This window comes from Nocardia macrotermitis (assembly GCF_009604405.1).
Taxonomy (GTDB): Bacteria; Actinomycetota; Actinomycetes; order Mycobacteriales; family Mycobacteriaceae; genus Nocardia; species Nocardia macrotermitis.
In genome coordinates, this window is the sequence record NZ_WEGK01000015.1 from 1 (window position 1) to 57671 (window position 57671).

At 66.8% G+C, this 57671-nt stretch carries 53 protein-coding genes (1 of these 53 running past the window's edge); 23 read left to right on the plus strand and 30 right to left on the minus strand.

Translation table 11 applies throughout. The features are described 5' to 3' along the window. Positions 1 to 510 precede the first annotated feature (510 nt). Genes NRB20_RS28765 through NRB20_RS28775 form a run of 3 tightly spaced genes read right to left on the minus strand, consistent with a single transcriptional unit; the run spans position 511 to position 1836 of the window. Positions 511 to 957 (minus strand): PNPOx family protein, encoded by a 447-nt coding sequence (locus tag NRB20_RS28765; RefSeq protein ID WP_153414561.1) that lies wholly within the window; start codon positions 955 to 957, stop codon positions 511 to 513. A gap of 16 nt (positions 958 to 973) precedes the next feature. Further along, on the minus strand, positions 974 to 1420 hold the full coding sequence (locus NRB20_RS28770) for a cupin domain-containing protein (RefSeq protein ID WP_153414562.1): 447 nt from the start codon (positions 1418 to 1420) through the stop codon (positions 974 to 976). Continuing rightward, entirely contained in the window at positions 1417 to 1836 is a 420-nt protein-coding gene (locus NRB20_RS28775) for a nuclear transport factor 2 family protein (RefSeq protein ID WP_194290042.1), read from the minus strand. The genes NRB20_RS28770 and NRB20_RS28775 overlap by 4 nt, the downstream gene beginning before the upstream one ends. Positions 1837 to 1937: 101 nt before the next feature. Between NRB20_RS28775 and NRB20_RS28780 the strand changes: the two genes are divergently transcribed. After that, positions 1938 to 2558: a TetR/AcrR family transcriptional regulator gene (locus NRB20_RS28780; RefSeq protein ID WP_153414564.1), complete on the plus strand. Its 621-nt coding sequence runs from the start codon at positions 1938 to 1940 to the stop codon at positions 2556 to 2558. 202 nt (positions 2559 to 2760) lie between these two features. Here the strand turns inward: NRB20_RS28780 and NRB20_RS28785 are convergent, their stop codons facing one another. The 3 genes from NRB20_RS28785 to NRB20_RS28795 all read right to left on the minus strand — a co-directional run bounded on the left by NRB20_RS28785 (position 2761) and on the right by NRB20_RS28795 (position 5513). Beyond that, a complete protein-coding gene (locus NRB20_RS28785) occupies positions 2761 to 3615 on the minus strand; it encodes an aldo/keto reductase (protein WP_153414565.1) in 855 nt (284 codons plus the stop codon). Between the two features lie 85 nt (positions 3616 to 3700). Next, positions 3701 to 4030, minus strand: a complete 330-nt coding sequence (locus NRB20_RS28790; protein WP_319945521.1) for a carboxymuconolactone decarboxylase family protein — start codon at positions 4028 to 4030, stop codon at positions 3701 to 3703. A gap of 79 nt (positions 4031 to 4109) precedes the next feature. Beyond that, positions 4110 to 5513 carry an MFS transporter gene (locus tag NRB20_RS28795; RefSeq protein WP_153414566.1) on the minus strand — a complete coding sequence of 468 codons (1404 nt, stop codon included), beginning with the start codon at positions 5511 to 5513 and terminating at the stop codon, positions 4110 to 4112. 101 nt (positions 5514 to 5614) lie between these two features. On the opposite strand from NRB20_RS28795, the gene NRB20_RS28800 reads away from it, so the two are divergent. From NRB20_RS28800 to NRB20_RS28810, 3 genes are all read left to right on the plus strand, one after another. Beyond that, complete coding sequence (locus tag NRB20_RS28800; protein ID WP_319945522.1) at positions 5615 to 6514, plus strand: helix-turn-helix transcriptional regulator; 900 nt, start codon at positions 5615 to 5617, stop codon at positions 6512 to 6514. Further along, positions 6505 to 6918, plus strand: a complete 414-nt coding sequence (locus NRB20_RS28805) for a (R)-mandelonitrile lyase (RefSeq protein WP_319945523.1) — start codon at positions 6505 to 6507, stop codon at positions 6916 to 6918. The genes NRB20_RS28800 and NRB20_RS28805 overlap by 10 nt, the downstream gene beginning before the upstream one ends. Positions 6919 to 7110: 192 nt before the next feature. Further along, entirely contained in the window at positions 7111 to 7662 is a 552-nt protein-coding gene (locus tag NRB20_RS28810) for a hypothetical protein (protein ID WP_153414567.1), read from the plus strand. 87 nt (positions 7663 to 7749) lie between these two features. Here NRB20_RS28810 and NRB20_RS28815 read toward each other — a convergent pair whose 3' ends face one another. Continuing rightward, positions 7750 to 8289: a TetR/AcrR family transcriptional regulator gene (locus NRB20_RS28815; RefSeq protein ID WP_153414568.1), complete on the minus strand. Its 540-nt coding sequence runs from the start codon at positions 8287 to 8289 to the stop codon at positions 7750 to 7752. A 150-nt stretch (positions 8290 to 8439) separates the two neighbouring features. On the opposite strand from NRB20_RS28815, the gene NRB20_RS28820 reads away from it, so the two are divergent. Beyond that, positions 8440 to 9369: an esterase/lipase family protein gene (locus NRB20_RS28820; RefSeq protein ID WP_319945524.1), complete on the plus strand. Its 930-nt coding sequence runs from the start codon at positions 8440 to 8442 to the stop codon at positions 9367 to 9369. 275 nt (positions 9370 to 9644) lie between these two features. On the opposite strand, the gene NRB20_RS28825 is transcribed toward NRB20_RS28820, so the two are convergent. Then, positions 9645 to 10415 carry an AraC family transcriptional regulator gene (locus NRB20_RS28825; RefSeq protein WP_153414569.1) on the minus strand — a complete coding sequence of 257 codons (771 nt, stop codon included), beginning with the start codon at positions 10413 to 10415 and terminating at the stop codon, positions 9645 to 9647. Positions 10416 to 10522: 107 nt separating this feature from the next. Between NRB20_RS28825 and NRB20_RS28830 the strand changes: the two genes are divergently transcribed. After that, positions 10523 to 11449, plus strand: coding sequence for an NADP-dependent oxidoreductase (locus NRB20_RS28830; protein ID WP_153414570.1), 927 nt, complete (start codon positions 10523 to 10525; stop codon positions 11447 to 11449). Positions 11450 to 11631: 182 nt separating this feature from the next. Here the strand turns inward: NRB20_RS28830 and NRB20_RS28835 are convergent, their stop codons facing one another. The 6 genes from NRB20_RS28835 to NRB20_RS28860 form a co-directional block, all read right to left on the minus strand. Continuing rightward, positions 11632 to 12315, minus strand: a complete 684-nt coding sequence (locus NRB20_RS28835; RefSeq protein ID WP_153414571.1) for a histidine phosphatase family protein — start codon at positions 12313 to 12315, stop codon at positions 11632 to 11634. Positions 12316 to 12371: 56 nt separating this feature from the next. Next, positions 12372 to 13400, minus strand: coding sequence for a hypothetical protein (locus tag NRB20_RS28840; protein WP_153414572.1), 1029 nt, complete (start codon positions 13398 to 13400; stop codon positions 12372 to 12374). A gap of 310 nt (positions 13401 to 13710) precedes the next feature. Further along, on the minus strand, positions 13711 to 14694 hold the full coding sequence (locus NRB20_RS28845) for a nucleoside hydrolase (RefSeq protein ID WP_153414573.1): 984 nt from the start codon (positions 14692 to 14694) through the stop codon (positions 13711 to 13713). Further along, positions 14687 to 16297 (minus strand): hypothetical protein, encoded by a 1611-nt coding sequence (locus NRB20_RS28850; RefSeq protein ID WP_153414574.1) that lies wholly within the window; start codon positions 16295 to 16297, stop codon positions 14687 to 14689. Before NRB20_RS28850 ends, NRB20_RS28845 begins: the two co-directional genes overlap by 8 nt. Before the next feature lie 242 nt (positions 16298 to 16539). Next, positions 16540 to 19350, minus strand: a complete 2811-nt coding sequence (locus NRB20_RS28855; RefSeq protein WP_153414575.1) for an ATP-binding protein — start codon at positions 19348 to 19350, stop codon at positions 16540 to 16542. Then, positions 19344 to 21152 (minus strand): hypothetical protein, encoded by a 1809-nt coding sequence (locus NRB20_RS28860; RefSeq protein WP_153414576.1) that lies wholly within the window; start codon positions 21150 to 21152, stop codon positions 19344 to 19346. The genes NRB20_RS28855 and NRB20_RS28860 overlap by 7 nt, the downstream gene beginning before the upstream one ends. A 412-nt stretch (positions 21153 to 21564) precedes the next feature. Between NRB20_RS28860 and NRB20_RS28865 the strand changes: the two genes are divergently transcribed. From NRB20_RS28865 to NRB20_RS28875, 3 genes are all read left to right on the plus strand, one after another. Next, entirely contained in the window at positions 21565 to 22023 is a 459-nt protein-coding gene (locus tag NRB20_RS28865; protein WP_319945562.1) for a cytochrome P450, read from the plus strand. Between the two features lie 209 nt (positions 22024 to 22232). Further along, entirely contained in the window at positions 22233 to 23624 is a 1392-nt protein-coding gene (locus NRB20_RS28870) for a DoxX family protein (protein ID WP_227833986.1), read from the plus strand. 109 nt (positions 23625 to 23733) lie between these two features. Continuing rightward, entirely contained in the window at positions 23734 to 24402 is a 669-nt protein-coding gene (locus tag NRB20_RS28875; RefSeq protein ID WP_153414578.1) for a DUF899 domain-containing protein, read from the plus strand. Between the two features lie 33 nt (positions 24403 to 24435). On the opposite strand, the gene pgm is transcribed toward NRB20_RS28875, so the two are convergent. Together pgm and NRB20_RS28885 are read right to left on the minus strand one after the other, a co-directional pair. Continuing rightward, complete coding sequence (pgm, locus tag NRB20_RS28880) at positions 24436 to 26076, minus strand: phosphoglucomutase (alpha-D-glucose-1,6-bisphosphate-dependent) (protein ID WP_153414579.1); 1641 nt, start codon at positions 26074 to 26076, stop codon at positions 24436 to 24438. 187 nt (positions 26077 to 26263) lie between these two features. Continuing rightward, the gene (locus NRB20_RS28885) at positions 26264 to 26668 is read right to left on the minus strand and encodes a DUF190 domain-containing protein (RefSeq protein WP_227833975.1); all 405 of its coding nucleotides are present in this window, start codon (positions 26666 to 26668) and stop codon (positions 26264 to 26266) included. 724 nt (positions 26669 to 27392) lie between these two features. Between NRB20_RS28885 and NRB20_RS28890 the strand changes: the two genes are divergently transcribed. Beyond that, positions 27393 to 28619, plus strand: a complete 1227-nt coding sequence (locus tag NRB20_RS28890) for a cytochrome P450 (protein WP_153414580.1) — start codon at positions 27393 to 27395, stop codon at positions 28617 to 28619. A 266-nt stretch (positions 28620 to 28885) separates the two neighbouring features. On the opposite strand, the gene NRB20_RS28895 is transcribed toward NRB20_RS28890, so the two are convergent. Continuing rightward, positions 28886 to 30400 carry an MFS transporter gene (locus NRB20_RS28895; protein ID WP_153414581.1) on the minus strand — a complete coding sequence of 505 codons (1515 nt, stop codon included), beginning with the start codon at positions 30398 to 30400 and terminating at the stop codon, positions 28886 to 28888. A gap of 117 nt (positions 30401 to 30517) precedes the next feature. Between NRB20_RS28895 and NRB20_RS28900 the strand changes: the two genes are divergently transcribed. Continuing rightward, on the plus strand, positions 30518 to 31195 hold the full coding sequence (locus NRB20_RS28900) for a TetR/AcrR family transcriptional regulator (protein ID WP_319945525.1): 678 nt from the start codon (positions 30518 to 30520) through the stop codon (positions 31193 to 31195). 80 nt (positions 31196 to 31275) lie between these two features. After that, positions 31276 to 32574 carry a D-arabinono-1,4-lactone oxidase gene (locus tag NRB20_RS28905; protein WP_153414582.1) on the plus strand — a complete coding sequence of 433 codons (1299 nt, stop codon included), beginning with the start codon at positions 31276 to 31278 and terminating at the stop codon, positions 32572 to 32574. Here NRB20_RS28905 and NRB20_RS28910 read toward each other — a convergent pair. The 5 genes from NRB20_RS28910 to NRB20_RS28930 form a co-directional block, all read right to left on the minus strand. Further along, a complete protein-coding gene (locus NRB20_RS28910) occupies positions 32571 to 33131 on the minus strand; it encodes an alkaline shock response membrane anchor protein AmaP (RefSeq protein ID WP_153414583.1) in 561 nt (186 codons plus the stop codon). The two genes, NRB20_RS28905 and NRB20_RS28910, sit on opposite strands and share 4 nt — an antisense overlap. A gap of 271 nt (positions 33132 to 33402) precedes the next feature. Further along, entirely contained in the window at positions 33403 to 33993 is a 591-nt protein-coding gene (locus NRB20_RS28915) for a DUF6286 domain-containing protein (RefSeq protein ID WP_153414584.1), read from the minus strand. Then, the gene (locus tag NRB20_RS28920; RefSeq protein ID WP_153414585.1) at positions 33990 to 34328 is read right to left on the minus strand and encodes an Asp23/Gls24 family envelope stress response protein; all 339 of its coding nucleotides are present in this window, start codon (positions 34326 to 34328) and stop codon (positions 33990 to 33992) included. Before NRB20_RS28920 ends, NRB20_RS28915 begins: the two co-directional genes overlap by 4 nt. Before the next feature lie 130 nt (positions 34329 to 34458). Continuing rightward, a complete protein-coding gene (gene glpK / locus NRB20_RS28925) occupies positions 34459 to 35976 on the minus strand; it encodes a glycerol kinase GlpK (RefSeq protein WP_153414586.1) in 1518 nt (505 codons plus the stop codon). 55 nt (positions 35977 to 36031) lie between these two features. Next, complete coding sequence (locus NRB20_RS28930; RefSeq protein ID WP_153414587.1) at positions 36032 to 36871, minus strand: IclR family transcriptional regulator; 840 nt, start codon at positions 36869 to 36871, stop codon at positions 36032 to 36034. A gap of 257 nt (positions 36872 to 37128) precedes the next feature. Here NRB20_RS28930 and NRB20_RS28935 point away from each other — a divergent pair, with 257 nt between their 5' ends. The 3 genes from NRB20_RS28935 to NRB20_RS28945 all read left to right on the plus strand — a co-directional run bounded on the left by NRB20_RS28935 (position 37129) and on the right by NRB20_RS28945 (position 41375). Next, the gene (locus NRB20_RS28935; protein WP_319945526.1) at positions 37129 to 37941 is read left to right on the plus strand and encodes an MIP/aquaporin family protein; all 813 of its coding nucleotides are present in this window, start codon (positions 37129 to 37131) and stop codon (positions 37939 to 37941) included. A 98-nt stretch (positions 37942 to 38039) separates the two neighbouring features. Further along, the gene (gene glpK, locus NRB20_RS28940; RefSeq protein WP_153414589.1) at positions 38040 to 39560 is read left to right on the plus strand and encodes a glycerol kinase GlpK; all 1521 of its coding nucleotides are present in this window, start codon (positions 38040 to 38042) and stop codon (positions 39558 to 39560) included. Positions 39561 to 39626: 66 nt separating this feature from the next. Then, positions 39627 to 41375 carry a glycerol-3-phosphate dehydrogenase/oxidase gene (locus tag NRB20_RS28945; protein WP_319945527.1) on the plus strand — a complete coding sequence of 583 codons (1749 nt, stop codon included), beginning with the start codon at positions 39627 to 39629 and terminating at the stop codon, positions 41373 to 41375. A 150-nt stretch (positions 41376 to 41525) separates the two neighbouring features. On the opposite strand, the gene NRB20_RS28950 is transcribed toward NRB20_RS28945, so the two are convergent. Next, positions 41526 to 42359: an MmyB family transcriptional regulator gene (locus NRB20_RS28950; protein ID WP_153414590.1), complete on the minus strand. Its 834-nt coding sequence runs from the start codon at positions 42357 to 42359 to the stop codon at positions 41526 to 41528. Positions 42360 to 42451: 92 nt separating this feature from the next. Between NRB20_RS28950 and NRB20_RS28955 the strand changes: the two genes are divergently transcribed. Continuing rightward, complete coding sequence (locus NRB20_RS28955; RefSeq protein ID WP_153414591.1) at positions 42452 to 42988, plus strand: YceI family protein; 537 nt, start codon at positions 42452 to 42454, stop codon at positions 42986 to 42988. A gap of 350 nt (positions 42989 to 43338) precedes the next feature. Here the strand turns inward: NRB20_RS28955 and NRB20_RS28960 are convergent, their stop codons facing one another. Further along, the gene (locus NRB20_RS28960; RefSeq protein WP_153414592.1) at positions 43339 to 44199 is read right to left on the minus strand and encodes a helix-turn-helix transcriptional regulator; all 861 of its coding nucleotides are present in this window, start codon (positions 44197 to 44199) and stop codon (positions 43339 to 43341) included. Positions 44200 to 44257: 58 nt separating this feature from the next. Here NRB20_RS28960 and NRB20_RS28965 point away from each other — a divergent pair, with 58 nt between their 5' ends. The 4 genes from NRB20_RS28965 to NRB20_RS28980 all read left to right on the plus strand — a co-directional run bounded on the left by NRB20_RS28965 (position 44258) and on the right by NRB20_RS28980 (position 48497). Beyond that, positions 44258 to 45934, plus strand: a complete 1677-nt coding sequence (locus NRB20_RS28965) for an AMP-binding protein (RefSeq protein WP_406603888.1) — start codon at positions 44258 to 44260, stop codon at positions 45932 to 45934. Continuing rightward, positions 45931 to 47652: an AMP-binding protein gene (locus NRB20_RS28970; protein WP_319945528.1), complete on the plus strand. Its 1722-nt coding sequence runs from the start codon at positions 45931 to 45933 to the stop codon at positions 47650 to 47652. The genes NRB20_RS28965 and NRB20_RS28970 overlap by 4 nt, the downstream gene beginning before the upstream one ends. Positions 47653 to 47842: 190 nt before the next feature. Beyond that, complete coding sequence (locus NRB20_RS28975; protein ID WP_153414593.1) at positions 47843 to 48052, plus strand: hypothetical protein; 210 nt, start codon at positions 47843 to 47845, stop codon at positions 48050 to 48052. A 64-nt stretch (positions 48053 to 48116) separates the two neighbouring features. Then, positions 48117 to 48497 carry a VOC family protein gene (locus NRB20_RS28980; protein ID WP_153414594.1) on the plus strand — a complete coding sequence of 127 codons (381 nt, stop codon included), beginning with the start codon at positions 48117 to 48119 and terminating at the stop codon, positions 48495 to 48497. Here the strand turns inward: NRB20_RS28980 and NRB20_RS28985 are convergent. Beyond that, the gene (locus tag NRB20_RS28985; RefSeq protein WP_319945529.1) at positions 48479 to 49228 is read right to left on the minus strand and encodes a helix-turn-helix domain-containing protein; all 750 of its coding nucleotides are present in this window, start codon (positions 49226 to 49228) and stop codon (positions 48479 to 48481) included. The genes NRB20_RS28980 and NRB20_RS28985 overlap by 19 nt on opposite strands. A gap of 142 nt (positions 49229 to 49370) precedes the next feature. Between NRB20_RS28985 and mscL the strand changes: the two genes are divergently transcribed. After that, complete coding sequence (gene mscL / locus NRB20_RS28990; RefSeq protein WP_153414595.1) at positions 49371 to 49841, plus strand: large conductance mechanosensitive channel protein MscL; 471 nt, start codon at positions 49371 to 49373, stop codon at positions 49839 to 49841. A 235-nt stretch (positions 49842 to 50076) separates the two neighbouring features. Here mscL and NRB20_RS28995 read toward each other — a convergent pair whose 3' ends face one another. The 4 genes from NRB20_RS28995 to NRB20_RS29010 form a co-directional block, all read right to left on the minus strand. Then, the gene (locus tag NRB20_RS28995; protein ID WP_319945530.1) at positions 50077 to 50808 is read right to left on the minus strand and encodes a PP2C family protein-serine/threonine phosphatase; all 732 of its coding nucleotides are present in this window, start codon (positions 50806 to 50808) and stop codon (positions 50077 to 50079) included. Positions 50809 to 50938: 130 nt separating this feature from the next. After that, the gene (locus tag NRB20_RS29000; protein ID WP_153414596.1) at positions 50939 to 51715 is read right to left on the minus strand and encodes an ABC transporter permease; all 777 of its coding nucleotides are present in this window, start codon (positions 51713 to 51715) and stop codon (positions 50939 to 50941) included. Next, positions 51715 to 52371 (minus strand): ABC transporter ATP-binding protein, encoded by a 657-nt coding sequence (locus NRB20_RS29005; RefSeq protein ID WP_319945531.1) that lies wholly within the window; start codon positions 52369 to 52371, stop codon positions 51715 to 51717. Before NRB20_RS29005 ends, NRB20_RS29000 begins: the two co-directional genes overlap by 1 nt. A 147-nt stretch (positions 52372 to 52518) precedes the next feature. Further along, on the minus strand, positions 52519 to 53781 hold the full coding sequence (locus NRB20_RS29010; RefSeq protein WP_153414597.1) for a hypothetical protein: 1263 nt from the start codon (positions 53779 to 53781) through the stop codon (positions 52519 to 52521). Between the two features lie 290 nt (positions 53782 to 54071). Between NRB20_RS29010 and NRB20_RS29015 the strand changes: the two genes are divergently transcribed. Then, positions 54072 to 55370, plus strand: coding sequence for a cytochrome P450 family protein (locus NRB20_RS29015; protein ID WP_153414598.1), 1299 nt, complete (start codon positions 54072 to 54074; stop codon positions 55368 to 55370). A 186-nt stretch (positions 55371 to 55556) separates the two neighbouring features. After that, positions 55557 to 56318, plus strand: coding sequence for a 3-hydroxyacyl-CoA dehydrogenase (locus NRB20_RS29020; protein WP_153414599.1), 762 nt, complete (start codon positions 55557 to 55559; stop codon positions 56316 to 56318). A 113-nt stretch (positions 56319 to 56431) separates the two neighbouring features. Here NRB20_RS29020 and aspA read toward each other — a convergent pair whose 3' ends face one another. After that, on the minus strand, positions 56432 to 57671 hold the 3' portion of the coding sequence (gene aspA, locus NRB20_RS29025) for an aspartate ammonia-lyase (protein ID WP_153414600.1). Its footprint extends 176 nt past the window's final position; 1240 of the gene's 1416 nt are visible here — the last part of the coding sequence; the start codon falls outside the window, past its right edge — the gene reads right to left on this strand; the stop codon is at positions 56432 to 56434.

Here is a 57671-nt window from a genome sequence, read left to right on the forward strand (position 1 = left end):
GCCCGTGGAGCCCGGCGGCCAACCCGCCGACCGGGCCACCCAAGATTGCCCGAAAGCCGCTGATCAGCGGCAAACAACCAATCCGAACCCGATCACGCCGGGCCGCAGGCCCGGCGCAAGATCCAGGTTAGGCCCACTCATTACGAAGCCGCAGGCCAGTAGCCTGCGGCTTCGCTGTTGTGTGGCATTGCGCGCCCCCCTTTGGCGTCCCAAGGTACTGACGGGACGGCCATGGCGGCGCCGGACAATCTGCGCCACCGGTCGAGTCTGCCGGGGCCGATTCTCCGCCGAAATGAGTTGCGGAATGGATGGGTGGTTCAGGGTGCCAAATGCCCTTGGCGCCACCATCTTTGGGCGAGCCAGCTGCTGACTCCTGCGATGCGGGTGCCGTCGTCGACGCCCGCTCATGCCGATCATGTTCCGCCAACCGTCGCGGAACATGCTCTCAGACGGGTGTCATCGGCGCGCTCGAAATGGCATGGTCGCCTTGCCTCGAGGACATCTTGCCGGTCACTTCGACACGATCCGAAACATCGCAATACGGTCTGCGGCGGCTGCCACAGCCTCCGCGTCGGCCCGCTCTGTCAGCCCACTTCTGACGAATAGAGCGGCCACCCGCTTCGGGCTGTTCAGCACATGGTCATGCAGCAGCGGGCGACGTTCCTGCACCGACAGTTCGACCAAGCGAACCGTCGAAGACCGTCGACCTCGGCTCAGAGTCGCCGTTTCCGCACTACGGACATTTGCCACCCACCCGGCCCTCGGATAAACCTGGATGAGGTAGCGCTGTCCAGCAATCGGCACGACATTGACCGGAGCCGTACGCTCGAGTCCGCTCCTGCGACCGGGCACAGTCAGCAGGTGCATCGGCCCGAATGCGATCCCGATTCTCTGCAAACCGACAATGATCTTGTTGAACTGCTTGACCTTGCGTTCGAGTCCAGCTGTATCAGACATTCCGGCCCGTCCTCGATCATTCCGCAGCGGTCGGCGTGACGCAGTTCGGAGCCGGCGTATTGACCGATGTCGGCACGCCTACCGGCTGGACGTAGAGCACGTCCATCACCACCGGCTCTGATCCTTCGTTGCGTCCGTCGTGCACGTTGCCGACTCCTGGCGGCTCCGAGCTGACGTCGCCGGCCCGGTGGATTCCGTCGAGCACACAGTTCGGTCCGTAGTGACTCAAAGTTCCGCTGACCACGGCGACATAGGCCGCCCCGTCTTGATAGTGCCACCCTGTCGATCCGCCAGGGGCGAGTGTGAACTGCATCAGAACGTGATCGACGCCGTCGATGTCGGCCGTCCAGAGCAGCCTCGCGGACACCCCGCTGGCGGGTGTCGCGGCTGCGGTCGCAGCACAGCCGACGACTGTCAGGCTGATGGCAGCGGCCGTGACGGCCACGCGCACTGACTGTTTCACTGTTGCGCTCCCTCGAGAACGTCGTCGAGAACCTTGGGGTTGGCGTAATCACGAAACAGAACGATGTGGCCATCCCGGATCCGGAGGATCTGGATGGACGTCGTCTCGAACGCCCGGCCCGTCGTAGTCACGGTCGCCTTTCCCCTCATCTCGACGATCACCACTTCCGGGTCTCGAGTCTGGTAGATCTCGGCCACTTCGTAGGAGTCCAGCCGGATCGGCGACGCCGTGATACGCCTCGCGTACTCGCGGATCGCTTCCCGGCCGACCAGGCGCATGGGCGAATCCGAAGGCCCGGCGAACGGCGCTTCGATCACCGCGTCGGGGGCGTACAAGTCGGCCAGGCCGTCGGCGTCACCGCCCAGGGTCAGTTGGCGGCGGCGGGTCAAAACATCGGAGATGGAGGCAGGAGGCATATCGGTGATCCCTTTCGCTGCGACAAGGTTCGTTGAACAAGCGTTCACTGAACGACGGTACAACGAACTGGATATCCGGTCAATATGCGTACGATGGGCCGATGACGACTCCCCGGACCGGTTCGCGGGCCGAGCAGGCCCGCCGCAGCGAAGCGCGCATCCTCGACGCCGCCGCCCGGGCATTTTTCGCCGACGGTTATGAACGGACCACAATCCGCGGGATCGCCTCGGCCGCCGGGGTCGAATCCGGTCTGGTCATGCACTATTTCGGCTCCAAGCAGGAGCTGTTCCGGCGAGTACTCGAGGCCGCGCCGACCCCCGAGATCGCCGCGGAACCGGGGCAGGCCGCCGAGCAGATCCTCGCCAACCTCGCCGATCGGCTGACCGACGAGCCGGTGGAGTCCCTGAGCATGTTCCGGTCCATGCTGACCAACCCCGAAGCCGCCGACGCCGTCAGCGCGGCCATGGCCCGCTACCGAACGCAGATCGCCGACGCGATCCCCGCCGAGGACGCCGATCTGCGGTCCGCCCTGATCAGCGCCGTGATTCTCGGTGTCATGGTGTCCCGGCACCTGTCCAAATCGGACGATCTCGCCGACGCCGAACCTGAACACATCATCCGGCTGCTGCGCCCGTGCATGGTGTCGCTGACAGCCGACCACGATGACCCGGCGCCGCGAACAGCTGCCAGCGAGTGTCGCACTCACCCGCCGGAGCACTGACCGAAGCAGGGTGCAGGCCGTGCACACGGTTCCAGCGCAGCACGTCGGCGCGGGCGTCGACCGCTTGGCAGGCAACGGGTACAGGGCTCCCGGGGACGGTGTCGAGGTCGCTGGGGATCTCGGGCGTCGGAACGCTGGCGGCCGGAGTCACACCGTTGTTCGCACAGTCCCCGCAGCTCCGCTGTGTTGCCAACGGTGGCGGTCACTCGCCGCTGTAAACCGGAAACACGCTGTGCTCCCCGTAATCCCGGGCGCGCAGGTTGCGCAAGACGTTCATATCGTCCTCGGTGATCTCGAAGTCGACCTGGGCATTGCTGCGCATGTGTTCGGGGGTGGCGGTTTTGGGGAGCGATACGGTGCCCAGCTGCAACGTGTAACGGATGCAGAGTTGTGGGACGGTTACCTGGTATCGGGCGGCCATTGATCGGATGTCGGGGTTGTCGAGGATCTGGCCGTGGGCGATGGGGGAATACGCTTCCACGAGGATGTTTCGGTCCTCGCAGTAGGTGATGAGGTCGGTGGGGGTGTTGCCTGCGTGGACGAGGAGTTGGTTCACGTGGGGGGTGATGGTGCAGGTCGAGAGGATGTTGTCGAGGTCGGGTTGTTCGAAGTTGGAGACGCCGATCGAGCGGAGTTTGCCTGCCTGGTAGGCGTTTTCGAGGGCGCGCCAGGCTTCGCGGTTGCCCTCGGCGTAGTCGCCGCCCCGGAAGTCGGCCCAGGGTTGCGGGCTGTGGATCAGCATCAGGTCGATGTGGTCCAGGCCCAGTGTTGCCAAGGAGGCCTCGATCGCGGCGACGGCTCGGTCGTAGTCCTTGATCTCGGCCGCGAGTTTGGTGGATACGAAGAGTTCGTCGCGGGCGATATCGGTGCCGCGGACTCCTTCGCCGACGCCTCGCTCGTTGCCGTAGGCCTGCGCGGTGTCGATGTTGCGGTAGCCGAGGGCGACGGCCGCGCGCACGGCGTCGGCGGCCTTGTCGTCGTCGATGAACCAGGTGCCCAGGCCCAGTTTCGGGATGCGCACGTCGTTGGACAGCGTGTATGTCTCGTGCAGGATCATGACTTCGTACTCCTTGGTTCTCAGGTGATACTCACGGGTGGCGGCGGCGTTCACCGATCGCTGCCGGGATGGCGCGGCGAGGTCCTCAGTCGCCGAAGACCTGTTCGGCGACGGTCATCGCGCTCATGCCGTTGGGCCAGCCGGTGTAGAAGGCGAGATGGGTGATCGCCTCTTTCAGTTCGGTCTCGGTGACGCCGTTGCGGCGGGCGAAGTCGAGGTGGAAGGTGAGTTGATCGGTTTTGCCCATCGCGGTGAGCGCGGCGACGGTGATCAGGCTGCGGTCCCGCTTGGACAGGTCCTCGCGTTCCCACACCTCGTCGAACAGGACCTTGTCGGTGTAGTGGACCAGGCCGGGCGCGAAGTCGCCGAACGCGCGCTGCCCGCCGGTCCAACCGGTGCTCTGTTCCTCGGTCACGATTGCTTCCTCTCGTCGTCGGATATTGATCCGATGTCACCTCGGTGGGCGAGATCGGTTGGCGTACATATATTTTCGGTCATCGGGTCGCCTTGGTAGCGGGCAGGAACAGCGCCAGCACCGCGGTGGCGGCGAGCACGACGGCGGCGATGAGCAGGCTGGTGCGCACGCCCGCGGCGAAGGTGTCGGGGTGGGTGAGCAGCCCGCCGAACACGGCCACCGCGAGCGCGCCGCCGAGCTGGCGGCTGGTGTTGAACACTCCGGACGCGACCCCGGCCTGCCGAGCGGGAACGGCGTCGAGCAACACCGCGGTCGCCGGTGGTGACACGGTCGGCCCGCCGAGCCCGACGAGCATCATCAGCCCTGCCAGCACCCACAGCGGCATCGACGCGGCGGTGAATCCGAGGACGGCCAGGCCGATGGCCATCAGCGCGAGTCCGATGACGATGATCGGTTTGCGCGGGAATCGGGCCGAGAGCGGGGTCAGTGCGGCGCCGACGAGCATCATCGGCACGAACACCAACCCGGTGTGCAGGGCGGACAGGCCGCGGTGCTGTTGCAGGAACAGGCTGATCACGAACGGCAGCCCGTAGTAACCGACCATGAACGCGAAGCCGGTGACCACCGTGATCACCACGGCGCGAGACGCGAACAGCCCCCGCGGCAGCATCGGATGCGCCACCCTCCGCTGAGCGACGACGAACCCGGCCAGCGCGGCAACGGCCAACCCGAACGCCGAAAGCACTGTCGCCGAACCGAATCCGCGAGCACCGGCCTCGATCGCCGCGAACGTCGCCGCGCTCATGGCGACGACACCGGTGAGCTGCCCGACCGGATCGAACGGCACCCGCCGCCGCGGGCTCGCCTCGGTGCGCGATGCCAGCCACAACGCCAGCGCGCCGGCGGGCACGTTCAGGAAGAAGATCAGCCGCCAATCGATCATGGTGAGCACACCGCCCAGGACCGGGCCCGCCGAGGACGCGACCGCCCCGCCCATCGCCCACACCGCGACCGCACGAGCCCGCGCCGCCGATTCCGGGAACCCCTGGCGGATCAGCGCCATCGACGCGGGCATCATCGCCGCGGCCGCCGCACCCTGCACGAATCGCGCCCCCACCAGCACAGGCAGGGCCGGGGCGAGACCGCACGCGATCGAAGCCAGCACGAACACCACCGTTCCGGTCGAGAACGCGCGACGGGCACCGACGCGATCGCTCACCGACCCAGCCGTCAGCAATAGTGCAGCGAACATCAGGGTATAGCCGTCGACCACCCACTGCAGCCCGGCCACCCCGCCACCGAGGTCGGCGCGGATCGACGGCAGCGTCACGTTCACCACGACCGCGTCCAGGGTGACGACGAAGAAGCCCAGCACCGCCGCCGCCAGCGCCGATCGGGCGTGACGAGCATCGGAAACCGGCTCGGGCACAGGGGTATACGCCGATGCGGCCGGCAGGTGTACCGGAGTGGGGGAAGTGGTCATGGCATCCAGGAAACCGCTGTTCGCGCCCGGGCGGGAGGTTGCGTTATCGGGGGTAGTGATTCGACCTCCCTAAATTCGGCGTTCCTCGTACCGTGAGTGGTGTGGACAACCGAGCCGAGATCAGAGACTTCCTGGCAACCCGGCGGGCGAAGCTCACTCCCGAACAGGTGGGGCTGCCCGCGGGTGGGCGGCGGCGCGTACCGGGGCTGCGGCGCGAAGAGGTCGCCGTGCTCGCCGGGGTCAGCACCGACTGGTATATCCGCCTCGAGAAAGGGCACATCAGCGGCGTGTCCGACGACGTCCTGTCCGCTGTGGCCCGCGCGTTGCGGCTCACCGATGCCGAGCGCGAGCACCTGTTCAACCTCGCTCGCACCGCCAAACCCGCCCGCACCCCGCGCCGCCGCGCCAAGGTCCAGGTCCCGGCGAGCGTGCAGCGGGTGATGGACTCCATGACCGGCACCGCGGCGTTCGTCCGCAACGGTCGCCTGGACATCCTGGCGAGCAACCAGCTCGGGCGCGCCCTCTACTCGCCGGTCCTCGACAATCCCGCCCACCGCGGCAACATCGCCCGCTTCGACTTCCTCGATCCCCGCGCGGGCGACTACTACCCCGACCACGACGGCGCCCTCGCGGTCGCGGTCGCGCTGCTGCGCGCCGAAACCGGCCGCCACCCCGACGACCCGGACCTCACCGCGCTGATCGGCGAACTGGCCACCCACAGCGAAGCCTTCCGTACCCGCTGGGCCACCCACGACGTCCGCATCCACCGCGGCGGCATCAAAACCTTCCATCATCCCGCCGTCGGCCATCTCGAACTCGCCTACGACTCGATGGAACTCGTCGCCGCACCCGGACTCACCCTCACCGCCTACACCGCCGAACCCGCCACCGCTTCGGCCGACAATCTGGCCCTGCTCGCCAGTTGGGCCGCCACCGAACACGCGCCGGATCAAACATCCAGTGCGACAACCGAAACCGAAAAGGAGACCCCGTGGAACTGACCACACGCACCCCGACCGCCAAGGCTCCCGAGCAGAACTTCACCGGCGACGTCTACGTCAACCCGCTCAAGAAGCCCGTCGACGGATCGCGGCTCATCGCCAGCATCGTGCGCTTCACCCCCGGAGCCCACACCAACTGGCACTCCCACGCCCACGGCCAAACCCTCTACTGCACCGACGGCAGCGGACTCGTCGTCAACCGCGACGGCGCCGTCATCCGCCTCACCCCCGGCGACACCGTCTGGACCCCACCCGGCGAAGAGCACTGGCACGGCGCCGGCATCGACTGCATGATGAGCCACATCGCCATGCTCGAAGGCGCCGACACCGGTGACGGCACCACCTGGCTCGAGCCCGTCACCGACGACCAGTACACACAGGCGAACAAAGCCAGCCACGGCTGAGCATCACCAGCGGCCGATCACTGCGCTGATCCCAGGGGTACCGGGGTTCGGCGCCAGGAGAAGCCGCGGTTCGAGCGGGGTGGTGTTGTGTCGGCGCGGATACACAACGAATGTCGTGGCGGGAACAGAACATTCGGCTTCGACGGCGAAGGATTGTGGGCACTGGCAACGCGAACACCTTCGGAGGAAACCATGTCGAGAATCACGACGATGATCACCAGCGCGATGGCCGCGGTCGCTGCGGCCGGGGTGATGGCCCTGTCCGCCACTCCGGCTGCTACCGCTGCCCCGGCGGCCCCGTCGGCATCGGCGCCTGCGCTCGCGAAAACCCAAGGGTGGCTGAACATTTACAACGGGTCCGCGCCCGCGGGGGCCAATGCGATCGAGCTCAGGGTGGTCATCGACCCCGTTGTCGGGATGCGGGTGACCGATCGGGACGGGCGCTCGCTCTACCGGTTCGACAAGGACACCGCCAAGCCGTCCGCGTCGAACTGCAACGGGAACTGCGCCGGCACCTGGCCGCCACTGCTGGTCAGCCGTGGCCAGAATCTGTACGTGGACGGGATCAATCCCCAACTGACCGGGTTCGTCGAGCGGGCGGACGGCTCGTGCCAGATCACCATCGGCGGCTGGCCGGTGTACTACTTCTCGAAGGACAAGCGGCCGGGAGACCTGCTGGGGCAGGGCGTCGGCGGGACCTGGTTCGCGGTCGGGCCGACCGGCGGTAAGGCCGTGGCGAAGTAGCCGAGGAACGTCCGAGTTCGCACCTCGCGGATCGGCCGTATCCGCTACGGCGACATGAAGCTGCCGCCGGGCACTGTCGGATCGGCGCTATCCGGTGATCAGGTCGATCACGGCCGAACGCAGATTCTGTTGTGGCGCTTCGGCATACAGTTCGGAGAGGGCTACCTCGGCGACCATGGCCACGACCAGGTGTGCTACTGCGGTGGGGTCGGGCCAGCCGATGGTGCGGAGGTCGGGTTCCATGAGGGCGGCTACGGCTTGGTTGCGGGTGTGGACCTCGTCGAGCAGGTCGGTGTCGGTGCGGGATTGGGCGAGAAAGGCTTTCGTGCCCCGGGTGCGCAGGCAGATGTCGAGGTACGAGGTTATCGCTGTGGTGAGGCGGGGGAAACCCGGTGGGAGGTCGGCGATTTCGGTGAGGATCGCTTCGGCCAGGGTGTCGTGGTAGCGGCGGTGTAGGGCGATCACGTAGCTGCGGCGGTCCGGAAAGTGGTGGTAGAAGCTGCCTTTGGACATTCCGGCCGTTGCGACGACAGCGTTGACCGACAGGCCGCGCAGTCCCTCGCGATCGGCGACCGCGGAACCGGCATCCAGCAGCGCCCTGCGTCCGGGTTCGGCGGGTCGGGCCATGGACCGCTCTCCTCTCTCTCGCTGCCACGAAATCTCTCGGTGCCGTAAGCGTACTCCCCGTGCTATGTTGTGACCGGCCGGTCGGTCATGCCTCTCACGGCGGGGAAGAAAGGACCTCCGACCGGGAAGTACGAGTGAAGGAGTACGACGGTGCGACGAGTGATGTCCGCTGCCACGCTGGCTGCCGCGATGCTCGTGACAGCGGCCGGGACGGGTGCGGCCGATGATCACCTGCCCGACCCGTCCTACAGTTATCCGGGTGGCGTGCTGGCCGAAGTGACCGGACCGGGGCAGTCGCCACCCGGGGCCAACGATCGGTCCTGTCGACCGACTGCGGAACATCCGAATCCCGTTGTGCTGCTTCATGGTTTGTCGAACGATACGATGAGCTGGAACACCCTGTCGCCGGTGCTGACCCGCGCGGGCTACTGCGTTTTCACCACCACCTACGGATCCGAGGGGCCGGGTCCGCTCGGCGCGACCGCTCCGGTGCAGGACAGTGCCGCGCAGGTCGGCAGGTTCGTCGATCAGGTCCTGGCGGCCACGGGGGCGAAACATGTTGACCTGGTGAGTCATTCGATCGGTGGCGCGGTGGCCTACTACTACCTGAGCCGACTCGGCGGGGCGGCGAAGATCGGCCGCTACATCGCGCTGGCCGCACCCATGCACGGGTCCACGGTCAGTGGTCTCGCCGCCGCGCAACCACTGGTGGAATCCACCGGCAGCGGCGCGACGGCCACCCGCCGCTGCGGACCGTGTCAACTGTCACCGGGCGCACCGTTCCTGCGGGACTTCCACCCGAATCCCGCTGCCACACCGCGGATTCCGTTCACCATGATCGTGACCCGCTACGACGAGATCGCCACCCCGTACACCACGGGCCTGCTCGACGGGCCCAACGTGCACAACGTCGTCCTCCAGGACCTCTGCCCGACCGATTTCACCGACCACAACGAACTACCCTCGGACCCGGTCGCGGTGCACGAGGTACTCAACGCCCTCGACCCGACACACGCCACCCCGTCGACCTGCACGGTCGTCCTCCCGTTCCTCGGACCCGTATCCACCCCGCACCGATAGCCACGATGCGGCCGGACGTCACTTCGACACCACCGACCGAAGCCTGCGCTGACACCGATGTTCGAGCCGTGTTCGGCCGAGATCATCGCGGCCACTGTGGATCTCGGACTCGCTGATGCGAGTGCCACTATCAGGTAGGCACATTCACGGGTCTGGCAGATGTGACATGCCGGAAGAGATTGTCCGAGAACATCTTTGGAAATTCAAAATGGCCGCTCGATCGTGTTTGCGATGCGGGGCTTCGCAGTAGCGGGTCAGCAGGCGCGACACCGGCGTCAGTCGGGCATGACGTGTGCCGCACTGCGGTAACGACCCGGGGTTTGGCCGACGAGGTCGGTGAAGGCTTCGATGAAGCTGGTCGGGTTGGACCAGCCCAGGCGGATGGCGGTGTCGGTGACCGAGGTGCCGTCGGCGAGTTCGAGGAGAGCGCGTTGGATGCGTAGGAGGGTGCGCCATTGGTGGAAGGTCATGGCGAGGTCGCTGCTGAAGAGGCGGCTGAGGGTGCGGTTGCTGGAGCCGGTGCGGTGGCCGAGTTCGGCGAGGGTCGCGGGGGTGGCGGGGTCGGTGTGCAGCAGGTCGGTGACGGCTTTGAGGCGAGGGTCGGTGGGTTCGGGGAGGCGCAGGGGTTCCTGTGGGGCGCGGGTGAGTTCGGCGAGGACGACCTCGAGCAGGAGGCGGGCGCGGGGAGTTTCGGTGGGCTCGGTGAGCAGCGCCAGATATGCTTCGCGCATCAGTGCGCTGGCCGTGAAAACCGAAGGCTCCGTGGGCAATTGCGCGGCCGCGGCGGAGGGGACGCGGAGGAGGCGGACGTCGGTCTCGCCATGGGAGCGGCTGCTGTGCACGAAGTACGGCGGTACCCAGGTGATGCGGTTCGCCGGTGTCACCCAGGTGCCGACCTCGGTCGCCGTGACCAGCGCGCCGGACGCGGCGTACCGGAGCTGGCCGAAGTCGTGGAAGTGCGGGGCGATATCCGCGCCGTGGGTCAGGGGTTCGCAGTCCGGCGGATCATCGGTCCAGAACACCGGTTCGGGGACGAGTTCGGTCATCAGCACCACTGTAGGCCGGATTCCGGATCGATGAGGTTGGCGGGTTATCGGGATTTCCTGGCGAGACACCGGTGGTACGCCCACGCTCGGCGATTCAGACTCGAACCATGCGAGCCATCACCCAGCACACCCTCGGCGGACCGGAAGTCCTCACCATCGAGGAAGTGCCCGAACCCCGAACCCTGCCGACCGAAGTCCTGATCCGCGTCGCGGCCATCGGACTCAACCCACTCGAACCACGTTTGCGCGCAGGCGAATTCCCGCTTCTGGGGCAGCCACCGTTCATCCTCGGCTGGGATGTCAGCGGCGTGGTCGAGACCGCGCAGTCGTGGCGTTTCCGGCCGGGCGACGAGGTGTTCGGCATGCCGCTGTTCCCGCGCGCGGCCAACGCGTACGCCGAATTCGTGGCGGCGCCGGCCCTGCATCTGGTGCGCAAACCGGCCTCGCTCTCGCATATCGAGGCGGCGGCGTTGCCGGTGGTCGGGTTGACCGCGTGGCAGGGCCTGGTCGACCTCGGCAATATTCGCGAGGGCACCCGCGTGCTGATCCACGCCGGTGGTGGCGGCGTCGGCCATGTCGCGATCCAGATCGCGAAATCCCTTGGTGCACACGTGATCACAACCGCGAGCAAGAGTAAGCGAGAGTTCGTCGAGGAACTCGGGGCCGACGAGGTGATCGACTACACGACAGTCGATTTCGCCGAAACTATCAGCGACATCGACCTGGTCCTCGACACCCTCGGCGGCGACGCCGCCGCCCGCTCACTCGCGGTTCTCCGCCCCGGCGGCCACTTCGTCACAGCGGTCGCCGACGAGGACACCGACCTCATCGCGAGGTTCGAAGCCGCCGGTATGCGTTTCAGCGGCATCGCGGTCGAGCCCGATCCGATCGCCCTGAACAGCCTGGTCAACCTCGTGGACCAGGGCAAACTCCGCGTCCACGTCCAACAGACATTCCCGTTCGAGCACATCGCCGACGCCCACCGGCTGATCGAGAGCGGCCATCTACAGGGCAAGATCGTGCTCACCGTCTGACCTGCGGCCACTACGTGCGACGGACGGCGCACGCTCGGCGAGGAGACGACCGAAACCTCTCCTCATACGCCCGTGAAGTCCGCCGAGGGCCGATGATCGACGAGAGTCGCCGATCATCGGCCCTGACATATGCGAGGAGGCGCGGGAAGAGATTCGACTTTTCGAATCCGCGAGCAACGAACTCACATGGTCAGCAGGTGCCGAGTGTCGTTGTGGCGGACCAGCGTCCATCGCCAGTGTTGGGGATCTCTGGATCGCGGCCCGTACGCCCACTCGGTTATCGCGGTGTAATCGACCTCAGCGGTGGCATGATCGAGAGTCGGCGGTATACGCTGAAAGTGTTGCCCCGCAGCAAGAACCGTCTCCCGATGACAGGCGAGCACCACGGTGTCTCCGTGATGACGACACATCAAGACGTCGAGCATCCGCCCCACTCTGCGGGCCGAAGTCGCCCATGAATCGACACCGGGCGCGATCGGCCCATCGACGGACAGTGGCCGGGATCCTGCTGCACCGGAAAGTGTTTCGCTTCGTCCGCTCCCCTCGGCGGCACCGTGGTCGTTGTACGGGAACTCGGGCCGCAACGGCACACCGAATGCTTCCGCGATCGGCTCGGCGGTCTCCACAGCCCGCCGGACGCCGGTCGAGTAGACGATGCGGATATCCGTCCGATCCCGTTCTGCCGCAAGACATTCGGCAACCAGCGCAGCTTGGTGGCGACCACGATCGGTCAGGCCGCGGCAACTGCGCTCACCGGCGATCACATCCTCGACGTTGCTCCAACTCTCGCCGTGGCGAATGAGTAACAGCCGCATGCCGCGGGATCGTTTCGGTGGGGTGGGGCATCGCGTGTCGGCGGTGCGCATCGCTGTATTCGGTCCTTTCTTCGGATTGTGTTGTGGTACTGAGTGATGGATATGGCTCAGCCGAACTGATCGGCCAGGAGGTGAGTGACAACCCGCCCCACTGCCGGGACCGAAATATCCGGATCGCGATGAGCGAGATCGCGGTAGTCGGCAGCGATGGCCGTAGGGATTCTTCCGGTGAAATTGTCGTAATAGCGCCGAGCAGCTCCGCCTGTCGCGGGAAGCGATACCACGGGCTTGCCGAGCCGATCGGCGAACTGCGTCTCGCTGTCTGTTCCCGCGTCTCCTCCGAGAACGATCACCAGGTCGGATCGTTCGATAATGGTTATGCGCGCCTCCGTCAGACTTCCCAGGAGGTTTGCGGTCAGGCCGCGATATCGATTGATGGGCTGGTTCCTGCTCGATCCCTGACGCCGGTACAAAGTGTAACGCTCATCGGCAGAGAGGCCGCCCATATCGGCTTGCGCCGCAAAGGTGTATCCGGCAATCATTGCGACACGGGATGCCATCGAACAGACAGTGGCAGGAAACGGAAGCCGATCCACCTCTATACCCACGGCTTCGGCAACCTGGTCCATAGTCTCGTTGACGTCGTATCCGGCAAAGAATATGGTGGGAATTGCGTCATGCCGCCGCATTGACTGTCTCGCACAGTAATTCGGATACTCGAGCTCGACACACGTGGCGATTTCGTTGACAACTCGGTTACGGTGGGCCCCGTAATCGTGCTTGCTGAACCCATGCGATCTCCCGAGGTGTTTGACTCGCTCACCGACGTTCATATCGTGCAGCGTTGTGTCCGTCGGCAGCGCAGCGAGCGCGATTCCCGCGTCTCTCGTACCATCGCCGAACGCGGCGGTACGACGCATAACCATAGCGAGGATCCAGCAGGCCAGGCGACCGCGGTCGGTCAGATCAGCGGGTGGAGCGGTGCCGGTCAAGGCGATCATGACTTCGTCTCCGGAGTCCATCACCAGAACTTCGATACTGAGCTTCATGCCGTCCTTGCGGCACAGATCGAGCAGAGCAGCGGACAATTCTGAGAGAGGCTGTCGATTCGACATACCCGTAATGATGCCGTCCACACCGAGTCATCCAGTACTCCGACCACAGATCTCCGACAGATTTTCTCTCCCTTCGGAACTCACGCGCCCGTAAGCTGGTCTCCGGCATCAGCATCACCCGGCCGACAATACGCCGGTTACCGAATTATCAAGTGCGACAACGAAGGTGGTGGCTCATGGGCAAACACAGTCGACATCTGCGACCGGTGGACACAGTCGCGGTACTACTGGGTGTGGTGGCGATGGCGGCGGCAGGTTCCTCCGTCCTACGGCTGATCCGGCATCGCGAATGAGGCAGCGACGCAACTGGAAGCACCGTCCTGAAGCTGGATCAGATGGCGAGTTGTGTTGTGAGCCAACGCCAGAACGCCGGGTAGTTGGCGTCGATGGTGACCCAGGTCGGATGACCGTCCGGATCGGTACTCATGCGGGCGTCCCCGGCGACGGTGATGGTGGGGCGCGAGAGATCGACGAACGGGAGGTCGAGGGCGACGGTGAGGGTGAGGGGATCGTGTTGCTTGGTGGCGGGGTGGCGGAGGGTGAACCAGCGATCGAGATGAGTGCCCAGCAGCCGCGCCCAGACCGGGGCATCGGGCGCCGACAACGTCTTGTACACCTCGCTGTCGGCGTGGATCTCCATCTCCTCGGTGAAGGTGACGTCGGACAGGACGAGCGTCAACTCGGGTACGGTCGCCACCACGTAGCGAGCCGCATCGGCATCGAGCCGGAAATTGTGTTCGGCCCGACTCGGATCGCGGTAGTTGATCGCGCCGCCCATCTGCGTGACGACGAGCCGCTCGGCCAGATCCGGCACCGTCCGCAGGACGTGCGCGAGGTTGGTGAGCGGACCGCATCCGACCCAGCGCACCGGGCCTTGGGTCGCCGCGCAGACCTCGACCACCGCGCGCAGCACATCATCGGACTGGGGCCCGATGGTCGCCGGAGTCAGGCCGTCGACAACCCAGTAGCGAGTGTTGCCCAGATCCGCGCCCGCGACCACCCGAACATCGTTTCGCCCCAGCAGATCCAACAGATAGCGGGCGAATTGTGCTCGCTGGCCACGGTTTTCGTCGGCGGTGAGCACCAGCGCAAGTTCGGGCCGACGAGCGGCGCAGGCCAGGGCGATGGCGTCGTCCGGATCGCCGCCGACGTCGGTGTCCAGGATGATCGGTGTGCCCTGCACGCGCGGCGGTGGCGGCCCGGCCGCGCGCAGTTTGTCGGCGAGGGCGGAGAACTCGGGGTAGCGGGTGGCGAATTCCAGCATCGCCGCCGAGGCGGACTCGAGGGTCTCGTCGGAGTCGTCGTAGTCACCCATCGGATGATCCTTCCGGTGCGGTCGAGCCCGGGGGCAGGGCGGTGCGTTCGTACTGCTTGACGAGACGTTCCTTGTCGGCAGGCGAGAGGTGCTGGTAGCCGAGCCACACCGCGGTGTGCGCGGGCTTGCCGAGATCACTTGTGGCGGTTCGTAATCGATGGACTAGGTGCTTGTCTTCGCGCCGCACGAACGAATCCGCCAGCGCCTTGAATTCGGGGTCTCCGGTGTCGTCGCCGTTTACCCATGATTGCACCTTTCGGATGTAGGCGTTGACCCCTTGACGCAAGTCCTCCCGGTAATCGATCCCTGCGGCGACCGACTCCGCCGCAGTACGCGCTCGACTCGAGACGGCTCGTTGAGCGATATCCATGATTGCCATTCGCAGATTGGAATCTTCATATTTCGCGCTGATCGCATACGGGGCTACCTGGTCCGCCGACGAACTTTCGGTGCCGTACACCGGGTTTCCGTTCTCGTCGTGCCCGATGGTCGATGCCGTCGCTCCGTGCATGAGTTCTTCGTATACGCGACCCGCTAGTTTGTTGTCGAATATTCTCACAGGATCGTCGAGGTCGGACGGATGAACGCGATCGGAAGACATGTGCAGGAAATGGCCTGTCTTGGTACCCTTGTGCGGATCGTTCGCGAATTCGACATAATTCAGGAACTCACTACTGTAGTTCGCCTTCGGCCACGCCGCAGTGGCGAGTTCCTGAATTGTCCCCCTGACACCGGAGTCGATGAAAACGATATTGGCACCAGGCGTGGTGACCGGAACTCCGCTGGCCAGCATGTGCCTTTGGGTCCGGAGGGCCGCACCGGGTACCTGCTCGGGATCGATCATGGACCGATCGCGCATTTCCTCGATATCATCGAATTTCTGCCCCGTCACATTCTCCATGTCCTGAACCACATTTTCCATACACTTCCGGGAAAGCCGGACAACCCGACAATGCGCCTTATAGAATTCCGGATCGATTTTTTCCATGGCCATTCCGAGAGCCAGGCCGTCCCGGCAGGTGATGACGACGACGGTATCGGGCTGTTTCTCGACCTTGCTGCGCAGACTGTCCAGCATCCGGTGGGCTCCTTCGATAACGAAGGGAGCTATGGTCTCCGTGAAAACGCCATGAGCCTCGCGGAGTGCCGCGATCTGCTCCTGGTTCTCGATCCCGTATTCGGCGCAGACCTCGGCGACCTGGCGTTCCTCGCGCGCGTTCTCCTCCGCGAGAATCCGCTCCCGAACGGATTCGAGTTCGGTGTCCGGATGGTCGCCACCTTGCCCCTCGTCCTGAGCGGCAGGCCGATCGAGTTGGACGACCTCAGTCGATCGCCCAGCATCATCGGCCACCACGGTTCCGGAATACTCACTGGGCGAAGCACTTTCGACAACAGCTTGTTCGTCCGATCCAGGCGGATCGGACGAACGTAATCGGCTCGCGTCGGCAGGACCGCGCGGCTGGACCGCAGTCACCGACTCCGGCGTGTGCACCTGCGGCCCGTCACCGCCGTCGGCCGCGCGGGTGGTTTCGATGGATGTCGCCTCGGCAGCGGGCGCGAGTGTGGTCCGGTCGAGCGGATCTGGACGGGCTTCTACGCTCATGGCGTGTCCTGAACGATGGGAACGACAGAGTGGACCGGCCCGCACCGGGCGAGTCCTTCGAGTCGGCCGGGTCGTCTCGCGGTGTCGCCGGTCGAGCACGGTGGGTCGGGAGGATTCCGGGGCGCCCAACCCCGGGACGCGATTCCCCCGCCGTGCGGGCTCGGGCCGAGTCGCTCCGAGCCGGACATCTGCGTGCCACGGAGACCGGTGCCGATTCGGTGACCACAAACGACTGTCGACGCTCACCGGCTCCCCTCCCTGGCTTCGGGCGCCTCCATGAAGATCAGCGGCCACCGCGTCAGTCCGCGCAGATAGGACGTCGCGTGGCAAAGTCGTTGCTCGATCGTCACGGCCTGACTGAGTTGATCGACGCAGGTCCCGAGCACCATCGGGTCGGGCCCGGTCACGATGTGCGGATCGCACCAGCTGTCCGGGTGCGCGTCCAGGAGATCGCGCTGCTCCGCGAGCGTGGTTCCCGGGAGGCGGAGTCCGCGACGCGCCCACAGGTCGGTGTCGGGGTGCGGACGATCTGCGGGCAGATCGAGATCGTGCAGCGCGTGTTCGACGTCGGCCCATCGGTATCGCCCTGCCTGCCAACAGGATTCGTCCTCGACGCAGGGAACGGGCAGGTTGCCGAGCGCAGCGTCAGCGAACGCCCGCAGGTGATCGGCCAGGTGCTCGGGCGGGAAGTAACCGGCCAGCCCGGCATAGCGAGCGTCGATCGCGACCCGGATCCGATGGCCGACGGCTTCGGTGCGGATCGCCGGTTCGTCACGTCCGCTCAACATCGCGACCCAATCGGGGTCGGGGACCGGGCCGGGACGCCCGACCAGATGCGCGAGCAGGATCAGTTCGATCCACAGAGTCAGCTGCGGATCCTCGGCGAGGACACGTGCGCGGTGCAGATCCCGCAGCACCAGTGGCTTTTCGCGGGGAATCGGTGCCAGCACGGGCATGCGCGCCGGTCGACGCGCTTCCCGTGACTCGCCGAGCGGAACATCGATCCGGATGGGACGGTCCATCCCGTCGGTGAACACGACGGCCCGCCCCGGCGGCAACGATACGACGTGACGGGACTGCGCGGGTGACAGATTCATGGTGGCGCCGATGAGGTCCCGATCCTCGGCGGCTGGCAGTCGGTGCATGATCTTCAGTGCGGTGTTCTTGACGATGTCCGGTGCGATCTTGCTCGGAATCTGTTCGGCCACAACGATTCCCTCGCCGTAGGCGCGGATCTCGGCCAACAGCGCGGTGAACAACTCCACCGCGTGCGCGGCGGGACTGCCCGGAGCCGCACGTCGCAGCAGCCGATGCGCTTCCTCGATCACCGTCACGTGGGCCAGCCCGGGACAGCGATCGCGCGTGCGCCGGATACGCAGGTGTTCGGCGATGCGGATGAGGACAACACCGATCAGGAATGCCTTATCGGTGTCGGTACCGATGTCTTCGATTTCGATCACGGTGTCGGTGGCCAGCAGCGCTGCGACGTCGAGCCGGTAGCGACCGTCGAAGAATCTCCCTGGCGTGCCCAGTCTGAGCGCTCCCAGACGCACGTCGATGAAGCCGCGGACGTTGTCACTGACCTCTCGCCCGTAGCCGATGGAGTCAACCACCTGCACGGCGGATTTCTGTAGGTCATCGAGCCGCGGGTAGCGTGGCCGCGGCCTCGGACGGCGGGGTTCGCCCAGCACCAGGTCCCAGCCGAGGTCGGTGTAGCAACGCGTCAGCGCGTGCGAAAGTACCTGTGGGAATGGCTCGGCCGCATCGAATGCGGCCAGGAACAACGCCCGGACCAGATCGATGTGGGTCTGCAAGGGGAACCCCGGCTCGGGCTCGAGCGGATTGATCCCGGCCGGGACAGCGTCCGGATCACCAGGCCGGATCACCGACACCGGCGCCTCGATGCGCCCGGCCATCGCGGCGTACTCGGCTTTGGCCGGCTCGATCACCAGCCACGGCACGTGTGCTGTGTGCAGGTGTTCGAGCAGGTGTCGTACGGTCTGCGACTTACCTGAGCCCGTTGCGCCGGAGACGAATCCGTGCCGGTTGAGAGTTTCGAGGGATACCGTGAACGGGTGCAGCGGCGCGTCGGCGTCGTCGAGGACCGAACCGAGGTCGATCTCGCCGTAGTGTTCGGGGGTCAGGTCGAACTCGGTCGCCTCCACCATCCGGACGCCGGGCAACTCCCGACCGGGTGGCCGGGCCAGCACCGTCAACAGCTCGGTATCGGCGACGAACGGCGAGCCCCCGCCGTCGTCGTCCTCGGATATCCTTGCGCGCCAAGTCTCGTCGACCTCGGCGGTCATCGCGTGCGGCGCGAGGACGTAACCGAACTCCTCGAGATCTACTGCACTGCACAGTAATCCGGCAGCCCGGCGGGTACCTTCGAGATCGGCACCGCCGACCAGCACATGCACGTTCCACAGTCCCGTCGAACGCGCTCGCGACAACTCCCGGTAGTTGAACTCGTTACGCTGCAACGACACTCGATCGAACTCGGAGTCACGGCGAGCGCGTAGACGCGGTAGCCGAACCTCCAGAGCAGCCAGCTTCTCGTCGACGTCGTAGACCGGCACCGGCGACGCAACGACCAGCCAAACGAATCGCCCCGGCAGATGGGCCACATAGTCTTCGAATCCACCACGCTGAATCCGGTGTGACGCCTCCCGCGGCCGCAGCCACAGCGCGTCCATCCGCCCGGTGCACCGTACCCAGACCGGCAGCTCTTTCCAGTGCACGGCAATGGAATTCGTGTCGACACCGCACGCCTGTGCACCGGGCGGAAACAGCACACCGCGTCCGCGATCACACTCGGATGCGCCGAGGAAACCCGGACGGCCGCCGATCAGCACCCGCACGCGGCGGTCGTCACCGACCCTGTCCCAAGCGACCGCAAGACAGGAGTCCGGGCCCGCGAGGGCGAGGTCGGCGTGTGCGGCGGTGAGTGCCGCGAATATCGCTGCCTGTCGCGACGGCTGCTGTGTCCGGTCATCACCGAGCGATCCCGTTCGAGGAACGGTCAGTAGTTGATGAAATCGGAAGCCGCTCAGCATGATACGACCGTCGCCGCGGTCCTGGGACTTGCCGCCACCCGGTCCAGCAACGCGATTCCGGGGTTGCAGTCACCGGCCACGATCCTGCGGCCACCACCGCCTGTCTCCACCCATATGAACGCGGTGGCAGGCAGCGCCTGGAAGGTCGTCGGCTCCACCACGTACTCGTAGGCCCTGGTCCAGCCGCGCGAGTCGGACGCGCTGTCGGCCCGCGACCAGCTTCTGGTCTGTGACCAGGTCGTCGCCCGCGACTGCGAATCCGACGAGCCACTGGAGGTCGGGGAGAAATTGTCGGTCACGGTGGACGTCAACGAGTCCCCGGCGGTGTCGGAAACCCCGTCGGTGAAGCTCCGGCCGATCTGCTCGGTCAATTGGGACAGCACGAATCTGTGTCCGCGACCGACGAAATCGGCCGCTGCCGCCGCCTCACCGGTGTGCCCGAGTCGCATCAGTACAGTCGCGCTACCCGCCGCGCCCAGGAACTGCAACTGTTCGCCACGCAAGTGCTCGCACATGACGATCAGCCGCATTCCCACCCGGTCCGCGTGCCGGGCCAGCGCCTCAAGTTCAGCCGCACCCAACTGATCCGCGCCCGCCACCACGACCGCATCGCCCGTCCGATGGTCGCTGGTGCGAATTTCGTGCAGCACCCGGAAGAATACGAATCGATCGAGCAGATCCTTGCGGCGTGCGTTCGTGTCGGCGGTGGCGATCACCCGCAGGCCCGACTGCGGCCACAGCGGTTCCTGCAGCGAATGACCTTGCGGCACACCACCGAGCAGCCGCATCGTCGCGGAGACGAATCGAAGTTCTTCCCCCACCGACGGCCACTCCGGTCCGATGTTCTCCGTCGCTCGGTTCAGTCCACGGACCTCGGCCGCGGACAGGCAGGACTGCCGGTCGACATCGAGGGTTCGGCGCATCATCGCCAAGCCGGCGGCTACCCGCTCGAACGTGTACGGTGCCTCCAGGCACTCCACGACCGTCTGCACCAGTTCGGCGTCGACCGCTTGCCGCATGCCGTCGTTCGTCCGGCCGAGCACCGTGGTCAGGACCTCGGCCGCAAGCTCACCGGCCTCCACAGCCGATAGCCCGTCCATCCCGACGACCCCGTCGGCGGGCACCCGGTCCACCCGCGTCTCGTATCCGACGGTATCGGCCAAACTCACCAGCTCCGACGCCACACCCCGTTCGGAGAAATCCAGCACCAGCAGTCTCGACCCGGCCATCTGCAGCGAAAGCCCCAGCGTGACAAGAAGACTCGACCATCCATCAGCTGTCCCGCCGAAGACGTTCACTTGGGCCCACTGCTCAGCGGGCTGCAGCGGGTACCACAGGGCCGCCGATGTCACCCGCAGTTGCTCACGCCGGTCGTGCTCGGCTACCGCGGACTGCCACTGGGCCACCGCGCGGCCGAATCGGGACTGCTCCTGTTCCAGCCGGGACACATACTTCCGACGAGCCGCGCTGGACCGCATGCCGGACACCACACACCAGGCCAGCACCGGCACCACCAGCGCCCCTCCCACCACCGGCCAGTAGCCCAGGCGTAACGCCGCAGCCAATACGCTCGCCCAGGCAGCCATCAAAAACGCGGCCGCCAACGCGATGCGCCGACCGCGGGCCCGCGCCCGATCCCGCTGCAACGTCTCGGGTTCCGGCAGGCCCACCCAGCAGGGCGCCTGCTCACGCAGCGGACTCGGCATCGCCGGCGCGGGAACCACGTACTCCCATCCCCACCGTTCCTGCGGAACCAATAAACTGACCGCCAAATCACGGCGAGCCTTCGGCAAACGATTCACGGATTCCCCCAAGGAACTGTGACGCGGTAAAACTGCGCGCCATATCAGAATCAGAATAGAAGCCGAGTGCGTGAACAGCGATGGATCGTTACCAAATGGTATCCGGCCGAGTCGCACTACTGCCGCGAAGGCTGCACACTACGCATGACCTGCCATTAGCAGGCAGATTGCCTAAATTTCGAATGACTCAGATATATGCGCATCAACATGCAATTATGCGAGAAACGAGCTGATTGCGACGATTATCTGCGTAAGTACCGCGCACGGAAGTGCGTTTGCAAATGCACTATCGACGCGGAATACCACCGATAATTGCATTTGCAAGAACGCTCCGCTCCAGTCTACCCCCCTTGATATCGACCGGCCGATAGTAGCTCGGGCGACGTTCTGTCTGCTGTTCGTCTTGTACGAGGTGCTGGTCGATCTCGTGGCGGGTTCGATGATGGACCTGCTCACCCATCCCGAACAGGCCGAACCCCTTCGCGCCGAATGTATTTCGCCGGATGCGGCGGTCGACGAACTGCTGCGCTACCTCTCACCCCAGGCGTTGGCCGGACCCCGGTTCGCGATCACGGATCTCGAGATCGGCACGCACCGGATTCGCGCGGGCGAAACGGTGCTGCCGTGCCTGGCCTCGGCGAATCACGATCCCGACCACTTCGCCGACCCCGAAAACGTCGATCTCGCACGCACTTCCAATCCGCAGCTGGGACTGGGGAACGCGCTGGTGCGCACCGTCACCGGGGCATTACTGCGCCGGCTTCTCGTTCGCTGGCCCGAGAGTCGAATCACCGTGTCGGAGAAGGAGATCGGCTGGCGGTCCGGATTCCGGCATCGTGGCCCGATCGCACTTCCTGCGGAGTTGCCTTGATCCGGGCATCCCGGCGGCCAATTGCGTTGTCCGGCCGATGAACTCCCCTCCGGGCCACCGCACCGGACGTTGATCGCCGATTGTGAACCAGCGGATCGCCCAGCGGGACCACACCCGACCTCCGGCGAATTCAGGGTCCACCTCAGGGACACCCCGGAGGTATCGCCCGAGCGTTGTCCATAGGTTCGTACCGTGCCTACTTCGAAGGGATGGTCGGCGTGACGACCGCGACGGCGGACCGGGACAGCGCGCGGCGGGTCGACGAGGGGTCGCCCCGCACTCGCTGGAACCCCTTGACCCGCATCACTTTTCGATTCGCTTTCCTGTATTTCGGCTTGTTCTGCGTGCTCTACCCACAGCCGTTGTTCGCATTCCTGGGCTGGTTCGGCGCCAACGGGTGGCTGCCCCCGGACGCGATCATCTGGCAGGTGCGGGTACTCGAACCGGTCTACCACTGGGTCGGGCGCACGGTCTTCGGCGTCGACGCGAGGCTGATCGTCAGTGGCAGTGGGGATCTGCGCATCCTGTGGATACTGCTGTTCTGCGTGCTGGCGGTCTCCGTCGCCGGCACTCTGATCTGGTCGGTGCTCGACCGGCGGCGTCCCGAATACCGGCGGCTCGCGGGCTGGTTCCTGCTGTTCATCCGGTTGTGTGTGGCCGGGCAGATGCTCGGCTACGGCGTGGCGAAACTCATTCCGACGCAGATGGCGCAACCCGGACTGGCAACCCTGCTACAACCGTACGGCGACTTCTCGCCGATCGGGGTGCTGTGGAGCCAGGTCGGCACCTCGCCGACCTACGAAATGCTGCTCGGCACAGCCGAACTCGTCGGCGGCATCCTGCTGTTCATCCCGCGCACCGCGATCCTCGGCGCGATGCTCGCCCTGGTCGACATGTCCCTCGTGTTCGTCATGGATATGGCCTTCGACGTGCCGGTGAAGATCCTGTCCGGACATCTGATGCTCATGTCGCTACTGCTGCTGACGCCCGAGGCACGCCGACTGATCCACGTCCTGGTGCTCGATCGCCCGGCCGGACGCTCGACCGCCCCCTACCCCTTCCACACCCGCCGCACCCGTCTGCTCGCAGCACTACTCCAGATCGCCTGTATCCCATGGCTTCTCGTGCCACTGGCGCACACCGGTTGGAAGAACTACCACGAATCGGGCGACGGCCGCCCCCACCCGCCGCTGTACGGCATCTGGTCGGTCACCGATTTCACCCGGGACGGCCACCCGCTGCCGCCGCTGCTGACCGACGAAAACCGTTGGCAGCGCATAGTTTTCGATGCCCCCGGAACGATGACCTACCAACGCATGGACGGCCGGCTCCGCGACGCGACACTGATGCTGGATCCCAGGACCCACCACATCACGCTCACCAGCGGCGGACAACACCTCATCGAGGGCGAGGGACAACCCGACACGCCCTCGAAACCCTTGGCCGAGTTCACATTCCAACAGCCCACACCCGACCGCCTGACCCTGGACGGCACCCTCGAGGGACATCCGGTAACCATCACCCTGGCCCACGTCGATCCCGACACCTTCCGCCTCCGCAGCAGCGGATTCCACTGGATCCAGGACAACCCGTCATTCTGACCCGCCGACCCGCACGCTCTCCGGCACCGAGCACAACCCGATCCGGAACCGATGAATCCCGCGCCCGCATCCCGTCCTACCTGAAGGAGAACGCTCGGAAGGGAGCAGCATGCCCGCACACGACATCGGGACACGGGAGCAATGGCGCACGGCGTACGAGGAATTGCGTGCGCAGGAGAAGGAGGCGACCCGGCGCTCGGACGCATTGGCGCGGCAGCGGCAGGCGCTGCCGTGGGTGCCGGTCACCAAGGAGTACCGGTTCGACACGAATCGCGGCGAGCAGACGCTGGCCGAACTGTTCGACGGGCGATCGCAGCTGATCATCCGGCATTTCATGCACGGTCCGAAGACACCGGCCGGCTGCCCGGGGTGCACGTTCGAGACCGACAATCTCGTCGGCGCGGTCCCCCACCTGGCCCACCGCGACGTCACATTCCTGCTGGCCTCCCGCTCCCCCCTGCCGACCCTCAACGCCTACAAAGAGCGTTTCGGCTGGAACATCGACTGGGTTTCCATCGGCGACAACGGTTTCAACGACGACTTCTTCGAGATCATGCGCACCACCGCCGAACACCGCCCACCCGGCAACATGCTCGACGTGATGGAACTGATGGCCCTGAGCTGCTTCGCCTTCCAGGACGGCATCGTCTACCACACCTACTCGACCTACGACCGCGGCACCGACGCCCTCAACGCCACCTGGCAACTCCTCGACCGCGCACCCCTGGGCCGCGGCACCGACTACACCAACTGGCCCCGCAAACGCGACGAGTACTGAGCCCCAACCAGTTTCGCCGAGCCGCACACGCCGTCAGTCCGAACCCAGTGCCCGCCCGACGACTTCCTCCGCGATCGCCTGCACCTGCGCGAGATGCTCCGGCCCCTCGAAGGATTCGGCGTAGATCTTGTATTTGTCCTCGGTGCCCGAGGGGCGGGCGGCGAACCAGGCGTTCTCGGTGCTGACCTTGACGCCGCCCAGGGCCGCGCCGTTACCGCGGGCGCGGGTCTGGATGGCGGTGATCTCCTCACCGGCGACCTCGGTGGCGGTGATGTCGTCGGGGGTCAGGGCGGCCAGGCGGGATTTCTGGGCGGGGGTGGCGGGGGCGTCGATGCGGGCATAAGCCGGTGAGCCGTAACGCTTTTCGAGTTCGGCGTAGCGGGCCGAGGGGCTCTGGCCGGTGACGGCGGTGATCTCCGCGGCCAGCAGGGACAGCAGGATGCCGTCCTTGTCGGTGGTCCAGACGGTGCCGTCGTGTCGCAGGAAGGACGCGCCCGCGCTCTCCTCACCGCCGAAAGCCAGTGAGCCACTGAACAATCCGGGCACGAACCATTTGAAGCCGACCGGCACCTCGTGCACCTGACGGCCCAGCACGCTCACCACCCGATCGATCATCGAGGAGGTCACCGCGGTCTTGCCGATCTTGGTCAGCGCGTCCCAGCCCATCCGGTTCGCGATCAGATATTCGATCGCCACCGCGAGGTACTGGTTCGGATTCATCAGTCCCGCATCGGGTGTCACGATGCCGTGCCGATCCGCGTCGGCGTCGTTGCCGGTGGAGATGTCGTAGTCGTCGCGGATGGCGACCAGCGAGGCCATCGCGTAGCGCGAGGACGGATCCATCCGGATCTGCCCGTCGGCGTCCAGGGTCATGAACCGCCAGGTCGGGTCGACGAACGGGTTGACCACCTCGAGTTCGAGGTCGTACCGCTGCCCGATCTCCTCCCAGTAGTCGACGCTCGCCCCGCCCATCGGATCCGCGCCCAGGCGGATGCCCGCGCCGCGAATCGCGTCCAGATTCAACACATTCGGCAGATCGGCGATGTAGTGGTCGAGATAGTCGTACCGCTCGACGCCGGTCATCAGCGCATGCTGCAACGTGGTGCGTCTGACCCCGACCAGACCGCCGTTGAGCAGTTCGTTCGCGCGATCGGCGATGGCGTCGGTGGCGACGGTGTCGGCCGGACCACCGTGCGGCGGATTGTATTTGAAGCCGCCGTCACGCGGCGGATTGTGCGAGGGGGTGACCACGATGCCGTCGGCCTGATGCCGGGTGCCGCCCCGATTGTGCCGCAGCACAGCGTGACTGAGCACCGGCGTGGGCGTGTAGCGGTCGCGGGCGTCGATGATCGCGGTGACCTCGTTGGCGGCCAGCACCTCGAGCGCGGTGGTCCACGCGGGTTCGGACAGCGCGTGCGTATCGCGCGCCAGATACACCGGACCCGTGATGCCCCGGGTAGCACGGTATTCCACGATCGCCTGCGTGATGGCGAGGATGTGCGCCTCGTTGAACGCACAGTCCAGACTCGACCCCCGATGACCCGACGTACCGAAATGGACCAGCTGCGCGGGATCCGACGGATCGGGAATGCGCGCGTAGTAGGCCGTCACGAGGTGTGGCAGATCCTCCAGATCGGTGGCCCGCGCCGGTCGTCCGGCTCGATCGTGGGCCATGGTCGGGCCTCCTTTCCGTATCGCCTGCGCCCGGCTGGTCATCAGGATCACGGCCACACCCACTCTGCGAGAAATGCTCCGGCGGCGGCCGCCGTGCCCAGACGTTCTACCGTAGCGAATCGCACGGGGTTCGCACGATCCACCGGAACCGGGGTACTCGGACCGCAGGGTCGAGGATTGTCGGATGTCACCGGCGGCTCCCGGCGCCGCCGGACCAGACCTGCACCGGTGACAGCGCGACGGTGCCGATGTCGAACAGTTCCGCGTTGCCGGAAACGAATTCGCGCAAACGGTCGGCGTCGTCGATGATCATCACCATGACCGGGAGGTTCTCGGCCAGATCCAGCAGCCGGGTGGTGTGGATGCGCGAGGACACCCCGTAACCCTCCATCCCGCGCCACACGCTCGCCCCGGCCAGACCGGCGTCGCGGGCGCGGCGCACGATCTCGTGATAGCGGGGACGGCGTCGCCAGTGATCATCCTCACCGAGCAGCACGGTGAGCCGGGCGGCGGACCGCCAGCGCGGATCGGGCTGCCAGGCATCGGCTTCGGTCATGATCCGCACGACCGGATCCGCCGGACCCTCACTCATCGCCTACCCCCGATCCTCGTGTCCGCGTATCCGGTTGCCTCGAATCCCGTGTCATCGCACCGTCCCTTGCGCCGCCCTAGTGCCATCCATCGTGCCCTCGTCGGCGCGCGGTTGCCCGAACCGTCCGAAACACACACCGCACCCGAACGCCAGCACAGTTCTTCCGGGGTACCGCGGCCGCCTCGCGTCACGGAAATCGCCTACCCCGGTCCGATGATCGTCGGATCATGCTAACTGTCAGCGATCGCCATCGGTCGGCTCGGGCGGTGCCAACGCGCGATCGGCGGCCACCGCAACGCTCCGAGCGGCGGGTTCTTTCAGCAGATTCAAGTGAGATTCGGGGCGATGACTCGAATCGATCGCTCCGGATCGCGATCTTCGCCCTGTGCGCGTCCACTGCCCCGCACTCACTTCCGGCTATCGAACGGCAACCCGATTCGCACCGGTCCGGATCGAATCCCTCTTGCATGTACGTATACATCTACTTATAGTGAGATCATCGCCGCAAGCGCGGTGGTGATCGCAACGGCAACGCGCTCACCGCCGCCGGACGCGGTGTTCCGTCACCGATCGAATATCTTGTACCGCAGTCGAATTCGAGACGGCCACAGTTCTCACACCGCCCGGACCGGGCCCGCCGAGCCGGTTCGTTCTCCTAGTCGTGCCCGGAACATCCCGATCGCGACACCGATCCCGAGACACCAGCCCCGAAAGGACATTTCCGATGCCTGTCACCACCCCTGTCCCGAACGGCCTCCCCATGGAACGCACCGCGGGCCCGTTCGACCCGCCGCGTGAGATCTCCGCCCTGCGCGACTCCCGCCCCGTGAGCCCCCTGAACTTCCCCGACGGCCATCAGGGCTGGCTCGTCACCGGTTACGAGGCGGTGCGCCGGCTGCTGGCCGACACCCGGTTCAGTTCCCGGCTGGATATCGGCATTCTCCATGTGCCGTACGAGATTCCGGGCATGCCGACGCCCACCGAACCGTCCCCGCAGATCCCGGGCATGTTCGTCGCCATGGACCCGCCGGACCATACCCGGTTGCGGCGCAAGCTCATCGGGACGTTCACCGTCCATCGGATGCGGCAGCTCGAGGAGCACATCGTGGCGATCGTCGAGGCGCAGTTGGACGAAATGTCCCGTCTCACACCGCCTGTCGATCTGGTGCGGGCGTTCGCGCTGCCGGTGCCCTCACTGGTGATCTGCGAGTTGCTGGGCGTGCCCTACGCGGATCGGGAAACCTTTCAGGCCGATTTCGCCCGGTTCATGGTCAAGGAGCAACCGCTCGAAGAGAAGATGGGCGCGTACATCGCGCTGAACACGTATCTGGGCGAACTGGTCACCGCCAAACGCGCCGCCCCCGGCGAGGACATCCTGTCCGATCTGGCGCGGCAGGAGGATCTCGGTATCGACGAGCTGACCGGCATCGCGTTCCTGCTGCTGCTCGCGGGGCACGAGACGACCGCGAACATGTTGTCGCTCGGCACTTTCGCGCTGCTGGAACATCCCGAACAGCTGGCCGCACTGCGCGCCGATCCGAATCTGCTGCCCGACGCGGTCGAGGAACTCATGCGCTACCTCTCGGTCGCCGATATCTTCTACCGCTACGCCACCGAGGACATCGAACTGTGCGGCGAGACGATCCCCCAGGGCTCCACCGTCGTCGTCTCCCTGCTCGCCGCCAACCACGACCCGCTGCGCTACGACGACCCCGACACCCTGAACCTGCACCGCACCGCCCGCGGCCACCTGTCCTTCGGTCACGGCATCCACCAGTGCCTGGGCGCGCAGCTGGCACGCCTCGAGATGCGCGCCGGTTTCGGAAGTCTGTTGCGCCGCTTCCCCTCCCTGACCCTCGCCGTCCCCGCCGCCGAGGTCCCGCTGCGCACGGACATGAACATCTACGGCGTCCACGAGCTGCCCGTCACCTGGGACACGACAGTCCACTGAGACACCCCGTTCCGCCAACCCCGTTGAACGCCGACAGCAAAGTTCGCGGCTCGGCTCGCCGGTCGGACGCGTGGCGGGTGCGAGGAACGAGTGCCCGACACGGGGCTCATCGGTGAGACTTCGGGGGCCGCGAACCGCCGGAGCGGAGCGGAGGCCAAAAATACAGCACCCGCCGGAGCGGAGCGGAGGCCGAAGACACCGATGCCCGCCTGCGTGGTGCAGGCGGGCATCGGGCGGACGGCATTGTCCGGAAAGGGAATTCGGGATCAGTGGGCGATAACCGGCTCACCTTCCGCCGGGGCGGGAGCGGTGTTCGGCAGCAGGCCCAGCATGACCACCGCACCGGCCAGGAAGATCCCGGCGGCCCACCAGAAGCTGGTGGTGTAGCTCTCGATCATGGACTGCGCGACGTTCAGCGGGGTGGGCTGACGGGTGCTCAGGTAGTCCGTGGCGGCCGAGGCGGCGATGGTGCTCAGCAGTGCGGTGCCGATCGAGCCGCCGATCTGCTGACTGGTGTTGATGGTCGCCGACGCGACGCCCGCGTCCTCGTGGTGCACCCCGGAGGTCGCGCTCTGGAACGCGGTGGACATCGCGCCACCCAGACCCAGGCCCAGCAGGATCAACGCGGGCAGGATGTGCGAGGCGTATCCGGTGTTCAGACCGATCTGCGTCAACCAGGCCATACCGACCGCGGCGACCAGGAACCCGCTGGCGACAACGAGTTTCGGCCCGATCCTGGGCAGCAGCAGCGACGGCACCGTGGTCGAAGTGGCGACCAGCGCCACGATCATCGGCAGGAACGCCACGCCGGTCATGATCGGCGAGTAGTGCAGGGTCAGCTGCATGTAGTAGGTCAGGAACAGGAAGATCGCGAACATCCCGATACCCATCACGAAGATGGTCAGGTACGACCCGCCGCGGGTGCGGTCGAGCACGATTCGCAAGGGCAGCAACGGATTCGACACCCGCGCCTGGATCCAGGTGAACACGCCCAGCAGCGCGACGCCGCCGATCAGGAAGGTCAGGGTCAGACCGTTGGTCCAGCCGTGCGATTCCGCGTGCGAGAAACCGTAGACGATGCCGAACAGCGCGACGGTGACCGTCACGGTGCCGGGGATGTCCAGCTTCGGGCGTTCGGTCGCGACGTGCTTGGCCAGCAGCGCGACCGCGCCGATCAGCGCGACGGCGGCGAAGATCAGGTTGACGTACATCACCCAGCGCCACGAGGCCCATTCGGTGAGCGCACCACCCAGCAGCAGACCCAGCGCACCGCCACCACCGGCGACCGCGCCGAAGATGCCGAATGCCTTGGCCCGTTCGGAGGCTTCGGTGAACGTCACGGTCAGCAGCGCGAGTGCGGCGGGGGCCAGCAGCGCGCCGAACGCACCCTGCGCGACGCGGGCTGCGACCAACATCACGAATCCGGTTGCCGCACCGCCGATCGCGGAGGCGACGGCGAAGCCGACCAGGCCGACGATGAAGGTCAATCTGCGCCCGACCAGGTCACTCAGGCGTCCGCCGAGCAACAGCAGGCTGCCGAATGCCAGCGCGTAGCCGGTGACGACCCACTGCCGATCGGCGTCGGAGAAGCCGAGATCCCGCTGCGCGGCGGGCAGCGCGATGTTCACGACGGTAGCGTCGAGGACGACCATCAGCTGGGCGACGGCGAGGACGGCCAGCACCCACCAGCGCATGGCGTGCGAACCGCGACGGCTCGCGCCGCGGTCTTGCCGGGACGACGATGTCGCCCGGTCTTTCCGAAGATCTGTCGAGGTGGTCATGGGGTTTCCCTTGTCCGATGCCATATACGGAGGAAGTTCCTCCGCTTCGTTTGAAAAGCTATCACAATAACGGAGGTATTGCCTCCACTTAATCCCGAATCTTGGTAACATGACGATGTGAACCCCGCCACTACCGCTGCCCCACCGCGACGCCTGCGCGCCGACGCCGCCCGCAATCAGCAACGCATTCTCGAGGCCGCGCGCACCCTGTTCGCCGAACGCGGACTCGAGGTCACCCTCGACGACGTGGCCGAGGCGGCGGGTGTCGGCGTGGGCACCGTGTACCGGCGGTTCGCGAACAAGCAGGAACTGATCGTCGAGGTGTTCGAGCACAACATCGCGGAGATGGCGGAGATGGTCGAGACGGCCAACCGCAATCCCGACCCCTGGGCGGGGTTGACCGAGGTGTTCGAATACGCCTGCCGACATATGGCGCAGAACCGCGGCTTCGGCGAGGTGATGCTCGAAATCCCCGATGCCCCAGCACGTTTCGCGTGGGTGCGGGAGCGGATCAAGCCCGCCATCGAGCGCCTGATCGACCGCGCCCGCACCGCCGGGGTGCTGCGCGAGGGCATCGCGCCCTCGGACTTCTTCGTCCTGGTCAGCATGGTCGAGAACATCGCGGCCTTCGCCCGCCCGGTCGACACCGAGGTCTGGCGGCGCTATATGACCATCGTGCTGGACGGCGTCCGCGCCGACTCGGTCCCCCGCGACCCGCTCACCATCCCGCCCCTGGACGACGAGGCCATCGACCGCGCCAAGGCCGCCTGCTTCCCGCCACGCAACAAGAAGTAACCGCCACCCGCTGAGCCATAACAGCGCTGGTGGGGGCGCCGATGTGGCGGGTGGCACATCGTTCCCCTAAAGTTGGACGCATGACCAACTCGTGGGTGAACTGGGCGGGCGATCAGCGGTGTGTGCCGGATGTGATCGCTGCGCCGAGTTCTGTCGACGAGGTGGCCGAGGCGGTTCGGGGGGCCGGGGCAGCCGGGCGGACCGTGCGGGTGGCGGGGGCCGGGCATTCGTTCACCGACACCGTGCTCACCGACGGGACGCTGCTGCGGCTCGACGGGATGGATCGGATTCTGGAGGTCGATCGGGCCGGCGGATTGGTGCGGGTCGAGGCGGGGGCGACGCTCAACGCGCTCAGCACCGCGTTGCATCCGCTCGGGCTGGCCTTTCCGAATCTCGGCGACATCGATGTGCAGACCATCGCCGGCGCGACCGCGACCGCGACGCACGGCACCGGGTCGAAACTCCAGAACATCTCTGCCGCACTGCATTCGGTGGAGCTGGTGCTGGCCGACGGCAGCCGGGTGGAGCTGGACGAGAAGAACGATCCCGAGGGGTGGCGCGCGGCACGGGTCAATGTGGGCGCGCTCGGCGTGGTCACCGCGGTCACGCTCGCGATGGTGCCCGCCTTCGTGCTCGAGGGTGTCGAGCGTCCGCTGCCGCTGGCGGATGTGCTCGCCGATCTGGACGAATTCGTCGACGGCAACGAGCATTTCGAGTTCTACATGTTCGCGCACAGCCCGATCGCGATGACCAAACGCAACAACCGGGTCGAACTGCCCGAACAGCCGCGCGCCAAGCCGGTGGACTGGTTCGCCGACATCCTGCTGTCCAACCACACCTTCGACGCGCTGGCCCGGCTGTGTCGCGTTCGGCCGCAACTGATTCCGTGGGTGCAGCGGGCGGCCGCCTACGCCGGTTCGTATCGCCGTCAGGTCGACCGGTCGTACCGAGTCTTCGCCTCCCCCAGGCTGTTCCGCTTCACCGAGATGGAATACGCGGTGCCGCGCGAACATTCGGTGGACGCCATCCGCGAGATCAAGGAGATCTCCCGGCGGTTCGACAGTCCGATGCCGATCGAGGTGCGCTGGGTCGCCCCCGACGACGCGTACCTGTCCCCCGCGGGCGGCCGGGACACCTGCTACATCGCCGTGCACCAGTACCACGGCATGGCCTACGAGCCGTATTTCCGTGCGTGCGAAGCGATTTTCGACCGTTACCAGGGCCGCCCGCACTGGGGTAAGCGGCACTTCCAGACCGCGGACACCCTGCGCGAACGCTATCCGGAATGGGAGCGGTTCCAGCAGGTCCGCCGCCGCCTGGACCCGCAGGGCCGCTTCAGCAATCCGTACGTGAATCGAGTCCTGGGCCCGATCGACTAGCGGGATCGCTCACGCGCCAAACGCAATTCGATCTCGACGGGCAGTTCCTCGAGTTCCAGCGCCCGCCGCAACCGAGGCACGGCATGCGTGCCGATCCGCTCCCGCAACGCCGAGACATCCACATCGGGCGCGGCCGTCACCACCAGATGCAACCCCGGCCCACTCCCCGGCCCCGACAACCGAACCGCAGCCTCCCGCACCCCGTCGTACGACTCGATATCGGTAGCCACCGGCGCACACGCCACAGCCGTATCGATCCCGATCGTATCCACGGATTCCCTTGCGCGAGCACGCCATCGAACCGACCGCACCCGCCGCGGCACCTGCACCCCCACCCACCCCACACACCCGATCCCCACCACACCCGCAACACCAACGATTGCCCACAGCACCCACCCGGGTAGCGCCGCACTCGACACCACCCCCGAATCCGCCCCCACCCACGCGAGCCGCCCGAAATGCGCCACCACCGCATACCCACCGACAGCGGTCAATCCCACCCCGATCACCCCGAGCAACACCCGATTCCACCGTGCCACCCCATCCCGAGTCCTCATATCACCCCCGCCGGGCACGTCGGCCTCGCAGCGCCAGTCCTCCGCCCACCGGACATCAGACCAACGACCACGTTCCCGTGGCACCACACGGTCACCCCGGCCGGACCCATACTCCGCACCTCGTCACGGCCGCACACTCGGCGATTCCACCTCACCGGCAAACCGTCAACACGCATGGCACCTGCGAATACTGTTGCACGGCCACCTATCTGACAGCAGCGCCCCATTGCCGTATCCCGGAGGCGGGGAGAATCTGCGAATACCGCGCGGTTCATCCCCGACTCCCCACTACTCGCTGGCCGCCGGAGGCCGGCTGCACGTCGGCTGAGGTCTTGGGGCCGCGACCGCTGTGGGTGGTGATGACGACGCGGGGTGTCGGGGTGGGGCCGATCGATGCGACGCGGTCGTTCACGACTGCGTAGACGTGGTCGGTGAGGCCTGTGGCGTGGACGGAATCGGTGTGGATTTTGACACTGACCTTCTTGTGGCGCAGGCGAACTCGGGCCGAGCGGACGCCGTCGACGGATTGCGCGGCGTCCTGGAGGGCCGAGCGCAGGCCGCGGCGGGCCACGCCTGCGGTGAAGCCGTCATCGTCGGTCAGTGGGAGGATGATCGGGCGGCCGGGGAGGATTGCGAGCGTCAGCAGGACGAGTCCGGTGGCAACGAGGATCACGCCGACGACCGCGACCCAGCGGTTGTCCCAGGTGACCTCGTGCAGACGGGCGACGATTCGGTCGTAGGAGACGAATTCGCTTGTGCCCGTGAGATGTTGGATCAGTACGCCGGCGACGATCACACAGGCCGCCAGCAGTACGACAGCAACCACCATCGCGGGCCGGGCCCGACGCGGACGTCGCTTCATAGCTCGACCAGCCCGCACATCTCGATATCCAGCCGACGCACCGGCAACTCGAATCGACTACGCATCCGTTCCAGGACGTGCGAGCGGCACACCGTGCTCACCTGCCAGACCGGCATCGGATACCGCACCGACAACCGCATGCGCAGTTCCACCGCCCCGCGCCGGATCCTGGCCTCGACCCGCACGTCGGCGCATACCCCGGTGATCTCCCGCGCGGCCTGAGCGGCGGCCGCACCCAGTACACCGGGCTCGACGACCTCGGGCGCAGCGGGCCGGATCACCGTGGGCGCGGCATGGGTCGACACGGCAGAGACACCGCTGAGCACGCTCGTCATCAGTACCTCCGGTATTCGGTAGGGGCCGATCAGCTGCTCCCCCCGCAATAGCCGCACAGTAACCGAAAATGACACCCACCTCGCATTACGCGCCGCGCGTATGCCGATTCGTTGGCCGGAGCGCCGAGGTTCAGCGCTCGGCGGAGGTCTTGCGACGCGCCCAGCCGAAGCTGAGCTGCACCGCGCGTTTCCAGTCGTCGTACTGATCCTCGCGGCGCACGGGGTCCAGGCGCGGGGCCCAGCGCCCGGCCGGACGCCAGTTGTTGCGCAGTCCCTGCAGGTCCGGCCAGTACCCCACGGCGAGCCCGGCCGCGTAGGCCGCGCCCAGGGACACCGTCTCGGGCACGAAGGGCCGCATCACCGGGATACCCAGGAAATCCGCGACCATCTGCATCAGCAGATTGTTGGAGGTCATCCCGCCGTCCACCCGCAATGTCGCGGCCTGCAATCCGGAATCGGCGTTCATCGCGTCGACCACGTCCCGGGTCTGCCAGGCGGTCGCCTCGAGCACCGCACGCGCCAGATGCCCCTTGGTGATGTAGGAGGTCAGCCCGATCACCAAACCCCTTGCGTCACTGCGCCAATGCGGCGCGTACAGCCCGGAGAAGGCGGGCACGATACAGCAGCCACCGTTGTCTTCGACTGTGCGAGCGAGGGTTTCGATCTCCGGCGCGCTGGCCACCAGGCCGATGTTGTCCCGAATCCATTGCACCAGTGAGCCGGTCACCGCGATCGGCCCCTCCAGCGCGTAGACCGGATCCCGATCGATCTGATATCCGATGGTGGTCAGCAGCCCGTGCGTGGACTGCACGATTTCACCGCCGGTGTTCATCATCAGGAACCCGCCGGTGCCGTACGTGCACTTGGTTTCCCCACGGGCGAAACAGGTTTGGCCGAACAGCGCCGCGTGCTGATCACCCAGCGCGGCGGCGATCCGGATCCCCGGCACCACGCGCCGGGTGGTCCCGTAGGACGCGGTCGAGGGCTGGATCCGTGGCAGCATCGCGGCGGGAATCCCGAAGAACTCCAACAGTTCCGGATCCCAGCTCAGGCTGGCCAGATTCATCAGCAGGGTGCGGCTGGCATTGGTCACATCCGTGACGTGCTCACCCCCGTCCACCCCGCCGGTCAGATTCCAGATCAGCCAGGTCTCCATGGTGCCGAACAGCACCTCACCGCGCTCGGCCCGCTCCCGCAGCCCCGGGGTGGTGTCGAGCATCCAGCGCAGCCGCGGCGCGGCGAAATAGGTGGCCAGCGGCAACCCGCAGAGCTGCCGAATCCGTTGCGCGCCAGGACGTTTCTCGAATTCCGCGACCAGCTCCTCGGTCCGCACGTCCTGCCAGACGACCGCGTGCCCGATCGGATTGCCGGTCCGCCGATCCCATACGACGCTGGTCTCCCGCTGATTCGCAATGCCCAGTGCCGCAATCTGTTCCACGCCCACCCCGGCATTGCGCAGCACCTGCGGCACGATCCGGTCGACATTGCGCCAGATCTCCATCGCGTCCTGCTCGACCCAGCCCGGCCGCGGGTAGTACTGCTGATGTTCACGCTGCGCCACCCCGGCCAGCTGTGCTCGCTGATCGAACAGGATGCAGCGGGTCGAGGTCGTGCCCTGATCGATCGCCAACACGTAATGTTGCGTCATCCGCCCAGCTCTCTGGTCTGCGTCTCGGAATTCTCGACTCGATACCGGAGCGGACTCAATGCCCGGCGGCCAGATCGCGGGAGATGGCGTGGGCGGCATCACGCACCAGCGCGATCAGCGGCGGCCGATGTCGCAGCTGCGCGCCGCACACCCGATCGACCGGTCCGGCGATCCCGATCGCCCCGATGACCAGCCCGCCGCGCGCGCGGATGGGCGCGGCGATCCCGGCCTCACCCGGCCGGAACTCCTCCACCGACCCCGCCCAGCCACTGCGCCGCACCTCGGTGAGGGTGCGGGTGAGCACACCGCGATCGGTGAGGGTGCGGTGCGTCAGCGAGGTCAGCTCCCCGCGCCGGACCGCGTGCGCGAGGTCCGGTTCGGCGGCGAGCAACACCTTGCCCAGCGCGGTGGCGTGCGCGGGCAACCGCTCCCCGACCTGCAACGCCTGTTCGGAATTGTCCGGCCGGAAGACGTGATGCACCACCAGCACACCGCCGTCGGTCGACACCCCGACCCGCACCTCCTCACCGCTGCGCGAGGCCAGCGAATCCGCCCAGTTGATCGACCAGGATCGCAGCTCGTTCGCGTCGATCTGCAGCGTGCCCGGCGGGCCCGGAGGAGGCAGCTTGCGTAACCACGCAGGGCCCTCGGAAGCGCTGCCATCGGATACAGCCGCGCCGAGCTGCCGCACCGCCGCACCCAGCCGGTATTTGCCGGTGGCGGCCTCCTGTTCGACGAAGCCGACACCCTGCAACGTGCGCAGAATGCCGTGGGCGGTGGGCTTGGCCAGATCGAGCGCGGCAGCGATATCGCCCACGCCGAGACGGCCGGAGCCGCGGGCGAGCAGTCGCAGAATTGCTGCCGCCCGTTCGATCGATTGGATCGGACCGGGCATGGCGGAAACCTATCTGAAACGTTTCGATTCGACAATGTCGAACGCCGGGTGATCGAACAACGACATCACCGCCACCATGTGTGACCTGCGCCATCTTGTCCTCCCGGCCGGATGGACGGTAACCACCCGAACCGGGCCCGGCCAGCCCGGCCGTTCGGCATTGTCGAACGCCTCCGATTCCCCTGTTCGCGGGCGATTCGTACCGTTTCCCGGTGCGGTCGCAGTGGCGACCGGTGGCTCATCACGGAGGCTCAACGGTGAACTTCGGCTCGATTTTCGTCAGTGAGGCACTGGGCACGGGACTTCTGATCCTGCTCGGCGCCGGTGTCGTGGCGAATGTGGTTCTGACCAAATCCAAGGGATTCGACGGCGGCTGGCTGCTGATCAACTTCGGCTGGGGACTGGGTGTCTTCGCCGGTGTGTACGCCGCCTACAAGACCGGCGCGCACCTCAATCCGGCGGTCACCGTCGGTATCGCGTTCAGCGGCGCGCACGACTACGCGACGGGGATTCCGATCACGTTCGGCAATACCATCGCCTATCTGCTCGGGCAGATGATCGGCGCGTTCCTCGGCGCGTGCGCGGCCTATCTGGCCTACAAGCGACATTTCGACGCCGAGACCGATGCGGGCAAGAAGCTCGCGGTGTTCTCCACCGGACCGGAGATCCGTTCCTACGGCTGGAACCTGGTCACCGAGATCCTCGCCACCTTCGTACTGGTCTTCGTCGTGCTGGCCTTCGGGCACACACCCACCGGACTGGGCCCGGCCGCGGTCGCGCTGCTGGTCGTCGGTATCGGCGCGTCGCTGGGCGGTCCCACCGGATACGCCATCAATCCGGCGCGTGACCTGGGCCCGCGGATCGCGCACGCGGTGTTGCCGATGACCTCGACCGCTCGCAAGCCCGAACGGGTCCCGGTCACCGTCGGCGCGGGCGAGGGCACGGCCGAGCGGGAAGAAGCCGAAGCGCCGCAGCGCAAGAATTCCGACTGGTCCTACGCGTGGGTGCCGGTGGTCGGTCCGCTGATCGGCGGGGCACTGGCCGGACTGATCGCGCATCTGGTGCTGTAGATCGCGCGATTCGCGGCCGTGGCCCCGGCCGGCACCGCGAAGATGCGATGACAGACTTCCGAACCCCTTCTCCAGCACATTCTTTCGAAAGGACCGCGATGAGCCAGTTCGTCGGAGCCATCGACCAGGGCACCACGAGCACCCGTTTCATGGTGTTCGATCACGGCGGCAACGAGATCGCCCGTCATCAGCTCGAGCACGAGCAGATCCTGCCGCAGGCGGGGTGGGTCGAGCACAATCCCACCGAGATCTGGGAACGCACCCGCGCCGTCATCGAGACCACGCTCACCAAGGCGAATCTCACCGCCGCGGATCTGGCCGCGGTCGGGGTGACCAATCAGCGCGAGACCACCGTGGTGTGGAATCGGCGCACCGGCCGCCCCTACTGCAACGCGATCGTCTGGCAGGACACCCGCACCGACAAGATCGCCGCGGATCTCGAGCGCGCCGGACACGGTGACACCATTCGCCGCAAGGCCGGGCTGCCGCCCGCCACCTACTTCTCCGGCGGCAAGCTGCGGTGGATCCTGGACAACGTCCCGGGCGTCGCCGAGGACGCCGAACGCGGTGAGGCGCTGTTCGGCACCACCGACACCTGGCTGATCTGGCATCTCACCGGCGGCATCGACGGCGGTGTGCACCTGACCGATCCCACCAATGCCAGCCGCACCATGCTGATGGATCTCGAAACGCTGGACTGGGACCCGGAACTGTTGTCCCTCTTCGGAGTTCCGCGCGCGATGCTGCCCGATATCGTGCCGTCCTCGAACCCCGGACTGTTCGGCAAGACCCTGGCCAGCGGACCGTTCCACGGCGAGGTGCCGCTCGCCGGTGTGCTCGGCGATCAGCAGGCCGCGACCGTCGGGCAGGTGTGTTTCCGGCCCGGTGAGGCCAAGAATACTTACGGCACAGGCAATTTCCTGCTGTTGAACACCGGCGAGGAGCTGGTGCGGTCCAAGCACGGGCTGCTCACCACCGTCGCGTATCAGTTCGGCGAACAGAAGCCGGTGTACGCGCTGGAGGGTTCGATCGCGGTCACCGGGTCGGCGGTGCAGTGGCTGCGCGATCAGCTGGGCATCATTTCCGGTGCGGCACAGAGTGAATCGCTCGCCGCGCAGGTACAGGACAACGGCGGGGTGTACTTCGTGCCCGCGTTCTCCGGGTTGTTCGCGCCGTACTGGCGTTCGGACGCGCGCGGCGTGATCGTCGGGCTGTCGCGGTACAGCACCAACGCGCATCTGGCCCGCGCGACGCTCGAATCGATCTGCTACCAGACCCGCGACGTGGTGAACGCCATGCAGGCGGACTCGGGCGTGGAACTCGATGTGCTGCGGGTGGACGGCGGCGTCACCGCCAACGAGCTGTGCATGCAGATCCAGGCCGATTTCCTGGGTGTGCCGGTCTCCCGGCCGGTCGTCGCCGAGACCACCGCGCTGGGCGCCGCGTACGCCGCCGGTCTGGCGGTCGGATTCTGGAGCAGCACAGACGAACTCGAACAGAACTGGCAGCAGGACAAGCGCTGGGAGCCCGCCCTCGATGAGCAGCAGCGCGAACGCGGTTACGCGCGCTGGAAGAAGGCCGTCGAGCGGACCCTGAACTGGATCGACCTCGACGAATGACCAACCGGGCCCGGCGCCTGCCGGGCCCGTTCGACGAAAACCCTTGGAACAAGGAGAGTTACGGCCGTGCCCGCACATCTGGACCCCACCTATCGCGCGCAGGCGCTCGCCTCGCTCGGCGCGGACGAGGTGGATGTACTCGTCATCGGCGGCGGCGTGGTCGGTGCCGGCGCCGCCCTCGACGCGGCCTCCCGCGGCCTGACCACGGTGCTGGTCGAGGCCCGGGACTTCGCGGCCGGAACCTCCAGCCGCTCCAGCAAACTCATCCACGGCGGGCTGCGCTATCTCGAACAGCTCGACTTCGCGCTGGTGCGGGAGGCATTGCGAGAACGGGGTCTGCTGCTGAACACGCTGGCCCCACATCTGGTGCATCCGGTGTCGTTCCTGTTTCCGCTGCAACATCATTGGGAACGGCCCTACATCGGGGCGGGTGTGGCGCTGTACGACACGCTCGGCGGCGCACGGGCATTGCCGATGCACCGGCACCTGACCCGTTCGCGCGCACTGGAATTGGCGCCCGCGCTGCGCGCGGACTCGATGGTCGGTGCGATCCGCTACTTCGACGCGCAGGTCGACGACGCCCGGCACACGATGACGTTGGCGCGCACCGCCGCCCGGCACGGCGCGACCGTGCTGACGCGTGCGAAGGTGACCGGCCTGCTCCGTAGCGGCATGAGCGGTCAGGGCCCGGAGGAGGCAGCTTGCGTAACCACGCAGGGCCCAGAGCTCATGCCCAATAGATACCGCGAGCAGGTCGTGGGCGCGGTCGTCACCGATCGGGAGTCGGGGCGGGAGTACTCGGCGCGGGCGCGTCGGGTGATCAGCGCGACGGGCGTGTGGACCGATGAGATGAATGCCATGACGGGCGTGGACTTTCCGTTCCACGTGCGCATGTCCAAGGGTGTGCACATCCTGGTCCCGCGCGAGCGCTTGGACCTGGGCACCGGGCTGATCATGAAGACCGAGAAGAGTGTGCTGTTCGTGATCCCGTGGCGGGAGCACTGGATCATCGGCACCACCGACACCGACTGGTCGCTGGACAAGGATCATCCCGTCGCCAGCGCCGCCGATGTGCGGTACATCCTCGATCACGTGAATTCGCTGCTGCGCGAACCGCTTTCGAATGCCGATATCGTCGGCACGTACGCGGGTCTGCGGCCGCTGCTGTCCGGGGCGTCGTCGAGTACGGCCAAGCTCTCCCGCGAACACGCTGTGGCCGAACCGGTTCCGGGGTTGTTCGTCATCGCGGGCGGCAAATACACCACCTACCGGGTGATGGCTGCCGACGTGATCGACGCCGCGGTAGCGGGATTCGGGCGCGGGGTGGCCCCCTCGGTCACCGCGAACCTGCCGATCCTGGGCGCGGCCGGATACCACGAACTGCTCGAGGACATCGACAGCGTCGCCCAGCGCGCGGGTCTCTCGGTCGCCGCGGCCACCCACCTGATCTCCCGCTACGGGTCACTGGCCACCGAGCTGTTCGCCATGATCGACGCCGAACCCGAACTCGGGATGCTCCTCCCCGGCACGGAATACCTTGGTGCGGAAGCGGTTTACGCCGTTACCCACGAGGGCGCGCTGCACCTGGACGACATCCTCACTCGCCGCACCCGCATCTCCATCGAGGTCCCCGACCGGGGCTTAGCCGCCGCAGTGGTGGTGGCCGATCTGGTTGCCGCGCAACTGGGTTGGGACGAGGCCACGAAGGCCCAGGAGCTTGCCCGCTACCAGGATCGTGTGCGGGCCGAGCTCGCCGCCAACGCCGCAGCCGATGACGACGCGGCCAACGCGGCCCGTTCGATCGCCCCCTGCTGAACACCGAATCCGCCGTACGAGTCCACGGTCCGAATTCTCATCGGACCGTGGACTCGTACGAAAACTACTGCGGCACACACCGATCGACGGGATCTTCCGCCGACCGCAGCCCGGCAGCCCGGCAGCCCAGTGCGAGCAGAACTCGTACGACTACTCGTTGACCAACCGCAATCCAGGCGTGTGCACCTGACGCCGGTCCACCAACCACACGACCACGCTCTGATCCACTGCGGGGCTGAGAGTTTCGATCTCCACCTCGACCTCGCCGCGGATCGGATGGTTCAGATGCACCGTGGCCGAACGGTAATCGGTCATCCGATGCTCCCGCCAACGCCGCGTGAACTCCGGAAAACGTTGCAGCGCTTGGATGGTCGCGGCGAGTTGCGGATCCTCGGCCCACTGCGAGCGAGCCGCGCGCAGCGACGAGGTCATCAGATCCGCGGCGATGGGCCAGTCCGTCCACCACTTCGTCGCGACCGGATTACCGAACAGATAGTGCCCGAGATTAACCTCACCCTCGGTGTCGAGCACCTCGAGCGGTTCGGCGAAGTCGCGCCATGCGGCGTTCCAGGCCAGCACGTTGAGCCGACGACCCAGCACGAACGCCGGGGTGGGGTGCAGCGCGTCGAGCACCGCCTGCACGGTGTCGCTGACGCGCTCGAACGCACGTCCGTCGGCCGGGCAGCCGCCGACCTGCGGGTCCAGTCCGAGCGCCAGCTTGCTGAAGTGGTGACGTTCGACCTCGTTCAGTCGCAGCGCGTCGGCCAGGGCGGCCAGCACGGCGGTCGAGGGATTGCTGTCCCGGCCTTGTTCGAGACGGGCCAGATAGTCCACGCTCACTCCGGCCAGCGCCGCGACCTCTTCCCGGCGCAAGCCCGGGGTGCGACGCCGACGCCCGGAAGGCAACCCGACCTCCTCGGGCTGCAACTGCGCTCGCCGAGCGATCAGGAACTCGGCGAATTCGGACCTGTCCACCCAATCCATCCTCTACCATCCGGGACCCGTTAGCCGCGCCCTGCCAGTACCAGGATAAGGGCGGTGTGGATAACCGGACCACGGTCCGGAAAGCTGAACGCATGACGACTTCCGAACAGACCCTCGCGACCGGTGCCTGGGCCCTGGATCCCGCCCACTCCTCGGTCAACTTCTCCGTGCGCCACCTGGGCATTTCCAAGGTGCGCGGCCGTTTCAACAACTTCGAGACCAGCTTCGTCGTCGACGAGGCCGGCACCGCCACCATCGAGGCCACCATCCACCTCGACTCCTTCGACACCGGCAACGAGGGCCGCGACAACCACGTCCGCAGCGCCGACCTGCTCGACGTCGAGAAGCGCCCGACCCTGCACTTCAAGGCGTCCGAGCCGGTGCAGGTGGCCGAGGAGTTCGAGGTCACCGGCGACGTCACCCTCGGCGGCGTGACCAAGCCCATCACCCTCGAGGTCGAGTGGGGCGGCGTGCAGCAGCACGGCGACGGCAGCAACCACGCCGGCTTCTCCGCCACCGGTTCGTTCAAGCGCTCGGAGTTCGACGTAGCCCCCGGCCTGCCCAACGCCATGCTCAGCGACAAGATCGCCATCGAACTGGACATCCAGCTGGTCGAGCCCAAGGCCTGAGCACCGCACCACGGGTCTGATTCACACGCGCGAAGCCGCCCCCGCCGTTTCCGAGGCCGGGGCGGCTTCGGCGTATCAGGATCAACGGACCATTACAGAGCAACCACTCAGTCGGCTGTCCGGCATTCGCACACACGCAAAAGCTCGAAGAACTACTCGTCGAGCTCGAATTGCGTTCGGCGCGTGGCGATCACGCGAGGAGATCGAGACCGGCATTCGGTTCACGTACGGATTTCGTTGCTGCGCAGCGAGATCCTCGACGGCCTACGCCGCAACATCACCGAGAACTATCGCGATACGGATCGAGGCGACAGCCGCACCAGCGCGCCCCAGAGCAGCGACCACTCGAGTCAGGGCAGCAGACCGTGTACCCGCGCCCGCACGACAGCCTCGTGGCGGGTGTGCGCGGAGAGTTTGGTCATGGCGCTGCGCAGGTAGCTCTTCACCGTCTCGGGGCGCAGCGAAAGTCGTTCCGCGACTTCGATATTCGTGCATCCCAGCGCGATCTGCGCGAGCACGTCGAGTTCGCGCGGCGCGAGCGTGGGGACCTCGTCCGGAATCCCCGGCTCGGACATCAGCTTGGCCAGTCGATCGGACAGATCCCGCAGCCGGGTCCTGGTCACCGCGTCGCCGACGGTTTGCGCGATCCCCCGGACCTCGGCGTGAATGGCACGCAGTTGCTCGGCGACCACGGCGTCGGGTCCCACGATGGTCGGGGTGGCCGCCGCCTCCCGCAAGCGCATCCGCCGATCCACCTCGTCCCGGATCGCCAGCTCGACCGACAGCCGACGGCCCGCCGCCATGGCCAGATCAGCGGCGCGATCACCGATCGGCCCGGCGTCCCGACTCGCGACGTACAGCACCGCCCGCGATTCCCCGCGCACCACGACGGGAATCCCGACCACCGCGCGCAACCCCTCGGTCAGCACGGGGGCGTCGTAGTGGTGGGTGATCGTGGAGGCTTCCCGATAATCCGCCACCGAGGTCGGCCGCTTGCTCGCGAACGCCGCACCGCCCACCCCCGAGGACGGCGACACCACCAGTCCCCGCATCGCGCTGGTCCGGGTACCGAGGAACTCGCTCAGCACCAACGCGCCCGCCCGCACCTGGCCGCCGAACACCACCGGCATCCCCGAAACGGTCGCGACCTGCCGTAATTCCGCGCGCAACGCATCGGAATCGCGCGGGCGCAGCACGTCGGCGGAACTCATTGCGGGCACCCCTTTCCGGGGGTAGCGGGGGGCAACTTGTGACCTGGATCCTATAGCCGTGAGTGGGAGCATAGGCCTGGCTCGGCCGACCAGTTATACACACGGGGCGTGGGAAACGCCGTTACTAGGCGATACCATCGGCGACAATCTGGATCGCACCATCGCCAGCCACGGCGACCGCGACGCCCTCATCGATCGCGTCACCGGGGCCCGCTGGACCTATCGCGAACTCGGCGAACAGGTCGACGCGGTGGCCGCGGGCCTGCTGGCCACGGGCATCCGCAAGGGCGACCGGGTCGGCATCTGGGCCCCCAACCGCGCGGAATGGACGCTGGTGCAGTACGCGACCGCGAAAATGGGCGCGATCCTGGTCAACATCAATCCCGCGTACCGGATGCACGAACTGCGATTCGTGTTGCAGCAGGCCGGAATTCGGCTGCTGATCGCCGCGACCGAATTCAAGGGATCCGATTACGCGGCGATGATCGCCCAGGCCCGCCCCGAATGCACGGAACTCGAGCAGGTGATCCTGCTGGAGAGCGCGGAATGGTCGGCCCTGCTGGCCGCGGGCGCGACCGCCGACCCGGCGGAACTGGCCGCCGCCCAACGCGAACTGTCCGCCGACGATCCGATCAACATCCAATACACCTCGGGCACAACCGGATTCCCCAAGGGCGCGACACTCTCGCACCACAACATCCTGAACAACGGCTATTTCGTCGGCGAACTGTGCGGCTACACCGAGCAGGACCGGATCTGCATCCCGGTGCCGTTCTACCACTGCTTCGGCATGGTGATGGGCAATCTGGCCGCGACCACCCACGGCGCGGCGATGGTCATCCCGGCCGCCGCCTTCGATCCGGCCGCGACGCTGGAAACCGTTGCCGCCGAACGCTGCACCTCGCTGTACGGCGTGCCGACCATGTTCATCGCCGAACTCGCCGATCCGAATTTCGACTCCTACGATCTGAGTTCGCTGCGCACCGGGATCATGGCCGGATCGCCGTGCCCGATGGAGGTCATGAAGCAGGTCATCGACCGGATGGGCATGAACGAGGTCTCCATCTGCTACGGCATGACCGAAACCTCACCGGTCTCGACGCAGACCCGACGCGACGATTCGCTCACCCAGCGCACCGCCACCGTCGGCCGGGTCGGGCCGCATCTGGAAGTCAAGATCATCGATCCCGCAACGGGTCTCACGGTGCCGCGCGGAGAACAGGGCGAATTCTGCACGCGCGGTTATTCGGTCATGCTCGGCTACTGGAACGATCCGGGCCGCACCTCCGACGCCATCGACGCCGGACGCTGGATGCACACCGGTGATCTGGCGGTGATGGACGAGGACGGCTACGTCGCGATCACCGGCCGGATCAAGGATATGGTGATCCGCGGCGGCGAGAACATCTATCCGCGCGAGATCGAGGAATTCCTCTACAGCCATCCCGATATCCTCGACGCCCAGGTGGTCGGCATCCCCGATCCGAAATACGGTGAGGAACTGGTCGCCTGGATCCGAATGCGATCGGGCACAACAGCATTGGATGCCACCACGCTGCGCGAATTCTGCACCGGCAAGCTCGCCCATTTCAAGATTCCCCGCTACGTTCACCTCGTCGACGAATTCCCGATGACCGTGACCGGCAAGATCCGCAAGGTCGAGATGCGGGAGATCTCCGCGACACTCTTTCCCGCGAATGCCGCGGAGACCAGCTCAGGAGGACAGGCCCAGTGACCCGGCCCGAACCGACGTCCAACACCGCGCTCTATCGCGCCGCCCGCGACCAACTGATCAGCGCGGCAAACGATTACGACGCCGCGCGCGACACCTTCCGCTGGCCTCGGCCGACCGGGAAATTCAACTGGGCCGTGGACTGGTTCGATGTGATCGCGCACGGTAACGACCGCACCGCGCTGTGGATCGTCGAGGAGGACGGCAGCGAGCGCAAGGTCACCTTCCGGGAGATGTCCCGGCGCTCGGATCAGGTCGCGACCTGGTTCGCGAATCTCGGTATGCGCCAGGGTGATCGGGTGCTGCTGATGCTCGGCAACCAGGTCGAGCTGTGGGAGGCCATGCTGGCCGTGGCCAAACTCGGCGCGGTCATCATGCCGACCACCGCCGCACTGGGTCCCGCCGATCTGAGCGACCGGATCGACCGGGGCACAGTACGTTTCGTCATCGCCAACAGCGCCGACGCGACCAAGTTCGCCGAACTCGACGGCGACTACACCCGCATCGTGGTCGGCGATCCGGTGCCGAGTTGGCACAGCTACACCGACGCCGACGCGGTCCAGAGTACGGGCCCGTTCAAGTCCGCCACCGATGTCACCGACGAATTCCTGGTCTACTTCACCTCCGGCACCACGAGTAAGCCGAAAATGGTGCGGCACAACCAGACCAGCTATCCGGTCGGCCATCTGAGCACGCTCTACTGGATCGGCGTCCGCCCCGGTGACGTACACCTGGCGATCAGCGCACCGGGCTGGGCCAAACACGCCTGGAGCTGTTTCTTCGCGCCGTGGATCGCCGAGGCGACGATATTCGTCTACAACTACGCGCGTTTCGATGCCGCGGCACTGTTGGGGCAGCTGCGCCGGGCCGGCGTGAACACCTTCTGCGCGCCACCGACGGTGTGGCGCATGCTGATTCAGGCCGACCTCGGCGAACGCCCGGCCGGGCTGCGCGAAATCCTCGGTGCGGGTGAACCTCTCAACCCGGACGTCATCGCGCAGGTACAAAAGGCGTGGGGCCTGACCATCCGGGACGGCTTCGGCCAGACCGAGACCACCCTCCAGGTCGGCAACACCCCGGGCCAGCCGGTGAAACCCGGTTCGATGGGGCGTCCGGTGCCGGGAGTGCCTGTGGTGCTGGTGGATCCGATCACCGGCGAGCTCGCCGACGAAGGCGAGATCTGCCTGGATCTGAGCGCCGATCCGGTCAATCTGATGACCGGATACCTGGACGATCCCGAACGCAATGCCGCGGCGATGGCGGGCGGTTACTACCACACCGGCGATGTCGCCACCCGCGACGCCGACGGCTACATCACCTATATCGGCCGCACCGACGACGTCTTCAAATCCTCCGATTACAAGGTGTCCCCCTTCGAACTGGAAAGTGTGCTCATCGAACATCCGGCTGTGGTCGAGGCCGCGGTGGTGCCGCAGCCCGACGACACCCGGCTTTCAGTGCCGAAGGCATATGTCGCATTGGCGGCCGGATGGGCTCCCGACGACGAGACCGCCCGCGCCATCCTGGAATACGCGCGCGATCATCTCGCGCCCTATCTGCGGGTGCGGCGGATCGAGTTCACCGAACTGCCCAAGACCATCTCGGGCAAGATCCGGCGTGTGGAACTGCGTCAGCGCGAACAGTCAGCACACGCCGCGGGCACACCCATCAATACCGAATTCCGTTACGAAGAACTCCTTCGCACAACGACACCCGATTAATGGCCACGCCGTGATCATCATTCGGATAGTCTCCCACTCGGCAGCTCCAGTGGATGTCCGGTGAGTTCGGCGACGGGGATCCGGTGTTCGGCCGACGCGCGGGCAGGGCAATTGGTCAGCACACAGAACTGGGGGTCACATGCCGATGATTCGTGATCGACAGTCCGTATCTCGACGAAGGGAGATCGCATTGCCCCAGCACACCGGTTCCCACCACAACAGCGAGAGCGCGACGGCGTACGTCGTGGCGGCTCTCGAGGCCAAGGGCACCGCAACCCGTGACGATTTCGATGTTCCCGCGATCGTGGCCGCAACCCATGCGGTTGCGGAGAGCTGGGATTTCGATTCCCTGGAACGCACCACGTTCTGGGGTATCGCGGCCACGCACCTGAGATTCTAGGCGCGCGGCGCGCTGTCCGATTCGTTCAAGACCGCGCCGCGCTGACCGCCATAGAGTCCGGACCATGACTCTTCGACTGAATGTGATCGGCCTCGTCGCCGCGGATCTGGAGGCCAGCGTGCGGTTCTATCGCCGTCTCGGGGTGGAGTTCGGCGAACCGACCGGCGGCCATGTGCAGGCCACGCTCCCCGGCGGGATGCAGCTGATGATCGACACCGAGGAGACCGTCCGCTCGTTCCATCCGGACTGGCAGGGCCAGCCGGGAAGGATCGGGCTGGCGGTCGAATGCGACGGGGTCGCCGAGGTGGACAAGGTCTTCGCCGAACTCACCGGGGCGGGATATGGCGGGGAACTCGAGCCGTTCGACGCGTTCTGGGGGCAGCGCTACGCCACCGTGCTGGATCCGGACGGCAACGGGGTCGATCTCTACGCACCGCTGGCCTGACCACCGGCCTGCGCGGTCCGATCCCGGGTGAGCAGCCGGGCCAGCGAGGTCCCGGCCAGCTCGCGCACCTCCCGCGCCAGATGGGCCTGATCGGCGTATCCGGCGCGGAACGCGGTCTCGGCGAACGGAATTCCCGCGCGGGCCAGGGTGAGCGCACGTTGCAGGCGTAGCACCCGGCCCAGCATCTTGGGTCCGTATCCGAAGGCGGACAACGACATTCGATGCAGCCTGCGTTCGCCGAGGCCGAGCGACGCGGCGAGTGCGGCCACCGAGGCTCCCGCGCCGAGCCCGCGGACCACCGCGCCGAGTGCCGGATCGGCCGGATTCGCTTCGGCGGCAACATCTCCCGCGATCCGGTCCAGACCGATCAGGGGATCGGCCGCGGCGGCGAGGAATTCGGTCAGCGGGCGTACCCGCGCGGGTCGCCACAGGTCGTCGAGTTCGGCGCGGCGGTCGAGTAGTTCGCGCGCCGGGACGCCGAGCAGGGCGGGTGCGGTGCCGGGGAAGAACCGGATTCCGCTGATCCGGGTGCCGGGGGCGGCGGTGGCGCTGTAGGCGCGGGTGTCCGGTCCGGCGACGACCAGGCGGCCGCCGAGCCAGAGCAGATCCATGCATCCGTCCGGCAGCACCGGGGCGTCGTCGGCCGGGCCGATCGTGCGGGTCCACACCGTCGCGCCGGGGACCGTCCGGGAGGGACGTTCCCGATACCGCGGCGGCGGATCGATCTGCACCCGCGACACACTACGCGCCGCGCCCGTCCGTGTTCATCGCCACATGCGCCGGGGACCAGCCGGTGGGGTCGGATTCGGGCCACTAGACTACCCACGAATTCCGGAGGGAAACACCGCTAGTCCGATTGGGGTCCGCATCACCATGCTCAAAGGTTTCAAAGACTTCCTGATGCGCGGGAACGTCATCGATCTGTCCGTCGCCGTCGTCATGGGCACCGCGTTCACAGCGGTCGTCAGCTCGGTCACCAAGGGAATCGTGGAACCACTACTGGCGATTCTCGGCGGTAACAGCCAGTTCGGACTGGGCTTCCAGCTGGTGTCCGGAAAACCCTCGACGTTCATCGCGATCGGCCCGATCGTCAGCGCCGCGATCGACTTCGTCATGGTGGCCGCGGTCCTGTACTTCCTGCTGATCCTGCCGATGAACACGCTCAAGAAGCGCTTCGCCCGCGGCGAGATCAAGAAGGTCGAACCGACCCAGACCGAACTGCTCACCGAGATCCGCGACCTGCTGGCCGCCCAGGGGAAGGGTTCGGCGGCCTCCGATGACTCGGCACTCACCGATGACACTACCGACACCCGGCGTCTGACCGCGAGCAGCATCGTCGACTGATTCAGCACCCCACACACGCTCACTGAGACCGGCCGCCGACCCCGCAGCATCACGCTCGGCGGATCGCTGTCGGCACCTGCCTGCCCGCGAACGCACTGCTGCCAGCGTCATGTTGTCGAGCAAGTACGCTGCTGCCGCGCGTGAGCCCTCGCCAGCGACCGACCCGATGTCGTTGTCACCGACCGGAACTCCGTGCTCCTGCGGGCCTGGCTCACCGGCACTCGCATCACGGCCGTCAGCCGCAGTCGATCACCAGGGCCGTGGTGTTGTCACTGCCCCCGGCGCTCAACGCACCCTCCACGAGCGCCTCGGCGGTAATCGCGGCGGTGGCACATCCGGCGAGTGTCTCCTTGATGCGCGCCATCTCCAGCGGCTTGTGTACGCCGTCGGTGCTGAGCAGGAAACGGCCGCGGCTGGAGCCGGTCGCGGCGCGGCCGATGCTGTCGGCCGTGGCCGTGCGCGCGGAGGTGAGGACGAGGTGTTCGAAGCGCGGTGCGGGATTGCGGCCCAGCGAGCGGAAGTATTCGGCGGCGGTGTGATCGGTGGTGATCTGGTGCAGCACCCGGCCGTTCCAGCGGTAGGCGCGGGTGTCCCCGACCCAGGCGATGTCGCACGGCCCGCCGTTCGCCGGGATCACCGCGACGACCAGAACCGCGTCGGCCTCCTTCTCCGCGAACTGCGCGAGTAGTTCCGCCTGTGCCGCAAGGATTCCCGCGGCCGCGCCGACCTGGGTCGCGGACCGGGCGGCGGCCGCGGCGACGGTGCGGGCGGCACGGGCGGCCAGCAGATGATCACCGACTCCGTCCGCGACGACGTGCGCGCTCGTCCCGGTGACCGGATCGGTCCAGCTGGACACCGCGTCGGCATTGAGTGAACGCAGGCCACGCCTGCTCACCGATGCTCCCGCAACGCCCGCCACCCGAATCAGCTCACGACGGGAAAACGCGGCGGTAACTCCACTGTCCACGGCCGCCTCCTTGGGCTCACCCCCGAGCTGCCTGTCGGCAGCTGTTTCCAAGTAAACCCCCCGAATCCGTGGGCGGCACCAGATCCGACTGTGCAATTCCTGAGAACCGGGCGTCCGGAATGTTCCGCGGTCATGTCGGCAGCGCGATCAGTCGCTGGGCGTCGTCGAACAGCGCGCGCTCGGCGACCCGGGCCGCGGCCAGTGCGGCCAGCGACGCCGCGGCAAGCAGCATGTACATCACCACGATCTGATAGCGGATCGCGGTGAGCGGTTCGACCCCGGCCAGGATCAGGCCGGTCATCGCGCCGGGCAGGCTGATCAGGCCGACGACCTTGGTGGAATCGATCCCGGGCACCAGCGCGGTGCGCAGCGCCGAACGCCGGTGCGGCAGGAACGCCTCGCGCGCGGGCAGGCCCAGGCACAGTCGCGCCTCGATCGCCGGACGGGCCGAAACCGCGTCCTCGCGCAGACGACGCAGCGCGATCCCGGACGCCTGCATGGCTCCCGAGACGATCATCCCGCCGACCGGCACCACCACCCGCGCCTGCGTCGAGATGACCTGCAACGCGATCAGCGCGCCGAGGGTGATCACCGTCCCGAACGCGACTCCGGCGGTGGCGGCCCGAATCGCATGCGGCAGACCGGCTCCGCGCCGCCCGGCGACCTGTCCGGCGATCACGACCATCAGCACGACCCAGGCCAGCGCGCCCGGTAATCCGGTGTGCCGGAACAGGATCAGCAGGATCGCGCCCACCGCGACCAGTTGCACTCCGGCCCGTGCCGCGGCGATCAACAGCTCGCGCGTCAGGTGCAGGCGCTGCCGGTAGGCGATCAGCGCGGCCAGGCCCACCAGCGCCACCGAGGTGCCGACGCCCTGCCAGTTCGGGACCGAAAGTCCTTGTACCATCAGGCTTTCCGATCGTCGTGCGCATCGACCCGGGACATCCCGGCACTGCCCAGCAGCAACACCTCGTCGGCCACCCGCCCGACGAATCCGCTGTCGTGACTGACCAGCACCACCGACCCGCCACCGCGCGTGTGCTCCCCGATCAACTCCGCGACCGCCCCCGCCGCGGCCTCGTCCAGCGCCGAGGTCGGCTCGTCCAGAATCAACGCCTGCGGCCCGACGGCCAACTCACGCGCCAGACAGACCCGCTGCGCCTCACCCCCGGACAACTCCGCACACCGCCGGTGCACGAACGTCTCCGGCAACCCCACCCGCCGCATCAACTCCCCCGCCCCCGCATCGGTCAACTCCGCACACCCCACCCGCACCTCGTCCCCGACCACCTCGGTCAGCAACGTCGCCCGCTGCGGCACCAACCCCACCCGCCGCCGCAACTCCAACACGTCGAGCTCGGTGATCGGCACATCATCCAACAGAATCCGCCCGCGACTGGGTTCCCCCAACCGATTCAACAACCGCAACAACGTCGTCTTCCCCACCCCACTGGGCCCCACCACCGCGGTACACCGCCCACCCATCACCCGCGCGCTGGCATCGGCGAAAACCGTCGCCGCCCCATAATCCACGCCGACCCGCTCCAGGACGATGCTGTGCACACCCCAACCCTGCCCCACCCGAGTCCCCAACGCACCACAACCCCCACAAAACCCGCACTCACCCGGCAACAACGAACGCCAACCAACCCCGGCGCACACGAACGCGCTGCCACCCGGAACGGGTGACAGCGCGTCGGTGGGTGCTGCTCAGTCCTCGCTGAAGGACGACGCGCGCTGCTTGCTGGCGCGAGCGCGGCGGCGTTCGGCGCGGAGTTCGGCGAGTTCCTGCTCGAGGGTTTCGGCGATGCGGAACTGGCCGGTGTCGTAGCCGTTGAGCGGATCGTCCTGGGCGGCATCGGGATCGGCGCTGTTGCTCGCGGATTTGCCGTTGGCGCTGGGCTTTCCGTTCTTGGCCGAACCGTTGACGTCGGATCCGTTGAGCCAGGCGTCGTTCGCGCGGTATTCGGTGGTGACCGAATCGTCGGCGCCCGCCGAGCGGAACGAGGTGAGCGGATCGTCCGCGTCCACCGTCGAGGGCTTGTCGGACTCCGTGTTGTCCACGCGGGTGGGGCCTTCCGCCGTGGTGGCCTCCCCGCCGGGCAGCGCCATCAGCGCACCGCTGGGACGGGTGACGTCCGGAGAGACGTTCTGGCGGAAGAAACTCACGAACGTCGGCATGGTGCGGCGGATCTGCTCCGAGGGGTCGGGCAGATCGCGAACCTGTTCGGTGGCGTGCGCGATGGCCAGGCCGTAGCGCGAGCTCGCGGCGTGGTGGATGAGCAGCGCGACACCGATCATCACCGGGGCGACCGCGTGCACGCCGACGTCGTACCACCGGCCCCCACGCAGGTACGGGTAGGTGTTCAGCCCGACAGTCAGTGACAGCAGCGCCAATTCGGCGATCGCGACCTGTTTGCGGCTGTCCAGGATGCCCCACTCGGCGACCTTGTTGGTGCCGATCATGATGATGACCAGACACACGCTGATCATGGCCTCGAGCAGATAGCTGAACCAGTACAGCGGATCGGTCGGCCCACCGGGCGCGATGTTGTGCTGCACGTTGACCGCGGACCACAGCATGCCCGCCGCCACCACACCGGCGAGGGCGCGTAGCGACCAGGCCCGATGTCGGTACAGCGAGGCCAGTTTGGCGTGCGGACTCGATTCGCGCCGCTGTGCGGCTAGTGCCCGCCGGGCGAGCAACAGATCACGCATGTCGGCCTTCGCGATCTTCTGAGATGTTGTCCTGGCTTCGTCGGAGGCCGCGGCCGCGGCCTGGACATGCTTCCAGCGTTGGTCGCGCTCGGCCTCGCGAATCTTCTCGGCGAGTTCGCGTTCGGCGCGCAGCTCGTCTTCGGACAGGGCCTCGGTCAGCGCGGGATCGAACTGATAGGCCAGCCGTCCGCGGGCATGCTCGACCCGTTTCGCCAGATGCGTGACATCGTCCTCGCCCGAGTGCTCGATGGTCATCGCGCCTCCAAGCGTGTGTGATGCTGCGGCAGCCAAAGGGTCACGGTTGGTAGCGGCACATAGCATTAATAGTCGATGGACCGCCCATGGCGAAACCGGAAGTTAGTCAACTGCCACAAATCCCCGGCGTGGCGCGCGCGACACGCGCAGAAGAGTAGGGCTGCCGCACATTCCGCACGGGGCCCTCACCCCGGGACCGGACGGTTTCGAATGCGCCGCTCGTCCCGTTTCCCACCAGTATGCGTGATCGCTTGCGCCACAGCCGGTCCCGATACCCGCGAGTAGCTTGGATGAGGTGGGCCCCGGGCCCGCATCCGGAGCGCGATCGCAGCCCGATCGCAGAGGACAGTGAGGACATCGTGGTCGATACCGAAACACCCACTCCGATAGAAAAAGTCGGCGAAGATTTTTTTGCCGACCCGCACGCGTACTACCGCCGCTGGCGCGAACGCGGGCCGGTGCTGTACGTCGAATTCACCCGAAACACCGCGCCCGGCTGGGTGATCGTCGGCTACGACGAGAGCCGCGCCGCGCTCACCGACGCCCGGCTGCGCAAGAACGTGCCCGGCCTGCTGGCGGTCTTCGAGCGCAAAAACCCTGGCTCCCGGGCGAATCCGGGCATGTTCGACCTGTCCGGTCACATGCTCAACACCGATCCGCCGGACCACACCCGGCTGCGCAAACTGGTCAACAAGGCGTTCACCGCGCGCAGCGTGGCCGCGCTGCGCCCGCGCATCCAGGAGATCACCGACGGTCTGCTGGACGCGATGGACGGCCGCGACGAGGTCGACCTGATCGAGTCCTTCGCGGTGCTGCTGCCGGTCACCGTGATCTGCGAACTGCTGGGCGTGCCGCTGGACGACCGCGCGGACTTCCAGCGCTGGACCAAGCTGCTGATCGGCGGCGCGGCGAACACCGACGAGGAGGTCTTCACCGCGGGTTCGGAGATGTCCGAATATCTGCGGCGGCTCGTGCAGGCCAAACGCGCGAACCCGGGCGAGGATCTGCTGTCCGGACTGGTGCACACCAGCGACGAGGACAACGATCGCCTCGACGAGCGCGAACTGGTCGCGATGGCCTTCCTGCTGCTGGTCGCCGGGCACGAGACGACGGTGAACCTGATCGCCAACGGCGTCCGCGCGCTGCTGCACGATCCGGATCAGCTGCGGGCGCTGCGCGCGGATCCGGACGGCGTGCCCGCCGCGGTGGAGGAATTCCTGCGCTACGACGGCCCGGTCGGGTGGGCCACCGCGCGCTTCACCGATGAGCCGGTCCGGATCGGCGGCGTGGACATTCCCGAGGGCGAGCTGGTGTACATCGCGCTGAGCGCGGCCAACCGGGATCCCGGCCACTACCCCGAGCCCGACGCGCTGCACACCACCGGCGACGCGAGCGGACATCTGGCCTTCGGCCACGGCATCCACTACTGCGTGGGCGCGCCGCTGGCCCGGCTCGAGGCCGATATCGCGTTCCGGACGCTGCTGCGCCGGTTCCCGGACCTCGGCCCGAGCCCCGACGCGCCGGATCCGGTCTGGCAGCCCAGCTTCCTGATCCACGGGATGACCAAGTTCCCCGTCCGACTCGGGTAGCCGGGAACAGGTAGGCGGCATACGGATAACAACGCCCTTCTGCGCGAAGTAACGCAATTACGCTCACCTGCCACAATACTGGCGAAACTGTAACAGGTTTCACCTGCCGGTATAGCGAACCCCTATTTACTTATTCGGCGTGCGGCGGTTAATCTCGAGCGGACGCAGAGCAGAAGGGAACGTCATATGCAGATCAACAACGCGGTCGCCGTGGTGACCGGCGGCGCTTCGGGCCTGGGCCTGGCGACGGTCAGGGAACTGCACGGCCAGGGCGCGAAGATCGTGATCATCGACCTGCCCTCCTCCAACGGCGAGGCCATCGCCAAGGAACTGGGCGAGGGCGTGGTGTTCGCACCGGCCGACGTCACCAACGCCGAGCAGGTGAGCGCCGCGCTGGACGCCGCGCAGGCGCTGGGCACGTTGCGGATCGCGGTGAACTGCGCGGGGATCGGCAACGCGATCAAGACCGTGAGCAAGAAGGGCGCGTTCCCGCTCGACGCGTTCACCAAGGTCGTCTCGGTGAACCTGATCGGCACGTTCAACGTGATTCGCCTTGCCGCCGAACGCATCTCGGCCGCCGAGCTGGACGGTGAGGAGCGCGGTGTCATCATCAACACCGCGTCGGTCGCGGCGTTCGACGGTCAGATCGGCCAGGCCGCGTACTCCGCGTCCAAGGGCGGCATCGTGGGCATGACGCTGCCGATCGCGCGCGATCTGGCCAGCGTGGGCATCCGCGTGGTCACCATCGCGCCGGGCCTGTTCCACACCCCGCTGTTCGAGTCGCTGCCCGACGAGGCCATCGCGGCGCTGGGCGCGCAGGTGCCGCACCCGGCGCGACTGGGCGACCCGGTCGAGTACGCGGCGCTGGCCCGGCACATCGTGGAGAACCCGATGCTCAACGGCGAGACCATCCGTCTCGACGGCGCGATCCGCATGGCGCCGCGCTGAGGCTCGTAACCTGTTGCCGCGGTGACGACGACGGTGCCCGGTCCGTATCCCCACGGACCGGGCACCGTCGTTGTTCGGGGTGAAAAACCTTCCCCCGCAACGTGTTCGACGAGTCAGGCGAGAGCCGGTTTCACCCCGGCGAGCTGCTCGGGACGCAGGATGTCGCGCAGCCGCTCGGGCGGCAGCAGCCCCTTCTCCAGCACGAGTTCGGCCACACCGCGTCCGGAAGCCAGTGCCTCCTTGGCGATTTCGGTCGCGGCGAGATATCCGATGTACGGATTGAGCGCGGTGACCAGGCCGATGGAGTTCTGCACCATCGCGCGGGTGACGTCGGCGTTGGCGGTGATCCCCGCGACGCACTTGTCCGCCAGCGTGCGGCAGGCCGCGCCCAGATGCACGATGCTCTTGGACAGCGAGTGCAGGATGATCGGCTCGAATGCGTTGAGCTGCAACTGACCTGCCTCCGCGGCCATGGTGATCGTCATATCGTTGCCGATCACCTCGAAGGCCACCTGATTGACCACCTCGGGAATCACCGGATTGACCTTGCCTGGCATGATCGACGAACCCGCCTGCACCGCAGGCAGATCGATCTCGTTCAGGCCCGCGCGCGGCCCCGAGGACAGCAGCCGCAGATCGTTGCAGGTCTTGGACAGCTTCACCGCGATCCGCTTGAGCACACCCGAAAGTTGCACGAACGCACCGCAATCCTGCGTCGCCTCGATCAGGTTGGCGGCGGTCACCAGCGGCAGTCCGGTCAGCTCGGCCAGATGCCTGCGCGCGGCCTCGGCATAACCCACCGGCGCGTTCAGACCGGTGCCGATCGCGGTCGCGCCGAGATTGATCTCCTCCATCAGCACCACCGCCTCGGCCAGACGGCTCTGGTCCTCCTCCAACATCACCGCGTACGTGGAGAATTCCTGCCCGAGCGTCATCGGCACGGCGTCCTGCAACTGGGTGCGGCCCATCTTGAGCACGTCGTGGAATTCGGTGGCCTTGTCCGCGAACGCGTTGCGCAACACCGTCATCGAGGCGAGCAGCTCACGCACGGCCAGGATCGTGGCCACCCGCACCGCGGTCGGATACGCGTCGTTGGTGGACTGGCTCAGGTTGACGTCGTCGTTCGGATTCAGGTGGGTGTATTCACCTTTGGCGTGTCCGAGGATCTCCAGCGCGCGGTTCGCGATCACCTCGTTGGCGTTCATATTGGTCGAGGTGCCCGCACCACCCTGGATGACGTCCACGATGAACTGATCGCGCAGCCGGCCCTGCTCGCGGATCTCCCGGCAGGCCGCCGCGATGGCCGCGGCCTTGTGCGGGGCCAGCAGACCGAGTTCCTCGTTGGCGCGCGCT

Excerpts from the sequence above, each read along its gene's own strand:
- NRB20_RS28765 (WP_153414561.1), bottom strand. The coding sequence starts at position 957 with ATGTCTGATACAGCTGGACTCGAACGCAAGGTCAAGCAGTTCAACAAG.
- NRB20_RS28775 (WP_194290042.1), bottom strand. The coding sequence starts at position 1,836 with ATGCCTCCTGCCTCCATCTCCGATGTTTTGACCCGCCGCCGCCAACTG.
- NRB20_RS28780 (WP_153414564.1), top strand. The coding sequence starts at position 1,938 with ATGACGACTCCCCGGACCGGTTCGCGGGCCGAGCAGGCCCGCCGCAGC.
- NRB20_RS28785 (WP_153414565.1), bottom strand. The coding sequence starts at position 3,615 with ATGATCCTGCACGAGACATACACGCTGTCCAACGACGTGCGCATCCCG.
- NRB20_RS28795 (WP_153414566.1), bottom strand. The coding sequence starts at position 5,513 with ATGACCACTTCCCCCACTCCGGTACACCTGCCGGCCGCATCGGCGTAT.
- NRB20_RS28810 (WP_153414567.1), top strand. The coding sequence starts at position 7,111 with ATGTCGAGAATCACGACGATGATCACCAGCGCGATGGCCGCGGTCGCT.
- NRB20_RS28815 (WP_153414568.1), bottom strand. The coding sequence starts at position 8,289 with ATGGCCCGACCCGCCGAACCCGGACGCAGGGCGCTGCTGGATGCCGGT.
- NRB20_RS28825 (WP_153414569.1), bottom strand. The coding sequence starts at position 10,415 with ATGACCGAACTCGTCCCCGAACCGGTGTTCTGGACCGATGATCCGCCG.
- NRB20_RS28830 (WP_153414570.1), top strand. The coding sequence starts at position 10,523 with ATGCGAGCCATCACCCAGCACACCCTCGGCGGACCGGAAGTCCTCACC.
- NRB20_RS28835 (WP_153414571.1), bottom strand. The coding sequence starts at position 12,315 with ATGCGCACCGCCGACACGCGATGCCCCACCCCACCGAAACGATCCCGC.
- NRB20_RS28845 (WP_153414573.1), bottom strand. The coding sequence starts at position 14,694 with ATGGGTGACTACGACGACTCCGACGAGACCCTCGAGTCCGCCTCGGCG.
- NRB20_RS28850 (WP_153414574.1), bottom strand. The coding sequence starts at position 16,297 with ATGAGCGTAGAAGCCCGTCCAGATCCGCTCGACCGGACCACACTCGCG.
- NRB20_RS28855 (WP_153414575.1), bottom strand. The coding sequence starts at position 19,350 with ATGCTGAGCGGCTTCCGATTTCATCAACTACTGACCGTTCCTCGAACG.
- NRB20_RS28870 (WP_227833986.1), top strand. The coding sequence starts at position 22,233 with ATGGTCGGCGTGACGACCGCGACGGCGGACCGGGACAGCGCGCGGCGG.
- NRB20_RS28875 (WP_153414578.1), top strand. The coding sequence starts at position 23,734 with ATGCCCGCACACGACATCGGGACACGGGAGCAATGGCGCACGGCGTAC.
- pgm (WP_153414579.1), bottom strand. The coding sequence starts at position 26,076 with ATGGCCCACGATCGAGCCGGACGACCGGCGCGGGCCACCGATCTGGAG.
- NRB20_RS28885 (WP_227833975.1), bottom strand. The coding sequence starts at position 26,668 with ATGAGTGAGGGTCCGGCGGATCCGGTCGTGCGGATCATGACCGAAGCC.
- NRB20_RS28890 (WP_153414580.1), top strand. The coding sequence starts at position 27,393 with ATGCCTGTCACCACCCCTGTCCCGAACGGCCTCCCCATGGAACGCACC.
- NRB20_RS28895 (WP_153414581.1), bottom strand. The coding sequence starts at position 30,400 with ATGACCACCTCGACAGATCTTCGGAAAGACCGGGCGACATCGTCGTCC.
- NRB20_RS28905 (WP_153414582.1), top strand. The coding sequence starts at position 31,276 with ATGACCAACTCGTGGGTGAACTGGGCGGGCGATCAGCGGTGTGTGCCG.
- NRB20_RS28910 (WP_153414583.1), bottom strand. The coding sequence starts at position 33,131 with ATGAGGACTCGGGATGGGGTGGCACGGTGGAATCGGGTGTTGCTCGGG.
- NRB20_RS28915 (WP_153414584.1), bottom strand. The coding sequence starts at position 33,993 with ATGAAGCGACGTCCGCGTCGGGCCCGGCCCGCGATGGTGGTTGCTGTC.
- NRB20_RS28920 (WP_153414585.1), bottom strand. The coding sequence starts at position 34,328 with ATGACGAGCGTGCTCAGCGGTGTCTCTGCCGTGTCGACCCATGCCGCG.
- glpK (WP_153414586.1), bottom strand. The coding sequence starts at position 35,976 with ATGACGCAACATTACGTGTTGGCGATCGATCAGGGCACGACCTCGACC.
- NRB20_RS28930 (WP_153414587.1), bottom strand. The coding sequence starts at position 36,871 with ATGCCCGGTCCGATCCAATCGATCGAACGGGCGGCAGCAATTCTGCGA.
- glpK (WP_153414589.1), top strand. The coding sequence starts at position 38,040 with ATGAGCCAGTTCGTCGGAGCCATCGACCAGGGCACCACGAGCACCCGT.
- NRB20_RS28950 (WP_153414590.1), bottom strand. The coding sequence starts at position 42,359 with ATGGATTGGGTGGACAGGTCCGAATTCGCCGAGTTCCTGATCGCTCGG.
- NRB20_RS28955 (WP_153414591.1), top strand. The coding sequence starts at position 42,452 with ATGACGACTTCCGAACAGACCCTCGCGACCGGTGCCTGGGCCCTGGAT.
- NRB20_RS28960 (WP_153414592.1), bottom strand. The coding sequence starts at position 44,199 with ATGAGTTCCGCCGACGTGCTGCGCCCGCGCGATTCCGATGCGTTGCGC.
- NRB20_RS28980 (WP_153414594.1), top strand. The coding sequence starts at position 48,117 with ATGACTCTTCGACTGAATGTGATCGGCCTCGTCGCCGCGGATCTGGAG.
- mscL (WP_153414595.1), top strand. The coding sequence starts at position 49,371 with ATGCTCAAAGGTTTCAAAGACTTCCTGATGCGCGGGAACGTCATCGAT.
- NRB20_RS29000 (WP_153414596.1), bottom strand. The coding sequence starts at position 51,715 with ATGGTACAAGGACTTTCGGTCCCGAACTGGCAGGGCGTCGGCACCTCG.
- NRB20_RS29010 (WP_153414597.1), bottom strand. The coding sequence starts at position 53,781 with ATGACCATCGAGCACTCGGGCGAGGACGATGTCACGCATCTGGCGAAA.
- NRB20_RS29015 (WP_153414598.1), top strand. The coding sequence starts at position 54,072 with ATGAGGTGGGCCCCGGGCCCGCATCCGGAGCGCGATCGCAGCCCGATC.
- NRB20_RS29020 (WP_153414599.1), top strand. The coding sequence starts at position 55,557 with ATGCAGATCAACAACGCGGTCGCCGTGGTGACCGGCGGCGCTTCGGGC.